Below are 45,403 nucleotides of genomic sequence, written 5' to 3'. Positions count from 1 at the left end.
GTTACGCCCGCAGCAGGCTCGCTGATCAACCGAAGGGAAGATTATTGGTATCTTCTCAGCCATCCATCACCAAACATTAATCCTTGGATCAGCCGTAGCGGCGATCAGGTTTATTTGAAAAAAAGTATTGTGATTATGATAGATAATTTTGATCTGGGTATGAATTGACACTTTAAGTTACATGGACCAACCTGAATGCATCGCAGGTGTGGCTAACGAACTGCTCCGGCTTCCGGAGTGCAACCCCCTCGATTCGCCCCAGGCCCCCGTCAGGGTGCACCGCCAGATCCATTCACGCCGCTCAAGTGGAACCCTGGTTGTTGGGTTCAGGGTCCCCTGTCAGTTCCCCGGTGAGGTGGTGATCTTGGGAGGCATTGGGATTGCGGATCATCCTGCGGATCTTCTTGCAATGCTGGTTGCGGTTTCCTGCGACGGGTGCCCGGGATTGATAGGCGTTCAGCTTGGCGAACTGGCCGCCGCTGCACAAAAAAACCCCAGCTTCGGCCGGGGTTGATGCGGTTGGCCTGGGCAGGGAATCAGGCCCAGCCCTTAGAAGACATGTCTTCGACGTAGGCGGCGACATCGGCGATGTCACCTTCGCTGAGCTTGCCACCGAAGGCAGGCATGGCGTTCTTGCCATTGGTTACCTGGTAAGCAATGGCAGTTTCGTGGCCTTCGCTGTAGTTGGCCAGGTAGGCCGTTAGTGCATCCTGCTTGAGGGTGCGCTCGGCGTTAACGACGTTGCCGCCACCCATGTGGCAAGCGGCGCAGTTGGCGGAGAAGATCTGGCCACCATGGGCCACATCGGCAGCGAAACTCGGTGCAGCACCCAGCACGAGCGCCAGGCAGAGAGCGATCAGAGAGAAGAGACGGCGCATGGGGGGGCGCTTAAAAGCATGGGCAACTCCCCAAAATTAAGGCGCCAACCGGGCTGATGTGACCTCTGCCAACCAGGTTCGAAACAATTGCCACAAAGTTGGATCGCTAGAGAGATCAGCCAGGGGCCAGGACGTTGATTTCAGCGGTCATCCCCGCTGCCCGATGGGGCTCACACCAAAAAGCCTTCGTCGTTGCCCAGCAGCCCCAACCATGCCTGTGGTTACTCACCTGTGCGGCAGGCCAGCGGTTTCGAACACCGCTTGGAGCGTGGGGGCGTAGCTCACCAAGCCAAAGCGTTCTGGTGGGCTCACCGGCTCGTGCACAAAGTGGCGCTGGCGAATTGAGAAGCGATCCCAGGCATTGACTTCGATGCGTAGCAGCTTGATCAGGGCTTCAATCAGCCAGCCCTGCAGATCGATGCCAAAGGCTGGCTGCCAGCTGCGGCGCCAACGGCAGAGCTGGGCCACGGTGGCATTGACACTGATCGGTTCCTGGCCGAGCACCAGGCGCCGCAGGACCCCCTGGTTTGGCTCCGGATTAGGCTGATGGGGTTGGGTGGCCAAATGGGCGCACACCAGGGCTATGTCGGCGGCGTGGATGAAGTGGAAGCTGGCCTCGGCGCGCAGCCACTTAGCCAGCCACAGCCAGCGGGTTGCCTCCTTAAGCCCGGCGGTGAGATAGCTGGTGGGATGGCGGTCGCCCGGACCCACCTGCCCGCCAAAAACCAGGGTGGGAAATACGGCCACAATTTTGGCGGCGAGGGGGTGGGCCTCCAGTTGTTGCAGGCAGAGAGCCTTGGTTTGGATGTATTCGGTGCCAAATTCAGCAGCCTCGGACAGCAGCTGCAACCGGCGATCCAAAATTGAGGCAGTGGAGAAGTAGATCACCTGCTCCAGCCATACAGGGCTGGTGAAAGCCAGAAGCTGCTTGACCGCGTCGACGTTCACCTGCTGGGCTCTGAGGGGATCGCCCCAGGCAGTGGCCGTGTGGATGATGCGGGTAGCGGTGGCTATTGCACCGGCATGGGGCGTTAGATCCCGTAGGTCTCCGACCAGCAGCGTGATACGGGGATCATCCGCTGAAACAACCTTGAGCTTGGCTGGATCACGCAGCAGCAGCAGCAACTCCGCATCGCTGTGGCGATAAAGCTGCTCGGTGAGGTATTGGCCAACGCAGCCGCTGGCCCCTGTGATCAGGATCCGCTGGCGCCGGGATCCTCGCGCGGGTCTGCTCAAGCAGCCGCTCCGATGCGCTCCATCACACTCTTGCCGGCCTCGAAGAAGGCGCGGCCGTTTTCTTCTGGGGTGCCCGGCAGGATGCCGTGGCCCAGGTTGAGAATGTGCTTACGGCCGCGGGCTTTGCGCACGGTGTCGTCGATGCGGGCCTGGATGGCCGCTGGGGTACCGAATAGCAATCCGGGATCCACGTTGCCCTGCACGCCGATGTGCTCTGGCAGGCGGGCCAAGCCCTCGGCCATATCGACCGTCCAGTCGAGCGAAATGATGTCTACCCCAGTGCTGGCCATGCGCTCAAGCACGCCGGCACTGCCAGAGATGTAAAGGATAAAGGGGGTATCTGGATGGGTTTGCTTGACCAGTTCCACCACCTTCTTCTGGTAGGGGGCCGCGAAGCTGTCGTAATCCATGGGGCTGAGCTGGCCGGCCCAGGAATCGAACATCTGCACCACCTGGGCGCCGGAATCGATCTGATAACGCAGGTAGGTGGCAATTGATTCGGCGAAGTGGTCTAGGAGCTTGTGCAGCAACTCCGGCTCCTGGAAGGCCATCGCCTTGATCACGGCGTAGTTCTTGCTGCTTTTGCCTTCCACCACATAGGCGGCCAAGGTCCAGGGGGCACCCACGAAGCCAAGTACGGCAGCTTCATTGCCAACAGATTGACGCAACCGGCTAAGCACCTCACCCACAAACGGCATGCTCTCGGCCGGCTCCAAGGCCCGCAGTGCCTCTACTTGGGCGAGGTTGCGGATTGGCTCCTGGATCAGGGGCCCCTGGCTCTCAATGATGTCGAAGTTGATCCCCATACCCGGCAGGGGCGTGAGGATGTCTGAAAAGAGGATCACGCCGTCGGGCTTGAAGGCGTGGAAGGGCTGCATCGAGATCTCGTAGGAGAGATCGGGGTTTTCCGAGCGCTCCCGGAAACCGGGATGGCGGTCGCGCAGGTCGCGATACACCTTCATGTAGCGCCCGGCCTGGCGCATCATCCAGACCGGGGGCCGCTCCACCTGCTCACCTCGGGCGGCGCGCAGCAGCAGGGGGGCGGTTTCCGTCATGGGTGCAAGCAGAGCGAAGCGAGAACTTACCCGAGCAGGGCCCCTAAAGCGGGGGCTTCGTCACAGGTGTCTTCATCCATCTGCTGGCTGCGGATTTCGTCCCGGCGTAACACAAGCACCGAAAGGGGTGGCAGGCAGAGATCAATGGATTGTTCATAGCCATGAATACCCCACTGGTCGGTGAATTTGCCGCCCAGGTTGCCCAGGTTGCTGCCGCCGTAGCGCTCAGCATCGGTGTTGAAGGCTTCCTCATAGAAGCCTCCCAGCGGTACACCCACTCGGTAGTGGGAATGGCTCTGGGGGGTGAAGTTGGCCACCACCACAAGCCACTTGCCCGTAGCACTTTCACGCCTCATGAAGCTGATGATCGAGTGCCGGTTGTCGTTGCAATCGATCCACTGAAAGCCAAATTCACTGAAATCATCGCCCCATAAAGCCCGCTCCGATTTGTAGAAGACATTGAGGTCGTCGACAAGACGCTGCAACCCCTGGTGGGAGTCGTGGTGCAGCAGATCCCATTGCAGATCTCCCCACACATTCCACTCAGCTCGCTGGCCGAATTCCATCCCCATAAAGATGGTTTTCTTACCTGGGTGCGTCCACATATATGCCAGCAGGGCCCGCACGTTGGCAAATTTTTGCCAGTCGTCACCTGGCATTTTGTGCAGCAGATTGCTCTTGCCATGCACCACTTCGTCATGGCTTAACGCCAGCATGAAGTTCTCGGTGAAGGCATACCAAATTGAGAAGGTGACGTTGTTCTGGTGGAACTGGCGGAACCAGGGATCTAGCTCAAAATAATCGAGCATGTCGTGCATCCAGCCCATGTTCCATTTAAGGTTGAAGCCGAGGCCGCCAATATTGGTGGGCTGGGTAACCATGGGCCAAGTGGTGGATTCCTCAGCGATCGAGAGCACTCCAGGAAAATGCTCGAACAGCACATGGTTAGCCTGCTGCAAGAAGGTGACAGCCTCGGTATTTTCCCTGCCGCCATGTTCATTCGGCAACCACTCACCATCTGGGCGTAGGTAGTCGCGATAAAGCATTGAAGCCACCGCGTCGACGCGGATGCCGTCGATATGGAACTCCTCGAACCAGTACACCAGGTTGGCCACAAGGAAGTTGCGCACTTCATTGCGGCTGTAGTTGAAAATTAAGGTGCCCCATTCTTTATGCTCGCCGATGCGAGGATCGGCATGCTCATAAAGATGGGCGCCATCAAAGAAGGCTAGGCCGTGGGCATCTTTGGGGAAGTGGCCTGGCACCCAGTCCAGAATCACGCCGATGCCTTCGGCATGGCAACGGTCTACGAAGGCGCGGAACTCATCGGGTTTGCCGAAGCGACTGGTGGGGGCGTACCAACCAGTGACTTGATAGCCCCAAGAACCATCAAAGGGATGCTCGGAGATGGGCATCAGTTCGATATGGGTGAAGCCGCGGGCCTTGACATAGGGGATGACCCGATCGGCTAGCTCCGGGTAGGTGAGCAGGCGAGCGCCGGGCTTGAGGTCGGCTGCAGGCACCGGTGCTCTCGGCGTACCGTCAGGCTCGATGTAGGGCTGGTCGGCAGCGCCGTGCATCCAGCTGCCCAGATGCATTTCATACACAGACACAGGCTGGTCGAGGGGGTCGCGACTTTCCCGTACCTGCATCCAGGCAGCGTCTTGCCACTGGTGACCGGCAAGGGATTCGACGATCGAGCCGTTATTTGGCCGCACCTCATGGCGGAACCCGTAGGGATCGGCCTTTTGGTAACAGTGGCCGTTTTGGGCTCGCACCTCGTATTTGTATATCTCGCCGGGTTGTAACCCGGGAATGAATAGCTCCCAGGAACCGCCCACCCTTGCCTGCATTGGATGGTGACGGCCATCCCAGCTGTTGAAATTACCAAGCACCGCCACGCTGCGGGCATTGGGGGCCCAGAGGCAAAACTGCACGCCCTTGATGCCGTTGTGCTCCACCACATGGGCACCCATGCGGCGCCAAATGTGGTGGTGGTTGCCCTCCGCAAACAACAGGCGATCCAGTTCGCCCATCCATTCATGGCGAAACGACCAGGGATCGTGTTGCAGATGTTCGATGCCGCCGCGCTTGACGCGCACCTGGTAAGCAGTGCCAGGATCACTGCTCCAAGGGGCCTCGAAAATCCAAGGATGGTTCGGGGTGGCCATCGATAGCGATTGGCCATCGATCAGCAGCTCGACGCTCTCTGCCTCAGGCATCCAGACCCTCAGCACCCAACCTCCAGACTCGAGGGGCTGGGAACCCAGCACCGCAAACGGGTGATCATGCCGGCATTCAGCCAGACGCTGGCAATCCTCCGCCATCCAGTTAAGGGTGAGCAAGGACATGTACCAGCAGCGATAGGCAAGCGAGCTTAGGCGGCTTAGGGCTCAGGGCACCTGCTTGGGGGCGGTTGGATCGCTGGGAAAGTCGACGCCGATTATGTCGTTGTTGGCATTGAGGATCACAAAGAGGGAATCGCTAAGACGATTGAAATCGGTGTTGACCAGCACTAGGCGCTGATCGCCACCGCCCTCGGCAACCACCACTTTGCGGATGCGTACGAATTCGCCGGTTTGACGTTGCAGCTCCTGCCAGCGCGCCTGCAGGGTGCTGGCTGAAACATCCTTCTGCAGTTGCACGCTCAAAAAGCTGCGGGCTGAGATGAAGTGGCCGCTGCTGAGGGCAGTGACGAAATTCTTAGCAACCACGCTGGGGGCCTCATCGGTGACATCCAGGTGGTAACCGGCGAGTTTGCCATCAGGGTTGAGCAGAATGAAAAGGTCTCGCTTGCCCCTGCTTGTGGTGAGGCTGGCCTCAACGGTGGTGTTGCGTAGACCCCCTTGCACGCTGAGCAAGGTCCAGCTCAACAGCTTCGGCTGGGTGCGGATTGACTCCGCCACCATTGAAGGGCTGCTGACTGCCTTGAGTTCCTCCGAGAACTGGCTGTAGCGCAAGTTGGCATCGCGGCTTTTAACTGCTGCCAAGACGCGATTGGCGGCGGTGCGGGCTGCTTCGACGCTGAGGGCTGGACGATCGACGCCGCTGCTCTGGTTCTGGGCCAAAGCCGCACTGCCTGATGCTCCTGGCAGAGCCGCCATGGTGATGCTCAGCCCGGTGGCCAGCGAAAGCATGCCAAGAGCCATGCGGCTGAGAGCTTGGGGCTGTTGAGCAGGGCGCAGGCGGCGCAGCGACATCGCAAAAACAAACATTTGACTCAGTGTGCCCCAAATTTGTCATTCAAGAGGGGGAGCAGCTGCAATTGGGAAGCAGCCAGTTCGAACTCCAGCGTGATCACTCGATGCTGCGGGCCAACAGGGCCGAGGGGCTCGCGGCCATCGCCCGGGTTTACGGCAATCTGAGGCCAGGCCGATCCCGCTAGGGAGAGTCGCAACCGTTCCCCGAGGCCGAGTTCAATTAGCAGGGGCTGCAATTGAACTTGCAGCTTCGACTCCTCACCGGCCAGCGTCTGGTTCCTGGCCACGCCTGTGCTCAGTTGGAGCACCCCCCCCTGGCGATCCACCACCGAGAGCGCTGCACAAAGGTCAAAGCTGGGTTGGTCGGCTCGCACAGCAATGGTCAATAGGGGCCTTCCTTCCAGCTCCAGAGGGGCACGTAGAGGTGGACTGGTGAAGCAAATCACATCAGGGCGGCGATCTAGGTCGCCGCGTTCACAGGGGCCTGGATCGAGGCCGAGGTGGCCGCCCCTGCCTGGAACTGGCCGCCACGGATCGTGCACCAGAACAACCACGCCACTGCCAAATTGATTGAGCAGCAGTTCGCCCTCCTCCGCGTCGATCGCAGCCAGGCCGCCAGTACGCAGGCCCCAACCCAGGGCTTTATCGCAGGGAGCAGGAGCCTGCCAATGGCGGCTTGGCTGCTGTCCGTTTTCATGGGCAACTCTCTCCAAGAGAACGGCAGAGCCGAGCTGTTCAGTAGCGGTTTGATCCTGCAAGTGGTGTTGAAAAAAAGCCAATTGCAATCGGTCCAGGCCACCGTGCCAGTCGAGATGGGTCCAGGCACCAATTCGCAGCAGCGGCGAGCCACCAGCAGCGCGAGCACGCTCAAAGAGATTCAAGATGCCGCGTAGATGGGGGTCGTACCAGCCACCGATCAGCAGCATTGGACGCTGCAACAAAGCCGTACATGGTTGATGGCGAACCCACCTGTGGGCCTGGCTTCCCGGGAGCTGCAGCCAGCGGCAGGCCATGCCTTGGGGGTCATGGCGCTTAAGCAGGTCAAAGCCTTCCGTCAGAAAGGCGCCCGAGTCGAGGCTGCGGCGGATCTCCAACCAGCCGGCCCCGTTCCCAATCTTTTGGCAGCGCAGTGCCGCCAATTGCAGTCCCCAGCCGAGGCCTAGGGCCCACCAATGGGCTCCTCCCTCGCAGGCCCAGTCGCTGCGCTCGTCCAAACCGGCCATAGCTGGGGCCAGGCAGTCGGGCAGGGCCGCCGCGTCGTCGCTTTGTAGCTGGGTAAGTCCCTGGTAAGAAAATCCGTAGCAGCCCAGTCGCCCATTACTGCCCGCCAGTTGCCTGGCCCAGCGGATGCAGTCAGCGCCATCGGCCGCCTCCTGCTGGAAGCCCTGGAAATTTCCAGCCGAGCCGCCCCTACCGCGCACATCCTGAACAATTACCAGAAAGCCATGGGCTGCGTACCAGCTGGGATGGGCATAGGTAACGGTTGAAGCGATCGCCCGGCTATACGGCTGGCGCATAAGCAGTACCGGCCATGGCCCCGGGCCAGCTGGCCGCCATACACGGCTAATAAGCTGGGTGCCATCCCGGCAGTCCATTGCCTCATCTCGCCACTGAGCCCTGAGTGGGCCTGGCGCCGGGCTGCTCACTCAGCGCACATCGGGGCAATACAACCCAATCACGTAGGTGATCAGCACCTCAGAGTCCATGGGGCTGAGATTTTGTTGGCGGGCGATCTGGCCTACGGCCGTTGGGGATGTGGCTGAAAGCCCCTGGGCGTTGAATTCCTGAAACTTGCTACAAAGCGCCTTAGCCCTGGCCGGGTTTTGCTTTACAGATTCCAGCAGCTGGGATTGGGCCAGGGCAGGTGCCCATGCGGCAGCCAGGCTGATCAGCAGGGCCGGTACGAGGCCGGCCGTTTTGCGGAGGCAGGCCGAAAAAATCGTGGGGGAGTGGAGATTCGTCACCTGATTGGGCCCCATATACATTCCATTTGAACCACTGAGGGCGGCGCCTGGAGCCTGCTCTGGATCAGTTTGTGGGGCGGCGTTGGGCTCGCAAGATCCAGCTGCGCAGGGTGGCCAGATCGAGCAGAGGGGAAGCCATGCCAGTGAGGCTTCGCTGTAGCCGGCCCATCTGAACCAGTAGCTTGTGCGGGTCACTAGCCGCCAATCCGGCACTGCTGGCGATGCCGGCATAGAGCAGCAGGGCAGCATCTGCCGGCTCCAGCCCCACTTCCACCACTAGCCGGGCCTGGCCCCGAAGCTTGATCAGCCGAGCCTCGCTAGCGCCGCCGTTGCGGCCAAGCCGGCGTAGGTCCTGGTCCTTGAGATCGGCCATCTGTGGCCAATCGTCGATGCCGGCAAGCTCCAACTGGCGTTGCTCTCGCTGAAAGTGAATCGGCAATTGCCACATGGTTACGGCTGTAGCTGAACGACACCGCTTACCAGATTGCGGGTGGCCTCCGCCAGCACAACCGGCTTGCTGAGACCCGGGGCGACAGCCTCTACTCGGCGAAGTCGCACATGCACCAGGTTGTCGGCACTGCTGCGCCCCCCACCCCTGAGGTTTTGGGCTACCTGCTGAACGGTAGGGGATGCGTTCGCGTTCGCCAGGTCGTCTGGAGCTGCTGCCACAACAAGATCGATGCCGTTGTCAAAAACAATCGGCACGCTCACTGCACCAGCCACCTGCACCCGTGGGGTGTAGCTCACCGCGAAGGCCAGGCAGGAGACAGCAAGCAGGGCCGTGAAACTGGTGACACCCACCAGCCGAAAGCGAATCCCCCAGCGACTCAGAAAACCCGTAATCGTCGTCAACGCCAGAACCCCACTGGCGGCTCCAAGCCATTTGCCCGCTGTTAGGAGGATCGGATCAGCGGCCATGGGGGCTGGTTGATTGGTTTGATGCCTTTATATTGCGTCGGTTGCAAGGGTTGGCAGCCCACGGGAATGGCGGAGTTGCCAGAACAAAACCCCGGTACAGCTCCTGCTTCGACACCACTCGCCCCCTCCCCCCGCCCAGGCCCCTGGGGCTACCCCTTACTGGCGGCTTTGGCTGGAGGTGGCGCAGCCTTGATGTTGCTTGTTTGGGGCGGTGATCAAGCCCTAAGAAAGTTCTACCAGCACTGGAGACCCCAGGTGGAGCAGCCGCTGAGCCAGCTGCTCGGCCATCCCGTTGAGCTTGGCGACTATCAGGGTCTCGACTGGGGAGGTCTGCGCATCGGGCCCAGTCGCATCGCCCCTGGTCGGCTGGACGGCTCGACTGTTTTAGTAAATTCCATCTTGGTGAGCCTGGACCCCCTGGCCAGCCTGCGCCAGCGCTTGCCGGTGCTGCATGTGGGCCTGGCCGGAGTGCGCGCTGAGTTGCGCCGCAACTCCAAAGGTCAGTATTGGGTGCCTGGGCGACTTGATGCAGGCACCAAGCCGCCGCCGCGCTTGGACCTGAGGCTGCGCCTGGTTGATCCGGCCGTAGTCAACCTGCTGCCGTCCGGTATGAACCTCCGCCTCACCGGCCGAAGTGCGGCGCGGCTCCATCGCCGGGAGGTCGAGCTGGCGGGTCGGTTGCGTACCGATAAGACCGCTGGCTCGCTGGCCATACAGCTTCAGGGAAATTGGCAAAGTCAGATCTGGGCTGGAACGCTCCGGGCCGACGCGCTGCAGCTGGCATCGCTGCAGCGCCTGTTCGGCCTGCCGGGTCAGCTAGCTGGTCGCACAGATGGCACGCTGTTTTTGGAGTGGCGAGATCTCCAACCCTTTTGTCGAGGCGAAGCCCAGCTGCGCCAATTGCGCTGGCGGCCTACTGCGGGGGTGTCCCGGCTAGATCTGCCATTCAGCAAGCTGCGCTGCCGGGGCCAAGCTCTCGAATTAGATCGCACTATTTGGCGCTGGGGAGCACCGGGGGGCAAGGACCTGCAGGGCACGGTGCGGCTTGAGGGGATCTGGCAGCGAAACCAGCTGCGGTTGCGCCAGTTGGAGTTGGCCCGCGGCAGCTCCTGGCTAAGGCTCCGCGGCAGTTTGGCCAATCGCCTTGATCTGACTGGAAACTGGTTGCTCCGACCCGATGACCTCCCCCTGCAAGCCGGCACCCCCACCTGGGTGTTGGACCAACAGGTGGGTGGGCTGCTGACGGCCAGGGGGCCGTTGGGTCTGCCCCAGCTGCAGGCACGCTTTGGCCAGTCCAACAATCCGCTGCTGGGTCGTTGGGATGCCGTTTTGGACTGGAGTGACCAGCGCTTAGTGCTGCAGCGTTTCACCAGTGCCCATCTCAGGGCCAGTGGGGTGCTGCCCCTGGCTCTAAACACAGGCAAGGGACTAGTGCCAGGTCAGCTCGACCTAAGACTGGACCTCGATCGCTATCCACTCGAGCGGCTCGAACTGCTCGTGGGAGCCCAAGTGCAGGGAATGTTGCAAGCCTCCGGCCGGGTGAGGGGCCCTCTCAATGCCTTGACCCCGGATCTGGATCTCCGGATCGACCAGCCCGGCGCCGGCCCCTTGAGGTTGCGGGAAAACTGGCAGGGCCAGTGGTTTGGTGATCCGGCGGGTGGTGGGCGCCTACGCATGCAAGCCCTCGCCCCAGCGCCGGTAGGGGTGCTCAATGCCCGCATTGATTCCCGCTGGGTACCTCGCCAGGTGCGCCTCGAACGGGCCGGCGGAACGCTGGAGCTCAACGGCCGTCCTCGGGGCTACCGCTGGCAGGCGAACCAGTTACCCCTGGATGGACTGCAGCTGGCCCTAGGACCCAAGTCCCGGCGGCAGCCCCTGCAAGCCCGACTGAGCGGCCAGGGCTTGCTTGAACTCCAGCCCCTGGCCTTCAACGGCAACGCCCAGCTGGATCGGCCAGTGTTTTTGGGCGTTTGGGGGAAATCGGCCCAGGCAAATTTCCGCTACGCCAAGCGTCGCTACTCAGCCCAAGGAGCTATCTCTCCTCTTGCTGGGGGCAACCTTGCCATTGATTGGAGTGGCGTCTGGCATGGCGCCTTCCGAGCCCGCCTGCAGGGTGAGAGATTACCGCCGCTGTTTTTGCAGCAGTTGGTGCAGGCCTGGCCCCTGTGGCGCGGCGAGGGCGCGCCGATCCTGGGCCAGGCCAGCGACATCGGCACCCTACTTATTGACACCTTTGGCGGCAGCGTGCAGGACCAGCTGCGGGCCCTGGAGCTGGCTCGAGCTCGGCTGGGCGCTGCGCGGCTGGAGCGTGACCGTCAAAGCAGCCCCCAGGAGCGACTGCAGCAGCTGGCAGGTCACATCGACGCAGACCTGCGCCTTGACGGACCCAGCCTGCTAGATGCCCGCGCCGACCTCCAGGCCCGTGCCCACCTCTGGTTGCCTGAGGCAAACCAGGACCAGCCCCTGACTTCTGTGCCGGTGCTGGTGAAGTTCACCGGACCCCTACGCCGGGGGGCTGGCAATTTCAGCCTGGCCGACCTGCCGCTTGAGCTGTTGGCTTTGCTGACGCCCATCCCCGCCGGCTTGCGGGGTCGCCTATCTAGCCAGGGGCGCTATCTCCTCGGCACTCCCCAGCCTGAGCTTGCCCTCAACCTCACATTGGTTGATGGTTATCTGGGGGAAACGGTCCTGTTGCTGGAGCGTGGCGCCATTCAGCTGGAGCAGGCCCGACTGCTCCTGGATCTTTCTTTGCGGGCGGCCGGGGCTTCGAGCAGCGTCGAATTGGCGGGAGTTGTGCCCTTAGGCCCAGAGCAACAAGGTCTCGAATTGCGCCTGGCCAGCCGCGACGACGGCCTGCGCTTCCTAGCGGGGCTTGCCCAGCCGGCCCTGCAGTGGAATCAGGGCAGCGGCGACCTGCAGCTGCTGGTAAGCGGCAGCGTTCGCGAGCCAATCGCTAATGGTTTTTTGCGTTTCCGGGGCGCTCAGCTGCAATTCATCGGCCAAAAGGTTCGTGACGTCGAAGCGACTGTGCTGTTCGACTTTGAGCAGCTCCTGCTTCAGGAGTTCAACGCCAAGGTGGGAGATAAGGGAGTGGTGCGCGGTCAAGGAAGCCTGGGGCTGTTTCGCCCTGAGGCCACCGCCGATGGCAAAGACGCCACCCTGACGGTGGAACTCGAAAAGGTGCCCTTCGCCATGCCTCGGATCAAGGCTGTGGCTGATGGGTCCCTCCAAATTGGGGGCAGTCTTGCTGCCCTTGATATCGGCGGGGAGCTAGCTATCTCCCGGGGCAGCGTCAACGTTCAGCCTGCCCAACTAGCCAGTGAAGCCAATTTGGCGGCACCAGTAGTCAGCGCCGCTGAATTGCTCGAATCCCGCTGGGATTACGACCAGCCTTTGGTACTGCTCGGTCCCGATGTGGAGAGCAACGCCAGTGAGGCCCTGCGGGCCGCCGTGCCTAATGCGAGCTTTGTAGGTTTCGACGACCTGAAGCTGAAGCTGGGCCCCGACCTGAAGGTGGGCATCCCCAACCTGGCCAGCTTTGGCACCAGTGGGTTGTTGCGGCTCAATGGGCGCCTGGACCCAAGCCTGCGCTTGCAGGGCGTGGTGCGCTTGCTGAAGGGGCGACTCAACCTGTTCACCACCACGTTTGGTCTCGACCCCGACTCCCCAAACGTTGCGGTGTTCACACCTTCGATGGGGTTGATTCCTTTTCTAGACATCTCGCTGCGCACCAGGGTCTCCGACAACCTGCCGACCACCAGTGGTGTTGGGACAGCCGGCAGCCTGTCTTTGCAAGACTTTCAGGCGGTTGGCGCCACCAACTCCCTCGACCAGCTCAACTTGGTGCGAGTTTTCCTGAGTGTGAGCGGACCGGCGGACCGGCTTGCCGACAACCTGGTGCTGCGCAGTTCGCCGCCGCTCTCGGAAGATCGGCTGCTTGCCCTAATCGGCGGCAATACCCTGGCGGGCCTGGCGGGTTCGGCAGGCGGCACCGTGCTGGCTACCGCCCTAGGCCAAACCCTGCTCTCGCCCCTGCTCGGCACTCTCGGCGATGCCTTCGGCCAGCGGCTCAGCTTTGCCCTCTATCCCACCTACGTGAACCAGGGTGTGGCCAGCGGCGCCGAACGACGCTCAGGCCGGGTGCCGCCCCAGCTGGTGCTGGGAGCAGAAATTGGACTTGATATCACGGAGCGCTTCAATGCATCTGTGTTGGCCGCCCCCAACCGCTCCGACGTGCCCCCCCAATTAAATCTGAATTTCAAGGCCTCAGAATTGCTCAACCTGCAGGGGGCCGTCGACGCTCAAGGTGCCTGGCAGACCCAGTTGCAGCTGTTTTTCCGCTTCTGAGCATGCCTGTGCTTATGCAGCGATTCGAATGAACCAGTTGATCGGAGTAGATCTCGGTGGCAGCGCCATCAAGTTGGGGCGCTTCAGCGAAGCCGGCGACCTGCTAGCCGAGCTTCAGGTGCCCACGCCCCAACCAGCGGTCCCTGGTGCCGTGACAACGGCGATCGTGGCGGCGGTGCAGCAACTTGATCCCGAGCGGCTGGCCGATCGGGTTGGGGTGGGCCACCCCGGGCCGAGCGACCAGGCCGGCCGGGTGGCGCGCATTGCCATAAACCTGCCGGGTTGGCTGGATGTGCCCTTGGCCAACTGGCTCGAACCCCTGCTAGAGCGGCCTGTGACCCTGGCCAATGACGCCAACTGCGCCTTGATCGGTGAGCACTGGCTAGGGGCCGCCCGCGGGGTTGGCGATGTGTTGCTGCTCACCTTGGGCACGGGCGTGGGCGGTGCGGTGTTGCTTGATGGCCAGTTATTTACCGGTCATCGGGGGGCGGCAGCCGAGCCCGGGTTAATAGGCCTCGATCCCGCTGGTCCGCCCTGCAACAGCGGTAACAACGGCTCCCTTGAATCCTTCTGCAGTCGCCGCGGCTTCGATCGCCTCTCAAGCGTGGATCCGGCCGAACTCTGCCGCCGGGCCGCTGGCGGTGATGGCGAGGCCCTGGCGGTGTGGCGGGCCTACGGCAAGCTGCTGGGGCTTGGGTTGAGCTCCCTGCTCTACGTGCTAACTCCGGAGCTTGTGCTGATTGGTGGTGGCCTCAGCGGCGCCAGCGATCACTTCCTGCCAGCGGTGTGGCAAGAGGTGGAGCAGCGGGTGCAGGCGGCCAGCCGGGAGGGCCTGACGATTCGTCGCTGCAGCCTCGGCAACGGAGCCGGCCGGCTGGGGGCGGCCCGCCTGGCCCTGCAACGTTTGGCGCCCAGCTTGGGATGATGGCTTGATGATTGCTGATCCCTCCCCAGACCTGCTGGCCCGTGCCGCCCAGGTGCGCCGGGGCGCCATGGCCTTGGGCCAACTCGACGATGGCCAGCGCCGTCAGGCCGTGCTGGCCATGGCAGAAGCCCTAGCGCAGAGCAGTGAAGCCATTTTGGCCGCCAACCAGGCCGATCTTGAGGCCGCTGCCGCCGAGGAGCTGGCGCCGGCGCTGGTGGCCCGGCTCAAGCTCGATGGTCCCAAATTGGCAGGGGCGATCGCGGGTGTGCGCCAGGTGGCGGAGCTTGCCGATCCGGTTGGCCGCCGTCAGCTGCACACCGAGCTAGATGCGGGGCTAGTGCTGGAGAGGCTGACGGTGCCCCTGGGAGTGCTGGGCGTGATCTTTGAGGCGCGGCCAGATGCGGTGATGCAGATCGCCTCCTTGGCAATTCGCTCCGGCAACGGCGCCCTGCTCAAGGGTGGCCGCGAAGCCAGCCGCAGCTGTGAGGCCATCCATGCAGCGCTGCGCCGTGGCCTGGCCGCCAGTGCGGTGCACCCCGAAGCCCTGGAGCTGCTCACGAGTCGGGAGGAAAGCCTGGGGCTGCTGAAGCTCGACGGCCTGGTGGACCTGATCATTCCCCGGGGCTCCAATGCCCTGGTGCGCTTCATCCAGGACAACACCCGGATTCCGGTGCTGGGTCATGCCGATGGCATCTGCCATCTGTTTGTGGATCGGGCTGCCGACCTTGAGCTGGCTCTGAAGGTGGCGCTGGATTCCAAAACCCAATACCCGGCAGCTTGCAACGCGATCGAGACCCTGCTGGTTGACGCGGCGATTGCCCCGGCGTTTCTGCCTAGGGCCGTGCTGGCCTTTGGGGCAGCAGGGGTTGAATTGCGCGGCGATGACGCTGCCATGGAGCTGGGGGTGAGCCAGGCCGCCTCAGACGAAGACTGGAGCACCGAATATTCCGACCTGATTTTGAGTGTGAAGGTCGTTCCCGACCTCGAGGCAGCCCTCGACCACATCGCCCGCTACGGCTCCCGTCACACCGATGCGATCTGCACCGGAGATGCCGCCACCGCCGACCGCTTCCTGGCTGCGGTCAACAGTGCCGGGGTGTATCTCAACTGCTCCACCCGCTTCGCCGATGGCTTCCGCTACGGCTTTGGCGCCGAGGTAGGTATCTCCACCCAAACCATGCCCCCCCGCGGCCCGGTTGGGCTGGAGGGTTTGGTCACCTACCGCTACCGGCTGCGTGGCGAGGGCCATGTCGCCGCCGATTACGCCAGCGGGGTTCGTCAGTTCAGCCATCGCCCTCTGCCCCTTTGAATTTCCTGTCATGAGCGATGCGATTCAGGTGCGTGGCCTGCGGCTTTGGGCCCATGTGGGGGTGCTCGATTTCGAGCGCAGGGAAGGCCAGTGGTTTGAGCTGGATCTGGAATTGGGCGTGGATCTCAGCGCTGCTGGGCTCAGTGATGCCCTAGGCGACACCCTCGACTACAGCCAGTTGATCACTGCCCTGCAACAGCAGGCCCGCAGCCTGATCTGCCAAACCTTGGAGCACTACAGCGAAAGGATTTTCGATCGGATCGAGGAGCTCTATGGCCCGGTGCCGATCCGCCTTGAACTACGCAAATGCCACGCTCCGGTGCCGGGCTTTGACGGGGTTGTGGCAGTGCGGCGCAGCCGGCATCACTAGGCCAATTTGAGACAGAATCCCTCTCTGTGATGGAAGTTAGGTTCGCTGCCGGGATGGGCCACGGCCCAGTAGGTCAGCTCCCCGCTGGAGCTTTGGAGCACGGCGGAAACCCCAACTTCGAGCCCTGCAGTAGCTGTTGGCGTAATTAGCGCAGGTGGCAGCGCGCAAGTAAGGCTCAAGCACAATTGTTTGTTGTTGCGTATCACGTTGAAGGGCAGCTGCTTGTAGGCAGGTTCCTCAGCTAGCCCTTTCCGGTAGCTATCAAGGTGGTAAACATTCCAATCTCCAGCGGGCGAAAGGTTGTACTCCCAATAGTCGCTGTTGCCTGCAGCAGCCAGAAAGAATTCCAGGCAGGTGGCTTGCCAAAGCAGATCTTGACGCAGCGGTTGGCCGCTACAATTGGGGATCCTCAACTCAGCCAGATCGCCCTCAAGTTGATATGTGATCTGCAGAGTGCTCTTAAGCACACTGATTTGGCCATGGAGTGAGTAGGTGGCAGCAACTCCTTGCATCCCGGCTGCATGGGGAATCAATTTGAAGCTAGTGCTGCTCATCGCAGTTTTGCCACAATCTGCCGAATTTGTTCTTCCTGGGCCTCAATGCTTTCGGTGAGACGAAATTGCACTAGAGCCCTATGGAGGTTGTGGTTAGAATGGGTCGTACGAAAGTAGAGATTGCCAGCTAGATGGTCGCTTAAAAAGCGCAGGCCTAGCTCGAAGCTGAGTAGCCTTACCGACACGTAGATGTAATCTAGGTCCGATTCGCTTAGGAATGTTCTTGCCGCGTCCAGGTAGCCCTTTAGGAGGTTCTCGCAGAGATTGAGATCAAATTTGACGCTATCAATTTCACCTGCTTCTTCCCCCGCTGGATTGCAGGCTGAACGCAAGCAATCGCCGATGTCGTAGTGCACCAGGCCTGGCTTGACGGTGTCTAGATCCACTAAGCTCACGGCATTTCCCGTGTGGGCGCAGAGCATCACATTGTTGATTTTGGGGTCGCCGTGGATAGGCCGCAGCGGCAGAAGGCCCGCTGCCTTGGCGTCCTCAAGGATCGGGGCCAGTTCGCGGCGTTGCTCCACGAATGCCGCACACCATTGCTCCCGATCGTCCTGACCTATTGGGTTGCAAAGCAAGGTTTGGTCGTAGGCCGCCAGGTAGGTGGGTGTGACGTGGAAGCCGGGCAGGGTATCGGCAAGTCGCTCTGGGGGCAGGTCGCTGATCAGGAAGTGAAATAGACCCAGGCCCCGACCCACCTGCCGGGCCTGCTCTTGGTTCGTGATCGCCTCAACAGTCACGGCCTCTTCGATGAAGCTCTGTAGCCGCCAAAACTGACCCTCTGCCCATAGCCAGGGTCGGCCGGTAAGACGGTTGGCGATTAGGCGCGGGACTTCCCATCGTTGTCCGATCAGAGGATGCTGCTCAGCGTGGGCGCTGAGCGCCTCCAGGTTTTGCATCACCAGCTCCGGCTGGGGAAACACCCGGGTATTGAGCCTTTGCAACACGTAGTGGCCTGCAGTTGCGCCCCCCGATTGCACCTCCAATAAATAGGTGTCGTTGACGTTGCCGTTGCCGAGGGGCGCAATTGCTGTCACTGGCCCAGGCAGGTCGAAGGCCTCGGCGACCGCCACCAGCTCCGGTGCAGGAGTGGCCATCAGGCGGCCACCAGGCCGGAATGGCGGATAAGCGCCTCGCTGCTTGGCTGGCGCCCCCGGAAGGCTTCAAACACCTCAGCTGGGGAGCGGCTGCCGCCGAGGCTTAAAACAGTGTCGCGGAAACGGCGGCCGGTGGCCACGATCTCCTCCGCCTGCTCCAGGCCCACCTCCTCGAAGGCACTGAAGGCATCGGCGCTGAGCACCTCGGCCCACTTGTAGGAGTAGTAGCCGGCTGCATAGCCGCCGGCAAATATATGGCTAAAAGCGCAGAGGAAGGCATCCTCGGCTATGGGCTCCAACACAGTTGTGGTGGCAGCGATGTGGCGGCGCAGTTGATCCGGACTCTCACCGCTGTCGGGGGTCCACTGGCTGTGCAGGCGTAGATCGGTGAGGGCCAAGTGCACCTGGCGCAGGGTGGCGCCGCCAGCCATGAAGGTGCGGGCTGCCAGCAGCTTTTGGTATTCGGCCTCCGGTAGCGGTTCGCCGCTCTGCCAGTGCCGTGCCATGCCCATCAAGGTAGCCCGGTCGTAGCACCAGTTCTCCATGAATTGGCTGGGTAGCTCTACAGCGTCCCACTCCACGTTGTTGATTCCGGCGGCCTGGGGCCGCTCCACCGTGGTGAGCATGTGCTGGAGGCCATGACCAAATTCGTGGAAGAGGGTTTCGAGCTCGTCGAAGGTCATCAGGCTGGGGGTGTCGCCAACCGGTGGGCTCTGGTTGCAGATCAAGTAGGCCACCGGCAACACAAGCTCACTGCTGGCGCTGCGGGAGCGGCCGAGGCATTCATCCATCCAGGCTCCACCGCGCTTGCTGCCAGGGCGGCTATAGGGATCAAGGTAAAAGCCGGCCAGGGGCTCCCCGTTACAGGCTTCGAGCACTCGGAAGTAGCGCACGTCGCTATGCCAGATCGGCGCCTCCCCATCAGCTGCCACTATTTCTATGTCGAATAGGCGCTGGCAAAGTACAAACAGCCCCTGCAGCACCTGCTCAAGGGAAAACCAGGGTCTGAGCGCCTCGCTGTTGAGTTCGAAACTCTCTTGCCGCAGCACCTCTGCCCAGTAGCTCACATCCCAGGGCTTTAGCTCCGCTGCCTCTGGTGCTCCGTGGCGGCTAGCGCAGGCAGCAAGGGCGGCGAGCTCCTGCTGGGCCACTGGAAAGGCTGCAGCGCGCAGGTCTTCAAGTAGGCCTTCCACCTCATGCACCGAGCCGGCCATTTTTGAGGCCAGGCTCACCTCGGCCCAGTTGGCGTAGCCCAGCAGCTGGGCTTGTTTCAACTTCAGCTCCAGGATTTGGGCAATCAGAGGATTGTTATCCAGTTCGCCGCTGGCAGCCCTGCCCACCTGGGCGCGGTAGACCTTTTCGCGCAGATCCCGGCGCTCACTAAATTTTAGAAAGGGCACCACCCTTGGCATGTCTAGCCCAAGGCGCCAGCCGCTTTCACCGGCATCTGTGGCAGCTTGGGCGAGCAACTGCCGCAGGCTGGCTGGTAAGCCGGCCAGTTCCTCTTCGCTGTTCAACGTCAGACTCCAGCCGTTGGTGGCATCGAGCACGTGATTGCCGAAGGCAGTGGCGAGTTCAGCGAGCCGCTCACAGGCGGCGTTGAAGGCTTGCTGCTCCTGCCCCTCCAGGCCCACGCCCCGCAATTGCATGTCACGAAGCTCTGCCGCCAAGATGCGGCCCTGGGTGGCATCGAGCTGGCTGGGATTGGCTTGCAGCGCTTCGAGAGCCCGATAGATCGGTCGCGATTGCCCAGCGCGGTTGCCGAATTGCACCACGGCCCCCTGCTGCTGTTGGTGGGCTTCCCGCAGGGCTGGGGTGTTGCAGACGCCATTGAGATGGCTAACCACCCCCCAGCTCCAGCGCAACCGCTCTCCCAGCTGCTGCAAGGGGTCCATAACCTCCTCCCAGCGGAGAGACTCGGATTGGCCTAAGCGCAGCTCAAGGCTGGCTTCTAGGGCGGAGAGCGATTGGTTTAGCTCGCTTAGTAAGGCAGGGATCGCCTGCTCTACCTGCTCCGGCGTGATCGCCTCGAAGGGCGGAAGCCCCTGACCAATAAGCAAGGGCAGGGGTGCGCTCAGGGTCATGGGTGGGGTATTTGGTGCAAATATTCCAGCCGATCAACCCAGTTTTTGTGATTCAGCCCAGGGCGGTGACCCGGCCCATCGCAACCAGGGCAGTGGAACTCAATTGCTCGGCAAGCGCATTGGTTGAGGCCTCATAGACATCGATTGCCAGCCTGGGCCAAAAGCCAATCGCCAGGGTTGGTATCAGCAGGGTGAGACCAATAAAAAGCTCCCGGGGACGCATGTCGCCCACCACGGCAAGAGCCGGAATCCTCGGGCCGAAAAACACCCGGCGGCAGAGGCTCAGCAGATACATAGGAGTGAGCACCAAACCGATCGCCGCCAGCACAATGGCGATCACCCGGAAGCCGATGGTGAAGCCGTCGTTGGCCGTGATGCCGAGAAAGACGGTGATCTCGCTCACAAAACCACTCATGCCTGGCAGCGCCAAGGAAGCCAGCGAGCTAGCCAGGAAAAAGGCAAAGGTGATCGGCAGGGCCTTGGCAAGACCGCCCATGTTGGGGATCGAAAGGGTTCCGGTGCGCTCGTAAAACACTCCGGTAACGAAGAACATGGCAGCAGCGATAAGGCCATGGCTGATCATCTGCAGCATGGCGCCGCTGATGCCGAGGGCATCTACTGCACCAATACCGAGCAGCACAAAGCCCATGTGGCTCACGGAGCTGCAGGCAATGCGGCGTTTGACGTTGTCCTGGGCAAAGGCATTCAGGGCGCCATAGACGATATTGACTACGCCCAGCACAATTAGGGCTGGTGCCAGCCTCAGATGCACCTCAGGAAGCATCTGCACGTTGAAGCGCAGCAGGGCGTAGCCACCCATCTTAAGCAGCACGCCCGCCAGCAACATCGACACTGGCGCATTGGCTTCACCGTGAGCATCGGGCAACCAGGTGTGGAGAGGGAACATCGGCAATTTCACGCCAAAGCCCACTAGGAAGCCCAAATAACAGAGCAGTCCGAAGGTGCCACCGGGGGAGCGGCTGGCCAGCTCGGAGAGGTTGAAACTGAAGCTGTCACCAGAGAAGGCAAGAGCCAGACCGCTCAGCAAGATCAGCAGGGAAGCAGTGGCGGTATATAAAATAAACTTGGTGGCCGCATATTGACGTTGCTTTCCACCCCAGATTGCAATTAATAGATATACCGGAACCAGCTCAAGCTCCCAGGCAAGGAAGAAAAGCAGAAAGTCTTGGGAGAGAAAAACCAGGCCCTGGGCGGAGGCCTGAACAAGCATCAAGGCGAAATAAAGCCTGGTTTTGCTCTTGATATTCCAGCTAGCCGCCACCGAAAGCAAGGTCACCAGGCCTGAGAGCAGAACCAGGGGAGTTGATAGTCCGTCAGCGGCAAGGGACCACTCAAGTCCCATGGCCGGCACCCAACTGACCCTTTCGACCAGTTGCAGATCACTGCTGGATCCGTCGTAGTACCTGCTGAAGCAAACCAGCATCAGAGCAAGGTCGACAGCCAGGGTGACCAGGGCCAAGGTGCGGGGCCACTTGGGGTCGCTGCCATCGCCAGGCAGCAGCGGCATAACCAATGCAACTGCTGCTGGCAGCAGCACTATCAAGCTCAGCCAGGGGAAGGCCGAACCCGCTGGTGTAGAAGCCAGGCTGGACGCAGCCAGCAGGGGCATGTTGACGTCCATCACGGCCCGAATGTAGATCTAGAGATTCGCTGAACAGTGCCAAGGTCAGGCACAGATCAAATCGGAGACCAACCTATCAGTTCCGGTAACGAGACTGAGTACAACTACTTACTAGGTGGCGGGTCTCTGGTCGGGCAGGGCTTCCCAACGGCTGCCCAGCTGCTGAATGGCCAGCACTTCAGAGCGGGACTCCACCCCAGCCTGGTGCCAGGCCCGCACCATCGCTGAGCTGACATTGAGTGCCACCGGCTTGGGGCAAAGGGCAAGCAAACTTGGACCGGCGCCACTTATGACGCAACCCCAGGCCCCCGCGGCCAGGGCCGCCTCCCTCACGGCCTTGCCGCCAGGGATCAGGCCCCAGCGGTAGGGCTCATGCAGGCGGTCATGCATGCCATCGGTGATCAAGTCGCCGTTGCCGGTGCGCAGGCCCTGCAGCAGAAGGGTGAGGGAGCCAAGGTTGATCACTGCATCGCCAACCGGAATTGATTTGGGCAGGGCCCGCCTTGCTTCGCTGGTGGTGAGCCGGATTGCGGGGATTGCCACCACTGCCTGTACCAGGGGCGACCACTCACAGCGCACCACCCGCCAGCGATGCGAAGCGGCCTTGGCGGTCATGCACAGGCCGCCCACCAAAGAAGGCACCACGTTGTCGGGATGGCCTTCAATGTCGATTGCCAGCTCCAGCAACTTCTCGCGGCTGAGGGGCTCGCCGACCAGCGCATTGGCGCCGATCAGGCCCGCCACGATCGCCGTGGCGCTGCTACCCAGGCCCCGGGCCGGAGGCACCGCTAACCGCACTCTTGCCTCAAGGGCCACCGGCTCCTCGCAGGCTTCTTTCCACACCCGTTGGGCCGAGCGATACACCAGGTTGTCGGGCCCTCCTCGCAGGTGGGCTCCTTCGCTACCTTCAATGATCAGATCAAAGCGCTCGCTGCCGCCCTCGATGCAGCGCATCTGGAAGACGTTGTCGAGATCCAGGGCAGCCCCCAGACAGTCAAAACCAGGACCAACGTTGGCGGTGGTAGCGGGAACGTGAACCTCAACCCCTTGTCCGACCCGGGGGCGCACCATGGGACAACTTCTGCTACGCCCAGTGTCTCAGGCCAGCAGCATGCGCGCCCGGCAGGCCGCGCTGAATTGGCCAATGGCCGGATCGACCACGGCCGTGATCGGCATGCTTGCCAGCAACGGCTCTAAGCGACCCTTGTTTAGAAATGCCCGGTTAAAGGTGGGCGAACGCAGGCTTTCCAGCAATTTGCCAGCGGTGCCGCCGGCCAACCACACCCCTCCCCGGCTCAGACCCGCCAGGGCCAGATCGCCACACACACTGCCGTAGCAGCCGATCCAGATCTCCAGGGCCTCGCTGGCCAAGCTTTCCCCTTGGGCGGCACAGGCTGCCACGGCAGCTGGCAGTTCCGACCCCTCCGCATGGGGCAAGAGGGGATGGTCTCCGCCGGGGTGGTGGATGTGAAGCAGCCAGCGCGCCACTTCGCCCAGGCCCGTGCCACTCACCACCCGCTCGATCGAGACTCGCTCCAGGCCACGCTCGCGGGCGAGCCACTGTTTGAGTTGCCATTCTTGCTGGCTGCGGGGGGCGAATTCGCCGTGGGCGGCCTCGCTAGCCACCGCCACCAGCCCAGTCGGGGTTGGTACCCCGTAGGCCACCCCCAGACCCGTTCCCGCACCTAGCACCAGCAGGGGCGCCTCTGGCCTCGCTACCCCCGGGCGGATTGGCGCCTGTTGCTGTGAGGTGAGATGGGGCAGCCCGTAGATCAATACGGCGAAATCATTGACCAGCTCAAACCGCCCAATACCTGTGGCTGCAGCCAGCTGGCAGCCATCAAGCTGCCAGTGCAGGTTGGTTAGCTGGGCCTGGCCCGCCTCCACCGGTCCTGCCACCGCCAGGCAGGCGGCCGCTGGAGGGGGCTGGCCAGCACCCAGAAAGGTGGCCAGCATCGGGGCCAGGTCGTCCCAGTCGGCGGATAGGTAGCGCTCACTGCGCAGCAGCTCCAATTCACCCCCGGGCTGCAGCTGATAGAGGGCGAGAAGGGTCTTGGTGCCGCCGATGTCGCCAGCTAGAAGGGTGGTCACTGGCCGGGTGTGGGGATCGCCGGCAGGCCCAGGCCGGCGGCCCGCTTGGCATTTGCCGCAACTGCTGCAGCCAGCAGGTCGGCCACGCCCAGGTTGCCGAGGTCGCCTTCGCGTCTACTGCGCAGGCTCACCGCACCTGTTTCAGCCTCCTTGGCGCCGATTACTGCCAGCAGGGGGATTTTCATCTGCTCGCCGTTGCGAATCAGCTTGCCGAGGCGCTCGCCGGAGTGGTCCAGGGTGGCGCGGATGCCAGCGGTCTTGAGCTGCTCCAGTAGCTGCTCGGCGTAGGGCATCACCTCATCGGTAACGGGCAGCAGCCGGATCTGCTCGGGTGCCAGCCAGAAGGGGAAATCGCCGGCGTAGTTCTCGGTCATGATCCCGAAAAACCGCTCCAGCGAACCGAAGATGGCCCGGTGAATCATGATCGGGCGCCTTCTTGAGCCATCAGCGGCCACATACTCCAGTTCGAAACGTTCTGGCAGGTTGAAATCGAGCTGGATGGTGGAGCATTGCCACATTCGCCCGATGGCATCTTCGATTTTTAGGTCGATCTTGGGGCCGTAGAAGGCGCCGCCGCCTTCATCGATCTTGTATGCCCAGCCCTTGCGATCGAGGGCCTCGATCAGGCCTTGGATTGCTAGTTCCCACACGGCATCTGCGCCGATCGATTTCTCCGGCCTGGTGGAGAGATTTATTTCGTAGGTCTTGAAATCGAAGGTGGAAAGGATCTCCTCTGTGAGATCAAGGATGCGCAGGATTTCATCGCTGATCTGCTCTGGTAGGCAAAACACGTGTGCGTCGTCCTGGGTGAAGCCGCGCACCCGCATTAGGCCGTGCATCACACCCGGGCGCTCGTAGCGATAAACGGTGCCCAACTCGGCCCAGCGAATTGGCAGCTCCCGGTAACTGCGCAGGGTGCTTGCGTAAGTGAGCACATGAAAGGGGCAGTTCATCGGCTTGAGCTGGTATTGCCGCTCATCGACTTGCATGGGGCCAAACATGCTCTCGGCATAGAAGTCGAGGTGACCCGAGGTTTTCCATAGGCTGATATCCGCCACGTGTGGCGTGTACAGCAGTTCGTATCCAGCAGCGAAATGGGCCTGACGCCAAAAATCTTCGATTAACAGGCGCATCCGAGCCCCGCGGGGATGCCAGAACACGAGCCCTGCTCCGGCCTCATCCTCGATCGAGAACAGATTCAGATCGGTGCCCAAACGCCTGTGGTCGCGGCGTTTTGCCTCTTCCTTGCGCCGCTTGTGTTCCGCCAGCTGCTCGGGGGTTTCCCAGGCGGTGCCGTAGATGCGCTGCAGCTGGGCTTTGGTTTCATCGCCACGCCAATAGGCGCCGGCGACGCTCTCGAGCTCGAAAGCCTTGGGGTTGAGTTCGCTGGTGTTGGCTACGTGGGGCCCAGCGCAGAGGTCCCACCACTCCTCGCCCAAGGTGTAGAGACTGATCGGCTCGCTGATCCCCGCCAGGATCTCCAGCTTGTATGGCTCGTTTTGGGCCTTGATCCTGGCCTCGGCTTCAGTGCGGCTTACTTCGATCCGCTCAAGCGGCAGACGCCGGCCAATGATCTTGCCCATCTCCTTCTTGATGGCCTTGAGATCGGCCTCGGTGAAAGGATCGGGGTTGTCGAAGTCGTAATAAAAACCGCTCTCGGTCCAAGGCCCGATGGTGACTTGGGCCTGGGGGAAGAGCTTCTGCACAGCCATGGCCAGCACGTGGCTCATCGAGTGACGGATGCGCAGTAGCTGGTTGCTTTCGCTGGTTTTGGGCAGGGCGATCGGTGCTGGCTCGGAGCTACTTGGGTTCACGGGCACTGATCGCGCGTCTAATTAGGGCGAAGAGCGATCCTACGCAGCGCTCTTAAGCTGGAGCCATGGGTTTTTCTTCTCCAACACCCGAGCCCCAATCCCCAGGCGTCCTGCTTGATCAGCTGCTCGGGTCCCTGCTCGACGACTTCAGTTCCTGGTTTGAGCGGGGCCTGCTGCTGCTAGATCACTGCCCAGAAGCGGTGATGCCCCACGACCAGCAGCTGATCCTGCGCGATCACCTGGTGCAGGCCCGCAAGGAACTCTGCGCTGCCACAAGCTTGCGCCAGGCAGCTCCCATACCAATGGCCCTGGAGATGGAAACCCTGGCTCCCTGGCATCAACTGGTGTTGTCAGTCTGGAACCTCTCAGCAGCATTACGCCAGCATGGGGTGACCCTGCCGTGATGGGCGAGCGCCGCAACCTGGCTTTCGGCTACGTGCTCTGGGCCCTGGGCCTGGTGGGAGTCTGTGGCGTGCATCGCTTCTACAACCGCAAACCCCTCAGCGGCACTCTCTGGTTGCTCACTTTTGGCCTCTGCTTCGTGGGCCAATTGGTTGATCTCTGGTTGATGCCCGAACTAGTTGACCAGGCGAACCGGCCTTTGGGGCTGCAGGGCTCGACCCTCTCGGTTGAGCGGCAGCTAGTTCATTTGGCTAGGCGGCGCGGCGAGCTGGGCTTCACCCTTAATGACGCCCTCGTCGAGATGGAGTTGCCGGCTGGGGTGGAGAGTCGCCAGGTGCGTGATGAGATCCAACGGTTGCTCCACGCTGAACTGTTGGATGTCGGCAATGACGATCGGGGTCGGGTGATTTACAAGGAGCCTTGAGACAGCGCCGTTCTTTGCTGTTGCTGGGCCTGGCGGCTGGAGTGGCCCTGCCCATGGGGGTTTGGAGTTGCCCCCTGCGTCAGCTCACGGGGATTCCCTGCCCCGCCTGCTACCTAACGCGCTCCGTGCTGGCAACCCTGCGCGGTGACCTAGCCCAGGCCCTGGAGTGGCACGCTTTTGGCCCGGTGCTGGTGGGGCTAGCTCTGGTCCTGGGGCTTTGGACTGTTTTCGGCGGCCACCTGGCGCCAAGGCGGTTGCTGCAGTTGGCCTGTGCCGCTGCGGTGCTGGCGTTGGGCTACTGGCTGCTGCGGCTCTGGGGCTGGAGCCAGGGCCAGCCTTTGCCAGCCTGAGCTGCCTAGAAAGTCCTAGGCGGGCGGCAGGAAACCCAGTGTTTCCCGCACCCTTTTGAGGGTCTCATCGGCCACGGCTGCAGCTTTGTGTTGGCCATTACGCAGCACCTCCGCCACCGCTCCTGGCTGCTGACGCCACTCCTGATAACGCTGCTGAACTGGCCTCAATGCCTCTAGGGCAGCATCTGCCAGCAAGGGCTTAAACGTGCCCCAGCCCATGCCGCCGCACTGGTCGGCTGCCTGCTGCCGGCTTTTGCCGGCCAGCAGGGCGTAGAGCCCCAAAAGGTTGTCTGCTTCCGGGCGCTCCGGATTGCCGAATTCCAGCCCCATGGTGGGGTCGGTTTTGGCCCGTTTGATTTTTTTGACTACCAATTCCGGCGGATCCAGCAAGCTGATCCGAGATCCCTCATTTGGATCGCTTTTGCTCATCTTTGAGCTGCCATCGGTAAGGCTCATCACCCGGGCCCCTTCCCGCAGGATCAAGGGTTCGGGCACCTTGAGCACTGGAATCAACTCACCGTCTGGATTGCGCTTGCCAAAACGGGCGTTGATGCGCTGCTGGGCAATGTCGCGGGCGAGTTCAAGGTGCTGCTTTTGATCCTCCCCCACTGGCACTAGATCAGCGTCGTAGAGGAGGATGTCGGCAGCCATCAGCACCGGATAGTCCAACAGGCCCACAGAAACCTGGTCTCCCTGTTTGATTGCCTTTTCCTTGAACTGGATCATCCGCTCCAGCCAATTGAGCGGGGTGACGCAGTTGAGCAGCCATGCCAGCTCGCAGTGGGCGCTCACATGGCTCTGCACGAAAACGGTTGAGCGATCGGGATCTATGCCGCAGGCGAGATACAGAGCAGCTGTTGAGAGCGTGTCCTCGGCGAGCTGGGCTGGCTGATGGGGAACTGTGATCGCATGAAGATCGACCACACAAAAAAAAGTGTCGTGGCTGCTCTGGAGATCAACCCAGTTGCGGATTGCGCCAAGCCAGTTGCCGAGGTGCAGAGCCCCAGTGGGCTGGACCCCGGACAGGACCCTCGGCCGTGCCATGGGACTCAGCTCTCGGTGCTCTCAGGGTTTTCGGTGCTCTCAGCCCTCTCTGGGGCCAGCTCTTCGGCAGCCAGCTCTTCGGGGGCAGCCTCTCCAGAGTTGGGCTCGATGGGCTCTGCCACGGGAGCAGGAGGCTTGCTGGGGCGAGCGAACGGATCGATGCGAGGTGCCCGCTCCTGGCGGATCACCCGGCCCTCGCCACCCCCTGGCCGGCGCTCGGAGCGTGGGGAATCGCTGCGGGGGGAATCGCCGCGGGGACCGGCCTGGGCCCTTTGTTGAGCGACCAGTTCGTCGAGTTTTCCATCTTCGAGCAGCTGGGCCACCGTGCGAATGGCGAAGCCCAGGGCAGCCACCGTGGAGCGCAGCGCGAAGCCCTCTTGAATGGCTCTGGCCGCGCGCATTTCGTTGTCGCTGAGCCGGATACGAAACCCGCCGGGTTCGCGGTTTCCTGGCGGGCGGCCGCCACTTGGACGTCCACCTTGATCATCGCGGGCTTGGGAGGGGGTGGTTTCTTCGGCCATCGCCTCAACCTATGCAGTCAATTGCAAGTGTGCCGCATCGGCTGGCCCAGGGGTGTGAGCCAATGCAGCCGGTGGTGCTCCCGCTGGCCGCTGCGAGCCAGCACGATCAGAGGCAGGGCCCGCACGGCCCCTGGTTGAAACTGGTTTCGATAGGTGTCCAGCAGTTCCAGATAGGCAGCCAGGGTCCAGCCGTGGTTGCCCCGCTCCTGGTGGCCCCAGAAGTGGCGTAGGGCCTCTTGGCAGGCCGGTTGGCCAAATTCCTGCCAGCAGCGCAGCTGGGCGGACCAGGCCGGCTGTCCGGCGGCGATCCAGGCCCGGTAGCGCACCAATTCCGGTGCCTCAGAGCTGACATCGGGTGGTAGCACCAGAGCTAACTGCTCCAAGGGAACCCGGCGCAGCCGCAGCCAGCAGCGCTCCAACAGGGCCACTGGCAGGCTGCCAACCCAGTCCTGTGCAGCCTGAAGTTCTCCTCCCCATTCCTGGAGCTGGGCCTGCTGCCGCAGGGTCAATTGCGGAGGTGTCAATTGCGGCAGCAGGTCAGCCATGGGTGCCCTTAAAGGTGATCGCTGAGCTGGCGTATTCCCTGGGTTCGAGGTGGATCGTGCAGCGCACCCGACCAAACCGGGCCTCTAGGTGCTCTTCCACCAATTCGGTGATCCGGTGTGCCGTTGGCAGGTCATTGGCGTCCACCACCATGTGCATGTCGATAAACACCTGCTGGCCGAGCACCCCGCGGCTGGCGATGTCGTGGCAGTTGAGTACCCCAGGCACCTCCATAGCCACCTGGTGAATGGCCTCCGGGGCAATGGCGATCTGATCAACCAACTGGGGCAAGTTGGTGCGCAGCACCGACCAGCACACCCGCACCAGCAGCAAGCACAGCGGAATCGCTAGGGCGACATCGAGCCAACTGAGGTTGAGCCACACCGCTCCGGCCAGGCCCACCAGCACCACCGCTGTTGTCCAGATGTCGCTACTGGTGTGGGCCGCATCGGCCTTAAGCAGGGGACTGCCAAGCCTGCGCCCCTCGGCCCGCTCGTAGCTAGCCAAAAGAATGTTGATGCCGAGCACGAGCAGTAGTACTAGTAGCTCCCGGCTATCCATTCGCAAGGGCTGTAGTCCAGTGCTCAGCCTCCCGAGGGCGGCCTGCAGAATCTCAAAGGCAGTGAACAGGATGAAGGCTGCAATAGCCAGGGCCCCAACCGCTTCGTACTTGTGGTGCCCGTAGGGATGGTCCCGGTCTGGTTCGGGATCAGAAAGTCCATTGGTCACCAATCCCAACAAGCTCGAAAATCCGTCAGTGGCACTGTGCATGGCATCCGCCAGCACGGCAAGTGAGCCAGTCAATAGCCCCAGCAGCAATTTCAACAGCGTCATGCTGATGTTGACGGCCAGGGCCACCAGCAGCACTCGCTTCACCTGTTCGCGGGTGTCCTGGCGGGCATCCAAAAGGTTTTCGCTTACTCCTGGAGCTGGCAAGGCAAACCCCCGACTCGCGCCCAAGCTATTGGCATTTGCCGCCTGCGCAGCGTCTCAAGCTGAGCTAGAGATGCTTCAGCTAGTTCAGCGCCGTTGACGCCGCCGGTGACTCTCCCCCAGCTCGCCGGGTTAGCCATGGTCCGCCAGGCCATGCCCACGACCCTCAAACCTTGGCTTCCGGCTATCGGCACCGGGGTTATGGGCTGGTTTGCCCTCGATGGGTTGCTGCGGCTGAGCCACCTACCTATCGCCTCTGGCCTAACCCTGGCTGTCCTGGGGCTGGCTGCTTTGCTGCTGCGCCGCCACCAACCCCGGGGGCCAGCCCCCACGGATGTGCCCGGCTGGCTGGGTCGCCTGGAACAGCTTGAGTCCCAGTTTTTACGGTTGGTAGGGGAGCCAGCTCCAGCCCAGGCTGAGCTTGATAGCCGGTTGCGTAAGGACCAACTGGCAGCCCTGCGCCAGGAGCTGGAGCGGCAGGGCTTGCAGTTGGCCCTGGTGGGTACCTGCCCTCCGGCTCTGACTCTGCAACCAGATCTGATCGGGGCCCTGCGTGGTCCCGAGACACTTCAGCTTCACTGGGCCCATCCCTTGCCGGCCTGGAGTGCCAATTGGTCTTGGCCTGAGGTATTTGCTGCCTGCGACCTGCTAATCCACCATCTGCGCACACCTCTGTCCGCTGCTGATCTGCGCTGGCTCGAGGCCCTGCCCGCCGCCCAGCCAGCCTGGCTGCTGGTGGATTGCCCCAGTGATGACCAATCTCGCCAAGCTCTGAGCGCTGAATTGCGCTCCCAGCTTGGGCAGGAGCTTTCCAGCCGTCTGCTTTTTTGGGATGGCCTACCCACGACCCTTACAGCCAGCATTTCGCCCCTAGCCCGGCATCTCGCCAGTGGCGGAGCGGAGCTGCGCCGCGGCCGCCAGCTGCGTCGTCTTGAGCAATTGCACGGCCAGTGGCAGCGCGATCTCGAGCAGCTGCGGCGGCAGCACTTTCTGCCGCTGCAGCTGCGCACCCAATGGCTGGTGGCGGCCGGGGTGGTGGCGGCGCCCCTGCCAAGCCTCGATCTGCTGGTGCTTGCGGTGGCTAATGGCTTAATGCTGCGCGAGATGGCTCGCCTCTGGGATTGCCCTTGGACTTTCGAGCAACTGCAGGCCGCCGCTAGCGAACTGGCCAAGGCAGCCCTCGCCCAGGGGGTAGTGGAGTGGAGCAGCCAGCTTCTGACTGGCCTGGTCAAGTTGCATGGCGCCACCTGGCTGGTGGGGGGGGCGTTGCAGGCCCTCAGCGCCGCCTATCTCACCCGGGTTGTGGCCCGGTCCATGGCTGACATGTTGGCCCTATCGGCGGGGGTGAGCGAGCCGGATCTCGCCGAGATCAAACGCCAGGCACCCCTGTTGGTGGCCCAGGCAGCGGCGGCTGAAAAGCTCGACTGGCCTGCCTTTCTCGAGCAGGGCCGGCAATGGCTTCGCAACCTGCCCCCTGCCAGCATGAATTGCTCAGATCTGATGGCAGCGGAGCCAACCCCTTGATTGACCTTGATCAGCGGGTGTTGTTTGCTTTTCTGCTCACCCTGGCAGCCGGCCTTTGCACCGGGCTCGGTAGCTTGCTTGGCCTGGTGTCGAGGCGATTCAGCCCCAAGTTGCTCAGTTTGTCGTTGAGCTTTTCGGCTGGCGTGATGATTTTTGTCTCCTTTGTGGAGATATTTCCCAAGGCCAGGGAATCGCTGGCCATCGGGCTTGGAGCCAGCACCGGCTATGCGGTCACCGTTCTGGCGTTTTTTGCCGGCATGGTGTTGATTGCCTTGATCGACAATGCCTTACCCAGCCATGATCTGACCCTTCCTGAGGCCAATTTGCCAGGGGCCCAGTCGCAGAACTTGCTGCGCACAGGCCTGTTTTCGGCTCTAGCGATTGCCATCCACAATTTTCCAGAGGGTTTAGCCACCTTTGTTGGTGCCCTCTCAAGTCCCAGGCTTGGCATCAGCATCGCCATTGCGATCGCCATCCACAACATTCCCGAGGGCTTGGCGATTTCAGCTCCGGTGTATTACGCCACTGGGAGCCGCCGCACTGCTTTTTGGGTGTCTTTCGCCTCAGGGCTTGCTGAGCCCATCGGTGCAGTGGTGGGCTACGTCTTTTTAAAAACATTTCTCAGCGACACGGTGATGGGATTAGTTTTTGCCAGCGTCGCCGGATTGATGGTTTACATCTGCTTCGATGAATTGCTGCCTGCCGCCCAGCGCACAGGGGCCCATCACCACGTCATGATTGCTGGCCTCACGGCAGGAATGCTGGTGATGAGTGTCAGCTTGGTGCTACTGGCCTGAGGTGAACCAGCTCCCCAGCCGAGATCTAGCTGCGCCAGGCGCAGATCAGAGCTGGCCCTGGTGGCCCCTGTTGCCGCTCTACCCCTACGGCCGCCGCCGCACCTTGGTGCGCGAATTAATCCCTGGCCAGGTCTGGAGTTTCGAGCAGCTCCAGGGCGTGTTTTACGTGGCAGTGCCGATCCGGATGACGGTGGTGCGTTTGCGGGCTGGTCTTTTGCTCTATGCCCCCGTGCCCCCCACTGGAGAGGTGCGGGCAGCGCTTGCTGAGCTGGAACACCGCTACGGGTCCGTTTGCACGATCGTGCTGCCCACCAGCTCTGGCCTCGAGCACAAGCTGCCGGTGCCGGCGATGGCAAGGGCTTTCCCTGCCGCCCAGGTGTGGGTAACACCAAGGCAGTGGAGCTTCCCCTTACCGCTGCCGCTGGCCTGGTTGGGTTTCCCGGCCCAGCGCACCCGGGTGTTGTTTGAGCAGGGCCTTCCCCATGCCGATGAGCTGCACTGGCTGCCGCTCGGGCCCCTAGACCTGGGCCTGGGCACCTTCATGGAGGCGGCCTGCCTGCACCGCGCCAGTGGATGCCTGCTGCTCACCGATGCCCTGGTGGCCATCAGTGAGCAGCCGCCTGAGCTATTTGATGCCGATCCGACGCCGCTGCTTTTCCATGCCCGGGATCGCGGTGATGCGCCCCTGCTGGACACTCCTGATTGCCGCAGGCGGGGCTGGCAGCGGCTTGTACTCTTTGCCTCCTACCTCCGCCCAGATCAATTGCAGCTGCCTGGGATCAGGGAGCTGCTTACTGATCTGCTGGCAAAGGGGGTGCGCTCGCCGCGGGCCTATTTCGGCCTCTATCCCTTCCGCTGGCAGGAGGGCTGGCAAGATGAATTTCGGCGGCTGGTGCCCGGCCCTGAGGCTGCACTGCTGGTGGCGCCTGTCCTGGAGCGGCTGGTGTTTCCCCGCTGCCGGGCCGCCCTGGTGACCTGGATCCGCAATTTGGCTAGCCAAGCCGAAATCCGCTGGCTGGTGCCGGCCCATTACCAAGCTCCGGTGGCCTGCAGCCCCCAGCAATTAAGGGGGCTTGCAGACTGCCTGGAAGGGCGAGATTGGGCACCTGACAGCGGCAGCTGGGCATACCTCAGCGGTATTGACAAAACCCTCCTGCGCTATGGAGTCGTGCCGAAGCAGCCCGCGGAGCTTGCACCTAGGGATTTCTGAGTTTGAACTAGTTCAGAGCCTGAGCTCGCCAGGGTCGGCATCGAATTCGCTGTCCAGATCACCGCAGCCCAACAGGCTTGCATCTAATTCCATGCGCTGCTCCATCTGGCGCAAGAAATAGCCAGTCATCATGGCTGAGGCAAGCAGGCCAGCCAGGTTGTCGCGGTTGGTCTGAATCTTGACCTCGAACTGCTCGCCGGGGAGCATCCCCAACAGGCCTTGGACGTTGTGGCGAATGATGTCCTGGATGTCACCACTGGCTGAGCGAGCAACCCTTTGCAGCACATCAGGAGACTGCTCCTGCAGGTACTGAATCAACGAGTTACCGCTGATTGCTTCGTTATCGGTGGTCAGGAACTCCGGGTTGAACATCGCCGGCGTGCTCTGCATCCTAATTGCACCTTACCCCAGCTCATTCGGCGTACCAGGGGGGTGGCCCATGGCGGAGATCCGTAACCAACCGAACCGATTGAGGGGCCAGTAACGAAGCACCGCTGTGCCGATCAGGGCCCTTTGAGGTAGGGGCCCCCAGAGGTGGGAATCCAGGCTGGCATTGCGGTTGTCACCTAAAACCAGCAGATGGTCTGGGGGCACCGTGAGGGGTTCCAGCTGGTAGTCCATCGGTTCGGCTGACCAATCAATTGCCGCCTTGCTGCCGTTGCGCCACAGCACGCCATCACGCACCTCCACTGCATCGCCCGCTTGTGCCACCACCCGCTTGATCAGGGCCGCCTTGGGGTCGTAGCCAGCTGCTAGCAGGGCTGCGGGGGGATGGAAAACCACCACGGTGCCGATCGGTATGGGGCGATGCAGCCGGGCGCGCAGCTTCTCCACCAGCACCCGATCCTGCAGTTGCAGGGCCGGGAGCATCGATCCCGAGGGAATCCAGCGGGGCTCCAGCACCGCCCAGCGCAGCAGCAGGGCCAGCAACACCCAAACCAGCACTGGCAGCACCTGGCGGCGCAGGCTTTCGACCAGGCTGGGAGTGCTGCTGCGGGGCGAGGACGACAAGGGTGCAGGGGAGACTGGATCAATCCATCCTGAACCGCCCTGGCGTGGAGTTGGCCCGTCGCAATCTCGAGGCGGCGCTGCTGCTGCTGAAGGCCCTGATGGAGCAGGGGCTCAGCGAGGCTGTGTTGTGTCCGGGCAGTCGCTCCGGTGCCCTGGCCCTGGCCCTGGGCGTGCTTGAGCCGCGCGGGCTGGCGCTCTACACCGCCATTGACGAGCGCTCTGCCGCCTTTTTTGCCCTGGGATTGGCCAGGGCCACTGGCAAAGCAGTTGCGGTTGTCACCACCTCGGGCACCGCTGTGGCAAACCTGCTGCCCGCCGCGGTGGAAGCGGACTATGGCGCCATCCCCCTATTGCTGATTAGCGCTGATCGCCCCAGCCGGCTCAAGGGCTGTGGGGCCAACCAGACCGTGAACCAGGAAAGCTTTCTGGCCGCCAGTGTGCGCTGGTTTGGCCAGGGCGATGGCACTGGACTGGCTGCCATGACAGACGCTGCCATCGCCGCACTGGCTCGCCAGGCATGGTCCGGCACCCGGCTCCCTGACCTGGCCCCGGGACCAGTGCACCTCAACCTTCCCTTTGCCGAACCCCTGCATGCAGGCGGACCGGCGCTGCTTGAGGCAACGGCCCACGCTTCCCTTGAGACAACTTCCCCTCCATGGGGCGAGCTCGGCCTGAGGACCCTTGGATCAGGGACCCAGGCACCGCCCTTTAGTCCCGCTCCCGATCCAGACCAGCCAGGGGTGGTTGTGGCTGGTCCCTGGCGCGGCCTGCCCCAGCACTGGCCTGGTTATGTGGAGTCTCTGCTGCGCTGGCAGCGGCGCACGGGCTGGCCCGTGCTGGCCGATGGCCTCAGCGGGCTGCGGGGGTTGGCTGAACTGGATTTGATCAGCAGCTACGACCTACTGCTCGAGGCTCCTGAACCCAAGCTGCGTTCAACCCAGGTGCTGCGCCTTGGCCCCTTGCCCGCCAGCCGCCGCTTGCAGCGCTGGCTGGCCGACCAGGAGGCTCTCCAGTGGCTTGTCAGTGAGGGCGAGCCGAGATATCTTGATCCGCTTGGCGGCGGATGGCACGGCAGCGGATGCCAGCAGAGCGCCGCCGGACTGGCCGGCTGGAGTGCGAGCTTGCCGCCAGCTTTTTGGGCCGGCGGCCCCAGTGGCGAGGCCCTGCAGTTTGGAGCCCGCTGGCGCCAGCGGGAGCAGCACCTACAGCTCTGGCTAGATCAGCAGCTAGCCAACAGTGAGGGGGCTGGAAATGGAGTTAACGAGCTTTGTTTGGCGCGCCAGCTGGGGCTCCTGCTGCCTGCCGGCTTGCCGCTGGTGCTTGCCAACAGCAGCCCCGTGCGCGATTGGGAGAGCTTCGCCAATCCCGCCGCCCCCTGGCGACCGGTTTATGGGTTCAGAGGGGCCTCCGGCATCGATGGCACCCTCTCGATCGCCTGCGGGGTCGCTGAGGCCCATGGCCAGGCGGTGCTGCTCACGGGTGATCTGGCCCTACTCCATGACAGCCATGGCTGGCTTTGGCAGCGCCAACTAAAGGGGCGTCTCATCGTGATCCTGATCAACAACGGCGGTGGCGGCATCTTTGAGCAGCTGCCGATTCGCACAACGCCTGAGCAGGCCCTGGATTTCGAGAGGCTGTTTGCCATGCCCCAGCAGCTTGATCACTTGGCTTTGGCTGCCGCCCATGGCGTGCCGGGGCGCAGGGTGGAGCAGCTTGCTGGCTTGCCAGCCCAGCTGGACTGGGCGCTGCAGCAGCCGCTGGCGCTGCTTGAGCTGGTGAGCGATCGCCGCGCCGATGCACTCAAGCGCCAGACCTTGCGCAGAATGGCTGCCCAAGCCCTGATGCAGCCTTGAGCCCTTCCTCCCAGACCCCGGCAGCGGTGCAGTGGCAGCAAGCCGGCACCTACGAGGACATCCTTTTTGACCTATGCGAGGAGGGGATCGCCCGCATCACGATCAATCGACCCCACAAGCGCAACGCCTTCCGGCCCCGCACCGTGCAGGAGCTTTGCGACGCCTTTTCCCGAGTCCGCGACAACCCTCGGGTCGGGGTGGTGTTGTTTACCGGCGCCGGCCCAGCGGCTGATGGTGGCTGGGCCTTTTGCGCTGGCGGCGATCAAAGCGTGCGCGGCGATGGGGGCTATCTCGACGAGTCGGGCTTGCCCCGGCTCAATGTGCTCGATCTGCAGCGCCTGATCCGCAGCCTGCCAAAGGTGGTGATTGCTTTGGTTGCGGGATATGCGATCGGTGGTGGCCAGGTGCTGCACCTGCTGTGCGATCTGAGTCTGGCTGCTGAGAACGCCATATTTGGCCAGACGGGACCGCGGGTGGGCAGTTTTGATGGCGGCTTTGGCGCCGGCTACCTGGCGCGGGTGGTGGGCCAGCGCAAGGCACGGGAGATTTGGTTTCTCTGCCGTCAATACGGGGCCGACCAGGCTTTGGCCATGGGCTTGGTGAATGGGGTTGTGCCCTTGGATCAGTTGGAGGCGGAGGGGATCAGCTGGGCGCGCGAGGTGCTGCAGCACAGCCCCACGGCGATCCGCTGCCTCAAGGCAGCCTTCAACGCTGAAACCGACGGCTTAGCTGGCATTCAGGAACTGGCCGGCCAGGCCACCCATCTCTTTTATCGAACAGCGGAGGGCCAGGAAGGGCGCAATGCCTTCCTTGAGAAGCGTCCTCCCGATTTCTCCGATGCTCCCTGGCTACCTTGAAAACAAGCGGATTTCATCTCAGGGCAGTGGGTTGTTTGGGGCTGCTGCGATTGCTTCCGCTCCTGCTTGTGGGAGTTACTTTATTTGTGCCTTTCCTTGCCGTGGCAGCTGGAGAGCCAGCTCAGCAGCGTCGGCTCGTACTAGATCGACGCCAGCGTCAGTTGTTGGTCCTAGAGGGCAACCAGGAGCGCAAACGCTTTCCGGTGGGTGTCGGCCGGCCTGGCTGGGAGACCCCGGTGGGTCAGTTTTCGGTCATCGAGCTGGCGGTAGATCCCACCTGGGAGCACCCAGCCACCGGCCAACGCGTCCCGCCTGGACCCGCCAACCCCCTGGGCAGCCGCTGGATCGGCTTCCACCGCGACTGCAAGGGCCGCGCCGGCTTCAACGGCAGCGAGCACCTTGTGGTGAAGGGTTGCGTCAGTGCTGGCTTCCACGGCACACCCCAGCGGCACAGCGTGGGCCAGGCCGTTTCCCACGGCTGCGTGCGCCTACTGGATGAGCATGTGCGGGAACTGTTCGATCTGGTGGAGATGGGCACGCCCGTGACGGTGCTGCCCTAGCGACGCCCGTAGAGTTGCGCCCACCTCCGGTAACTCTGGGATGCGGGTCTTGTTTGCGGCGGCCGAATGCGCGCCGATGATCAAGGTCGGGGGCATGGGTGATGTGGTGGGCTCCTTGCCCCCTGCCCTAGCCGCCTTAGGCCACGACGTGCGCATCATCCTGCCGGGGTACGGCAAGTTGTGGTCGAAGTTGAAGGTTTCGGCCGAGCCCATCTGGCGCGGCCACACGATGGGCAATGACTTCGCTGTCTTTGAGGCCCGTCATCCCACTAACGGCCTGCTTCTCTATTTAGTGGGCCATCCGGTGTTTGATCCGGAGCGCATCTACGGCGGCGAAGACGAGGATTGGCGCTTCACCTTCTTTGCCAGTGCCACTGCGGAATTTTGCTGGCACCACTGGAAACCCCAGGTGCTGCACTGCCACGACTGGCACACCGGCATGTTGCCGGTGTGGATGCATCAAGACCCGGAGATCAGCACCGTATTCACAATCCACAATCTCAAGTATCAAGGCCCTTGGCGCTGGAAACTTGATCGCATCACCTGGTGTCCCTGGTATATGCAGGGGGACCACACGATGGCGGCAGCCTTGCTGTATGCAGATCGGGTCAATGCGGTGTCCCCCACCTATGCGATGGAGATCCGCACGCCCCAATACGGCGAGCATCTCGATGGCTTGCTGAATTTCATCAGTGGCAAGTTGCGCGGCATCCTCAACGGCATTGATACCGAAGACTGGAATCCAGCCACTGATGCCAGCCTGCCAGCCCAGTTTTCGGCTGCGGATTTAGCCCCCCGTGCCCTTAATAAGCAGGCCCTGCAGGAGCGCTTTGGCTTGGCTGTGAATCCCCGCTCCTACCTAATGGGAATGGTGAGCCGACTAGTCGATCAAAAAGGTGTCGACCTGCTGCTGCAGGTCGCTGATCGGGTGTTGGCCTACACCGACAGCCAGGTTGTTGTTCTGGGCACGGGGGATCGCACCTATGAGTCGGGCCTATGGCAGATGGCAGCGCGCCATCCCGGCCGCTTCGCCGTTTTCCTCACCTACGACGATGCCCTGTCGAGGTTGATCTATGCCGGTAGCGACGCCTTCTTGATGCCGAGTCGCTTTGAGCCCTGCGGTATCAGCCAGATGCTGGCAATGCGCTACGGCTCGATTCCGGTGGTGCGGATGGTGGGCGGTCTGGTGGACACCGTGCCCCCCAACGACCCCCTGGCGGGCAGCGGCAATGGCTATGGCTTCGATCGCTACGAGCCAATCGATTTCTACACGGCGATCGTGCGCTCCTGGGAGGCTTACCGCAATCAGGCCAGTTGGCAGGAGCTCCAGCGCCGGGGCATGGGCGTGGACTTCAGCTGGGCTCGCTCGGCGCTCGAATACGACGCCATGTACCGCGACGTTTGCGGGGTCAAGGAGCCAACGCCTGAGGCTGCCGCCGTTGAGCGTTTCTCCCAGGGCCAGGATGCGGACCCCAGCCGGCGGGGCCTGGCTTCCCTGCTGAAGCGCCGTTGAACCCCTTTTGGTGACGCCACCTACTTCCGCCCGCGACAGGTCGGGCCGTTCGGAGCCACCAGCTCCCTATCCGGCCCCTTACGTAGAACCTTGGGGCCGCCTTGCAGTGGCCCTGCGTGCCGCCTTGGCCAGCACGGTGCTCAAGCTGCGGGAGCTGGTGCGCCGCAACCGCGAGGGGGATTTATCGGTGCCTGGCTTCTGGCCCCAAAAGCTCGCGGCCTTTTTTTGGCCGGTGCTGCTTGCCCTGGGCTTGGCTGTGTTGGCGTGTTTGCTGACGCTGCTGATAAGAACTTCTGCTCCCAACCCCACCACTTTTGATATGGCGGATAGTTCAGCCGTTCAACCAGTTGTTGAACATGATGTTGAACAAGATGCCCCTCGCTCTGTTGGCCTAGCTCCAAGCTCTCCTGAGCCTCCTGAGCTTGCAGAGCCTGCTCCAGTCGCGATCCTTGAGCTCGACCCCCTGCTGGCCCTGCTCTCAAACGACGACCCCGATGGCTGCATTGCTTCTGCTCGCCCCCACCCAGAGCAGGGGCTGCTCGATCTGGAGCTGGTCAGTCCCTGGGCAGGCTTGCCATTGCAGCGCCGCCAGCTGCAGGCCGATCTCTGGTTGCAGCGCAGCCGCGAGTTGGGTTACGAGCGGCTGCGCCTGGTAGCCCCTGGCGGCAATCTGCTGGCCCAGGCCGCCCGGGTGGGCAGCGGCATGGTGCTGTTGGAGGCGGAGCCAATTCCTCAGGCATGATCCTCGGCATCGCCCCCGACTGCCGACGATGAGTCTGCATTTAGCCCAGTTACAGGAGCTTTGGGGTCCAGCCGCCACCGGCCCACTGGCGATGGATCAGGCGGAGCTCACGCTTGCACCCCAGGCCATTTGTACCGATAGCCGCCAACTGCGCGGTGGCGACCTTTTTCTGCCGCTGATTGGCGAGCGATTCGATGGCCATGGCTTCCTTGCCGCTGCCCTCGAAGCAGGGGCCGCCGCCCTGCTAGCCCAGGCGGGACACCTTGCGCCAGCCTCCCAGGCCAGTGTGTTGGCTGCTGCCGCCGCAGCTCACGTTCCCCTCTGGCTAGTGCCGGACACCCTGCAGGCTTACCAGGATCTGGCGCGTCTCTGGCGCCTGCAGCTGGCGGCGCCAGTGGTGGCGGTGACCGGTTCCGCCGGTAAGACCACCACGCGGGAACTTATCCGCAGTGCCCTGGCTCCGCTTGGGCCGATCTGGGCCTCCAGCGGCAACGAAAACAACGACGTAGGTGTTCCCCTGACCTTGCTTGGCGCAGGCCCTGATCAGGCGGCCGTGGTTGTGGAAATGGGCATGCGGGGCCTCGGTGAGATCGAACGACTGAGTCGCTGCGCCAGCCCCGATGTGGCAGTGATCACCAACATCGGCACAGCCCACATCGGCCGGCTTGGCAGTCGCGAGGCAATCGCCACGGCTAAGTGCGAAATCGTGGCTGGTTTGGGGACCGATGGCTTGGTGGTGATCCCGGCTGGTGATCCTCTGCTGGACCGGGCTCTGGCCAGGGTGTGGTCTGGCCGGGTAGTGCGGGTTGCCCTGCAGGGAGAAGGCCATGAAGCGGCCGCAGATCTGCTGGGCAGCTTTGATTGCCAAGGGGGGATTTTGGAGTTGGCCGGAGTGGCCCTGCCCGTGCCGCTAGAGGGAGTGCATCACGCCCGCAACCTGCTGCTTGCCATGGCGGTAGCTCGTGAGCTCGGCCTTGAGCCAAAGCGTTGGCGGCCCCTGCAGGTGGATCTGCCCGGAGGACGCAGCCGCCGTTTGCAGCAAAATGGCGTGCTGATACTTGACGAGACCTACAACGCCTCACCGGAGGCGGTGCTTGCCGCCTTGGAGCTGCTGGCCCAGCAGCCTGGCCGCCGCTTCGCGGTGCTCGGCACGATGCTCGAGCTGGGCGAGCAGAGCCTCGCTCTGCACCGCAGCGTGGCCGAGCGGGCCAGGCACCTAGACCTTGATGGGCTTGTGATCGTGGACCAGGGCGAGGAAGGGGCGGCCATGGTTGCGGCGGCCACTGGCCTATCGCGTTTAAGGCAGGTTGATTGCCCGGAGGCTGCGGCAGAGCCGTTGCAGGCATGGCTGCAGCCTGGAGATGTGCTCCTGCTCAAGGCCAGTCGGGGTGTTGCTCTGGAGCGCTTGATCCCGCTTCTCTAATCGGCCATGCCGGGCTCTGCCCGATCGGCCATGATGGCTGCGGAGCAGCATTTCACGATGTTGTGCCTTCGGGCGAAGGTCCTGGGTGGTGGTTCACTCGGGGCCTTTCTGCTTTCAGCCCAAATACCAATGCAACATGGCCGCCAGCTGCCCCACCATGCCTTTGCCGGTGAGAAGCTCGCCGGCGATTGCTGCGGCAAAGCCAAGCATGGCCATCCTTCCGTTTAATAATTCCACCCCGGCCAGGGCAGCCTTGTTCCAGGGTTTGGGGCTGGTCATGCTCTCGCCAAACCGTTCCACCGGCTCGTAGAGAAAGCCCTCCTTATCTGGTGAAGCTGCAGGACGCTTGTCGCGATTCATAAAAGTTGGGGAAGATTGGCGCAGCCTATGGGGCTGGAGGGTTTGGCTGGTTTAACTGGCTGGACCAGTTTTCCTTGACGAGCTGGCGAGCACGGCCCAAGGCGAGCGACCCGGCCGGCACGTCCTTGGTGATCGTCGAGCCGGCTGCAACGGTGACGTTTTCGCCCAGGGTCAGTGGTGCCACCAGCACAGAATTTGCCCCGGTTTTGCTGCCTGCCCCGACCACGGTGCGGTGCTTGCGCACGCCGTCGTAGTTGGCGGTGATTGTGCCTGCACCCACGTTAACGCCAGCACCTAGATCTGCGTCGCCGATATAGCTGAGATGGTTTACTTTCACACCAGCGGCAAGACTGCTGTTTTTCACTTCCACAAAATTGCCGACGTGACAGTTCTCCGCTAAAGTGGAGCCTGGGCGTAGCTGGGCGAAGGGGCCAATAGCGCAGTGCTCAGCCACCTGGACCTGGCGCAGCACTGAATAGAGCACCGTCACACCTGCAGCCAAACTGCTGTCTTCGATCAAGCAGCCGGGCCCGATGCGGCAGCCATCGCCGATGGAGCTTCTGCCGCGGAAGTGGCATTGGGGTTCAACCACAACATCCTGGCCAAAGCGGCAGTCCTCGCTGAGGGTGCAGCTAGCTGGATCGACAAAGCTGACACCCTCAGCCATCCAGTGGCGCTTTAGGCGTTCCTGCAGTGCCGCCTCGCATTGGCTGAGCTGAAGCCGGTCGTTGATACCGGCGATTTCGTCGGCATCGGCCACCTCTCGGTGCATGGCCGGCCGGAGCAGAGCCACCGTGTCGGTGAGGTAGAGCTCGCCTTGGTCGTTGTCGGTGGTGAGCTTGGGCAGCACCTCGGCCAACTTGGCCCAGTTGAAGCAGTAGATCCCAGCGTTGGTGAGGTCATTGAGACGCTGCTGGTCGTTGCAGTCGCGATGCTCCACGATTGCGCTAACGGAACCGTTGGCATCGGCAAACACTCGCCCGTAGCCACTGGGATCGGCCAGCCTGGCTGTCAGCAGGGTCACGGCAGCGCCACTGCTGCGGTGTTGCTCCAGCAGGGCCGCAAGGGTTTCGGGGCGTAGCAACGGCACGTCGCCATTGAGGACCAGCAGATCCCCCCTGAAGTCATTTAGCGGTTCGAGCAGCTGCTGCACGGCGTGACCAGTGCCGTTCTGGGGCTGCTGCAGCACGAATTCCAGGCCGCTTAGGCCCTGCAGCTGCTGCTCCACCCGCTCCGCCTGGTGGCCAACGATCAGCAGGCGCCGCTCTGGCTGAAGCTGCTGGCAGCTGGCCAGTACCCGCTCCACCAAGGTGGCACCGGCTAGGGGCTGGAGCACCTTGGGCAGGGCGCTCTTCATGCGGGTGCCCTTCCCTGCGGCCAATACGGCGACGGCGAGCATGGGCTTCTGCGTGGACTACCTATCAGTTTGCCTGCTGCTTAAGGCGGGCTAGGTCGTCCCAGAAGCCCGGATAGGAGACGGCTGCCGCTTCCGGCCGGTGCAACAGGGTGTCGCCCTGGGCGATGCCGGCCGCTACCGCCAGGCTCATGGCCACCCGGTGGTCGGTCTCACTGTCAACCTCTGCGCCGTGCAGCTGAGTGCAGCCGCTGATAGTCATGCCGTCTGCGAATTCCTCGATGCGGCCGCCCATCGCCCCGAGCTGCCGTGCCATTACCGCCAGGCGATCTGTTTCCTTAACCCGCAGCTCCTCGGCGTCATGAATGCGGCTGATGCCGTTGGCGCAGCAGGCGGCTACGGCTAGCACTGGGATTTCATCAACGAGCCGGGGGATCAGGTCGCCGCCGATTTCAAAGGCTTGCAGCGGGCCGTGGCAAACCCGCAGGTCGCCCACCGGCTCTCCGGCCACATCCCGGCGGTTGAGCACGCTGATTTGCGCGCCCATCTGCTCCAGCACTTCAAGGATGCCGGTGCGGCTGGGGTTGAGCCCCACGTTCTGCACCGTGATCTCAGCGCCTGGGGTGATGGCACCGGCCACCAGCCAGAAGGCGGCGGAGCTGATATCACCTGGCACTACTACGACTTGACCTTTGAGCCTTTGGCCGGGGGTCAGGGTTACCACCGTGTTGCCCGCACCACCCACCGACAACTCGGCGCCGAAGGCCCGCAGCATTCGCTCGCTGTGGTCGCGGCTCTGGGCAAGCTCGATCACGGTGGTGGGCCCGTCAGCGGTGAGGGCGGCAAGCAGGATGGCGCTCTTCACCTGGGCTGAGGCCACCGGGGTGTGAATGGTTGTGCCGCGCAGCGGCTGGCCCATCACCGCTAAGGGTGCGAAGTTGCCGTCCCCGCGGCCGTGGATCTGGGCACCCATTTGGGCCAGCGGGGCTCCGACCCGCCGCATCGGCCTGCCCCGTAGGGAGCCATCGCCTGTGAGCACGAAGTGACGGCCCACCCGGCCTGCCAGCAGACCCAGCATCAGCCGCATGGTGGTGCCCGAGTTGCCGCAATCGAGCACATCGCCAGGTTCCTGGAAGCCATCAAGGCCGGCGCCTTGCACGGTCACTGGCTGGCCAGCCTGAATCGGCGATACTTCCACGCCCATGGCCCGCAGGCAGGCCGCCGTACTAAGCGGGTCCTCCGCTGGTAGCAAGCCCTCGATGCGGGTTTCTCCCTCGGCGATAGCCCCAAACAAAAGGGCCCGGTGGGAGATTGATTTATCCCCGGGCACCTGCACGGTTCCCGCCAGGGTGCCGCCACCAGTCAGGCGGAGTGGGGCAGGATTGGCGGCGGAATGGGCCACGAAGCTCTGAAGGCGGTGGGCCGATCCTATGGATCCCGCCGCTACTCGACCGATCCTTAGGCATGCCAGTGGCAGAGCGGGCCTTGACCAGCGCCAATGGCTAGGGCGGAGCGCAAGCCGCCTTCCACGTAGCGCTTGGCCTCGTTAACGGCCTCCTGAAGGGATCGTCCTAGGGCCCGCTGGGCAGTGATCGCTGCCCCCAGTGTGCAGCCGCTGCCGTGGGTATGGATGGTGCTAATCGGCGCGTGGCTGAGCCACTGCCCTGGGGCATGCCGCTGCAGGAGGTAGTCGCGGCCGCGCAGCTCTGGCCGGCCGCCGCCTTTTACCAGCACCGCTGCTGACCCCAGCTCCAGCAGCCTCTGCGCCGCTTGCTCAACCGCAAGCTCCAGATCGCTAGCCGCCTCAATCGTTACGCCGCTGAGTAGCTGGGCTTCATGCAGGTTGGGGGTGAGGAGCTCGGCCTGGGGCAGCAGCAGCCGATAGGCAGCAATGGCGCTGGGCTCTAGCAGCACTGACCCTGCCCGCGACACCATCACCGGATCGATCAATTTCGGGATCGCCAGCGGCGCCAGGGCGGCAGCGGTGGCCTCGATCAGGCTGGCATTGAGCAACATGCCGGTTTTAAGGGCCGCTACCGGTAGGTCTGTGAGCACCGCGGTGATCTGGGCGCTCAGGGCCTCTGGCGGCAGAGCGTCCACGCGGCTGACACCTGTGGTGTTTTGGGCGGTGACGCAGCTGATGGCCGAGCAGCCATACACCTGCATGGCCGTGAAGGTTTTGAGGTCGGCCTGGATGCCGGCGCCGCCGCTGGAATCACTCCCGCCGATTGTCAGGGCGATGGCGGCAGTCATCGGCACAGAGGCAGTTCAATCAAGCTGATGATCTCAGAAAGTATCGAATTATCCATTGCTTTGGCATGCATCGTTAATGGCTCGTGTTCTTCATCGGGGTTAAAGATGTAGTGTGGAGATTCGTTTTCACGACTGGCCCTATCAATGCTCCATTTTAATTTAAAATTTAGGGCACCTCGAAAAATACGATCAGCCCTTGCGTTGAGGCGACAATAGCTTATAATTTGAATAGTTAATTGCATGCC

42 protein-coding genes are annotated in these 45,403 nt (G+C 62.6%); 16 read left to right on the top strand and 26 right to left on the bottom strand.

Annotated elements, in window-relative coordinates:
* Positions 1 to 536 precede the first annotated feature (536 nt).
* The 9 genes from AC01FP_RS06320 to AC01FP_RS06280 all read right to left on the bottom strand — a co-directional run bounded on the left by AC01FP_RS06320 (position 537) and on the right by AC01FP_RS06280 (position 9,251).
* Entirely contained in the window at positions 537 to 878 is a 342-nt protein-coding gene (locus tag AC01FP_RS06320; protein ID WP_474478979.1) for a c-type cytochrome, read from the bottom strand.
* A gap of 225 nt (positions 879 to 1,103) precedes the next feature.
* Positions 1,104 to 2,114, bottom strand: a complete 1,011-nt coding sequence (locus AC01FP_RS06315; RefSeq protein ID WP_474478978.1) for an NAD-dependent epimerase/dehydratase family protein — start codon at positions 2,112 to 2,114, stop codon at positions 1,104 to 1,106.
* The gene (hemE, locus tag AC01FP_RS06310; RefSeq protein ID WP_474478977.1) at positions 2,111 to 3,169 is read right to left on the bottom strand and encodes a uroporphyrinogen decarboxylase; all 1,059 of its coding nucleotides are present in this window, start codon (positions 3,167 to 3,169) and stop codon (positions 2,111 to 2,113) included. The genes AC01FP_RS06315 and hemE overlap by 4 nt, the downstream gene beginning before the upstream one ends.
* A gap of 26 nt (positions 3,170 to 3,195) precedes the next feature.
* Complete coding sequence (gene glgB, locus AC01FP_RS06305) at positions 3,196 to 5,520, bottom strand: 1,4-alpha-glucan branching protein GlgB (RefSeq protein WP_474478976.1); 2,325 nt, start codon at positions 5,518 to 5,520, stop codon at positions 3,196 to 3,198.
* Between the two features lie 42 nt (positions 5,521 to 5,562).
* The gene (locus tag AC01FP_RS06300) at positions 5,563 to 6,369 is read right to left on the bottom strand and encodes a DUF3887 domain-containing protein (protein WP_474478975.1); all 807 of its coding nucleotides are present in this window, start codon (positions 6,367 to 6,369) and stop codon (positions 5,563 to 5,565) included.
* Positions 6,370 to 6,389: 20 nt separating this feature from the next.
* On the bottom strand, positions 6,390 to 7,964 hold the full coding sequence (locus AC01FP_RS06295; RefSeq protein WP_474478973.1) for a CocE/NonD family hydrolase: 1,575 nt from the start codon (positions 7,962 to 7,964) through the stop codon (positions 6,390 to 6,392).
* A gap of 51 nt (positions 7,965 to 8,015) precedes the next feature.
* Complete coding sequence (locus AC01FP_RS06290; RefSeq protein ID WP_474478972.1) at positions 8,016 to 8,333, bottom strand: hypothetical protein; 318 nt, start codon at positions 8,331 to 8,333, stop codon at positions 8,016 to 8,018.
* A 64-nt stretch (positions 8,334 to 8,397) separates the two neighbouring features.
* A complete protein-coding gene (locus AC01FP_RS06285; RefSeq protein ID WP_474478970.1) occupies positions 8,398 to 8,781 on the bottom strand; it encodes a DUF4332 domain-containing protein in 384 nt (127 codons plus the stop codon).
* Positions 8,782 to 8,783: 2 nt separating this feature from the next.
* Positions 8,784 to 9,251, bottom strand: a complete 468-nt coding sequence (locus AC01FP_RS06280; RefSeq protein WP_474478969.1) for a Ycf51 family protein — start codon at positions 9,249 to 9,251, stop codon at positions 8,784 to 8,786.
* Between the two features lie 66 nt (positions 9,252 to 9,317).
* Here AC01FP_RS06280 and AC01FP_RS06275 point away from each other — a divergent pair, with 66 nt between their 5' ends.
* Genes AC01FP_RS06275 through AC01FP_RS06260 form a run of 4 tightly spaced genes read left to right on the top strand, consistent with a single transcriptional unit; the run spans position 9,318 to position 16,202 of the window.
* A complete protein-coding gene (locus tag AC01FP_RS06275) occupies positions 9,318 to 13,598 on the top strand; it encodes a translocation/assembly module TamB domain-containing protein (RefSeq protein ID WP_474478968.1) in 4,281 nt (1,426 codons plus the stop codon).
* Between the two features lie 28 nt (positions 13,599 to 13,626).
* A complete protein-coding gene (locus AC01FP_RS06270) occupies positions 13,627 to 14,523 on the top strand; it encodes an ROK family protein (RefSeq protein ID WP_474478967.1) in 897 nt (298 codons plus the stop codon).
* Positions 14,524 to 14,530: 7 nt separating this feature from the next.
* Positions 14,531 to 15,832 carry a glutamate-5-semialdehyde dehydrogenase gene (locus AC01FP_RS06265; protein WP_474478966.1) on the top strand — a complete coding sequence of 434 codons (1,302 nt, stop codon included), beginning with the start codon at positions 14,531 to 14,533 and terminating at the stop codon, positions 15,830 to 15,832.
* Positions 15,833 to 15,842: 10 nt separating this feature from the next.
* Positions 15,843 to 16,202, top strand: coding sequence for a dihydroneopterin aldolase (locus AC01FP_RS06260; RefSeq protein ID WP_474478965.1), 360 nt, complete (start codon positions 15,843 to 15,845; stop codon positions 16,200 to 16,202).
* A 550-nt stretch (positions 16,203 to 16,752) separates the two neighbouring features.
* Here AC01FP_RS06260 and AC01FP_RS06255 read toward each other — a convergent pair.
* The 6 genes from AC01FP_RS06255 to thrS all read right to left on the bottom strand — a co-directional run bounded on the left by AC01FP_RS06255 (position 16,753) and on the right by thrS (position 25,400).
* A complete protein-coding gene (locus AC01FP_RS06255) occupies positions 16,753 to 17,853 on the bottom strand; it encodes a phosphotransferase enzyme family protein (RefSeq protein ID WP_474478963.1) in 1,101 nt (366 codons plus the stop codon).
* Positions 17,853 to 19,937: a M3 family metallopeptidase gene (locus AC01FP_RS06250; protein ID WP_474478962.1), complete on the bottom strand. Its 2,085-nt coding sequence runs from the start codon at positions 19,935 to 19,937 to the stop codon at positions 17,853 to 17,855. The genes AC01FP_RS06255 and AC01FP_RS06250 overlap by 1 nt, the downstream gene beginning before the upstream one ends.
* Positions 19,938 to 19,989: 52 nt before the next feature.
* Positions 19,990 to 21,579 (bottom strand): NAD(P)H-quinone oxidoreductase subunit 4, encoded by a 1,590-nt coding sequence (locus AC01FP_RS06245; protein WP_474478959.1) that lies wholly within the window; start codon positions 21,577 to 21,579, stop codon positions 19,990 to 19,992.
* Positions 21,580 to 21,690: 111 nt separating this feature from the next.
* The gene (thrB, locus tag AC01FP_RS06240) at positions 21,691 to 22,650 is read right to left on the bottom strand and encodes a homoserine kinase (RefSeq protein ID WP_474478957.1); all 960 of its coding nucleotides are present in this window, start codon (positions 22,648 to 22,650) and stop codon (positions 21,691 to 21,693) included.
* A gap of 27 nt (positions 22,651 to 22,677) precedes the next feature.
* Entirely contained in the window at positions 22,678 to 23,670 is a 993-nt protein-coding gene (locus tag AC01FP_RS06235; RefSeq protein WP_474478955.1) for a glucokinase, read from the bottom strand.
* Positions 23,667 to 25,400 carry a threonine--tRNA ligase gene (gene thrS, locus AC01FP_RS06230; RefSeq protein ID WP_474478981.1) on the bottom strand — a complete coding sequence of 578 codons (1,734 nt, stop codon included), beginning with the start codon at positions 25,398 to 25,400 and terminating at the stop codon, positions 23,667 to 23,669. The genes AC01FP_RS06235 and thrS overlap by 4 nt, the downstream gene beginning before the upstream one ends.
* 149 nt (positions 25,401 to 25,549) lie before the next feature.
* On the opposite strand from thrS, the gene AC01FP_RS06225 reads away from it, so the two are divergent.
* From AC01FP_RS06225 to AC01FP_RS06215, 3 genes are read left to right on the top strand one after another with little or no spacing between them, the layout of a single operon-like run.
* Entirely contained in the window at positions 25,550 to 25,888 is a 339-nt protein-coding gene (locus AC01FP_RS06225) for a DUF2605 family protein (protein ID WP_474478953.1), read from the top strand.
* Positions 25,888 to 26,310: a TM2 domain-containing protein gene (locus tag AC01FP_RS06220; protein WP_474478951.1), complete on the top strand. Its 423-nt coding sequence runs from the start codon at positions 25,888 to 25,890 to the stop codon at positions 26,308 to 26,310. Before AC01FP_RS06225 ends, AC01FP_RS06220 begins: the two co-directional genes overlap by 1 nt.
* Complete coding sequence (locus AC01FP_RS06215; RefSeq protein ID WP_474478948.1) at positions 26,307 to 26,660, top strand: DUF2752 domain-containing protein; 354 nt, start codon at positions 26,307 to 26,309, stop codon at positions 26,658 to 26,660. The genes AC01FP_RS06220 and AC01FP_RS06215 overlap by 4 nt, the downstream gene beginning before the upstream one ends.
* 15 nt (positions 26,661 to 26,675) lie before the next feature.
* Here the strand turns inward: AC01FP_RS06215 and trpS are convergent, their stop codons facing one another.
* From trpS to AC01FP_RS06195, 4 genes are read right to left on the bottom strand one after another with little or no spacing between them, the layout of a single operon-like run.
* Positions 26,676 to 27,704, bottom strand: coding sequence for a tryptophan--tRNA ligase (gene trpS / locus AC01FP_RS06210; protein WP_474478945.1), 1,029 nt, complete (start codon positions 27,702 to 27,704; stop codon positions 26,676 to 26,678).
* A 5-nt stretch (positions 27,705 to 27,709) separates the two neighbouring features.
* Positions 27,710 to 28,225 carry a hypothetical protein gene (locus AC01FP_RS06205; RefSeq protein WP_474478942.1) on the bottom strand — a complete coding sequence of 172 codons (516 nt, stop codon included), beginning with the start codon at positions 28,223 to 28,225 and terminating at the stop codon, positions 27,710 to 27,712.
* Positions 28,226 to 28,242: 17 nt separating this feature from the next.
* Entirely contained in the window at positions 28,243 to 28,770 is a 528-nt protein-coding gene (locus AC01FP_RS06200) for a hypothetical protein (RefSeq protein ID WP_474478940.1), read from the bottom strand.
* Positions 28,763 to 29,704: a cation diffusion facilitator family transporter gene (locus AC01FP_RS06195; protein WP_474478937.1), complete on the bottom strand. Its 942-nt coding sequence runs from the start codon at positions 29,702 to 29,704 to the stop codon at positions 28,763 to 28,765. The genes AC01FP_RS06200 and AC01FP_RS06195 overlap by 8 nt, the downstream gene beginning before the upstream one ends.
* A 150-nt stretch (positions 29,705 to 29,854) precedes the next feature.
* Between AC01FP_RS06195 and AC01FP_RS06190 the strand changes: the two genes are divergently transcribed.
* Genes AC01FP_RS06190 through AC01FP_RS06180 form a run of 3 tightly spaced genes read left to right on the top strand, consistent with a single transcriptional unit; the run spans position 29,855 to position 33,232 of the window.
* Complete coding sequence (locus AC01FP_RS06190) at positions 29,855 to 31,225, top strand: YcjF family protein (RefSeq protein WP_474478935.1); 1,371 nt, start codon at positions 29,855 to 29,857, stop codon at positions 31,223 to 31,225.
* Positions 31,189 to 32,022 (top strand): zinc transporter ZupT, encoded by an 834-nt coding sequence (gene zupT / locus AC01FP_RS06185; RefSeq protein ID WP_474478933.1) that lies wholly within the window; start codon positions 31,189 to 31,191, stop codon positions 32,020 to 32,022. Before AC01FP_RS06190 ends, zupT begins: the two co-directional genes overlap by 37 nt.
* Before the next feature lies 1 nt (position 32,023).
* Positions 32,024 to 33,232, top strand: a complete 1,209-nt coding sequence (locus AC01FP_RS06180) for a DUF4336 domain-containing protein (RefSeq protein ID WP_474478932.1) — start codon at positions 32,024 to 32,026, stop codon at positions 33,230 to 33,232.
* A gap of 12 nt (positions 33,233 to 33,244) precedes the next feature.
* Here the strand turns inward: AC01FP_RS06180 and AC01FP_RS06175 are convergent, their stop codons facing one another.
* Both AC01FP_RS06175 and lepB read right to left on the bottom strand, forming a co-directional pair.
* The gene (locus AC01FP_RS06175; protein WP_474478980.1) at positions 33,245 to 33,604 is read right to left on the bottom strand and encodes a DUF760 domain-containing protein; all 360 of its coding nucleotides are present in this window, start codon (positions 33,602 to 33,604) and stop codon (positions 33,245 to 33,247) included.
* 30 nt (positions 33,605 to 33,634) lie between these two features.
* Positions 33,635 to 34,243 carry a signal peptidase I gene (gene lepB / locus AC01FP_RS06170; RefSeq protein ID WP_474478930.1) on the bottom strand — a complete coding sequence of 203 codons (609 nt, stop codon included), beginning with the start codon at positions 34,241 to 34,243 and terminating at the stop codon, positions 33,635 to 33,637.
* 44 nt (positions 34,244 to 34,287) lie between these two features.
* Here lepB and menD point away from each other — a divergent pair, with 44 nt between their 5' ends.
* The 6 genes from menD (at position 34,288) to AC01FP_RS06140 (ending at position 41,191) form a co-directional block, all read left to right on the top strand.
* The gene (menD, locus tag AC01FP_RS06165) at positions 34,288 to 36,096 is read left to right on the top strand and encodes a 2-succinyl-5-enolpyruvyl-6-hydroxy-3-cyclohexene-1-carboxylic-acid synthase (protein ID WP_474478928.1); all 1,809 of its coding nucleotides are present in this window, start codon (positions 34,288 to 34,290) and stop codon (positions 36,094 to 36,096) included.
* A complete protein-coding gene (gene menB, locus AC01FP_RS06160; RefSeq protein WP_474478926.1) occupies positions 36,093 to 36,953 on the top strand; it encodes a 1,4-dihydroxy-2-naphthoyl-CoA synthase in 861 nt (286 codons plus the stop codon). Before menD ends, menB begins: the two co-directional genes overlap by 4 nt.
* Positions 36,954 to 37,054: 101 nt before the next feature.
* A complete protein-coding gene (locus AC01FP_RS06155; RefSeq protein ID WP_474478924.1) occupies positions 37,055 to 37,513 on the top strand; it encodes a L,D-transpeptidase in 459 nt (152 codons plus the stop codon).
* Positions 37,514 to 37,553: 40 nt separating this feature from the next.
* Positions 37,554 to 39,026: a glycogen synthase GlgA gene (glgA, locus tag AC01FP_RS06150; RefSeq protein WP_474478923.1), complete on the top strand. Its 1,473-nt coding sequence runs from the start codon at positions 37,554 to 37,556 to the stop codon at positions 39,024 to 39,026.
* A gap of 106 nt (positions 39,027 to 39,132) precedes the next feature.
* Positions 39,133 to 39,768, top strand: a complete 636-nt coding sequence (locus AC01FP_RS06145) for a hypothetical protein (protein WP_474478921.1) — start codon at positions 39,133 to 39,135, stop codon at positions 39,766 to 39,768.
* 28 nt (positions 39,769 to 39,796) lie between these two features.
* Complete coding sequence (locus AC01FP_RS06140) at positions 39,797 to 41,191, top strand: UDP-N-acetylmuramoyl-tripeptide--D-alanyl-D-alanine ligase (RefSeq protein ID WP_474478919.1); 1,395 nt, start codon at positions 39,797 to 39,799, stop codon at positions 41,189 to 41,191.
* A 114-nt stretch (positions 41,192 to 41,305) separates the two neighbouring features.
* On the opposite strand, the gene AC01FP_RS06135 is transcribed toward AC01FP_RS06140, so the two are convergent.
* The 5 genes from AC01FP_RS06135 to AC01FP_RS06115 form a co-directional block, all read right to left on the bottom strand.
* Positions 41,306 to 41,551, bottom strand: coding sequence for a chlorophyll a/b-binding protein (locus AC01FP_RS06135; protein WP_474478918.1), 246 nt, complete (start codon positions 41,549 to 41,551; stop codon positions 41,306 to 41,308).
* Positions 41,552 to 41,576: 25 nt separating this feature from the next.
* A complete protein-coding gene (gene glmU / locus AC01FP_RS06130; RefSeq protein ID WP_474478916.1) occupies positions 41,577 to 42,950 on the bottom strand; it encodes a bifunctional UDP-N-acetylglucosamine diphosphorylase/glucosamine-1-phosphate N-acetyltransferase GlmU in 1,374 nt (457 codons plus the stop codon).
* Between the two features lie 22 nt (positions 42,951 to 42,972).
* Complete coding sequence (gene aroA, locus AC01FP_RS06125) at positions 42,973 to 44,307, bottom strand: 3-phosphoshikimate 1-carboxyvinyltransferase (RefSeq protein WP_474478914.1); 1,335 nt, start codon at positions 44,305 to 44,307, stop codon at positions 42,973 to 42,975.
* Between the two features lie 56 nt (positions 44,308 to 44,363).
* Entirely contained in the window at positions 44,364 to 45,158 is a 795-nt protein-coding gene (thiD, locus tag AC01FP_RS06120; protein WP_474478913.1) for a bifunctional hydroxymethylpyrimidine kinase/phosphomethylpyrimidine kinase, read from the bottom strand.
* A partial coding sequence (locus AC01FP_RS06115) for a hypothetical protein (protein ID WP_474478912.1) occupies positions 45,155 to 45,403 on the bottom strand: 249 nt, incomplete at its 5' end. The genes thiD and AC01FP_RS06115, both read right to left, overlap by 4 nt.

This window comes from Cyanobium sp. NIVA-CYA 375, from assembly GCF_056108345.1.
This window is presented reverse-complemented; position numbering and strand designations above follow the sequence as displayed.

Coding starts and splice junctions, on each gene's coding strand:
- trpS (WP_474478945.1), bottom strand. CDS start 27,704: ATGGCACGGCCGAGGGTCCTGTCCGGGGTCCAGCCCACTGGGGCTCTG.
- AC01FP_RS06175 (WP_474478980.1), bottom strand. CDS start 33,604: ATGTTCAACCCGGAGTTCCTGACCACCGATAACGAAGCAATCAGCGGT.
- AC01FP_RS06300 (WP_474478975.1), bottom strand. CDS start 6,369: ATGTCGCTGCGCCGCCTGCGCCCTGCTCAACAGCCCCAAGCTCTCAGC.
- AC01FP_RS06225 (WP_474478953.1), top strand. CDS start 25,550: ATGGGTTTTTCTTCTCCAACACCCGAGCCCCAATCCCCAGGCGTCCTG.
- glgA (WP_474478923.1), top strand. CDS start 37,554: ATGCGGGTCTTGTTTGCGGCGGCCGAATGCGCGCCGATGATCAAGGTC.
- AC01FP_RS06260 (WP_474478965.1), top strand. CDS start 15,843: ATGAGCGATGCGATTCAGGTGCGTGGCCTGCGGCTTTGGGCCCATGTG.
- AC01FP_RS06200 (WP_474478940.1), bottom strand. CDS start 28,770: ATGGCTGACCTGCTGCCGCAATTGACACCTCCGCAATTGACCCTGCGG.
- AC01FP_RS06250 (WP_474478962.1), bottom strand. CDS start 19,937: ATGACCCTGAGCGCACCCCTGCCCTTGCTTATTGGTCAGGGGCTTCCG.
- AC01FP_RS06190 (WP_474478935.1), top strand. CDS start 29,855: ATGCCCACGACCCTCAAACCTTGGCTTCCGGCTATCGGCACCGGGGTT.
- AC01FP_RS06255 (WP_474478963.1), bottom strand. CDS start 17,853: ATGGCCACTCCTGCACCGGAGCTGGTGGCGGTCGCCGAGGCCTTCGAC.
- AC01FP_RS06245 (WP_474478959.1), bottom strand. CDS start 21,579: ATGGACGTCAACATGCCCCTGCTGGCTGCGTCCAGCCTGGCTTCTACA.
- AC01FP_RS06275 (WP_474478968.1), top strand. CDS start 9,318: ATGGCGGAGTTGCCAGAACAAAACCCCGGTACAGCTCCTGCTTCGACA.
- AC01FP_RS06265 (WP_474478966.1), top strand. CDS start 14,531: ATGATTGCTGATCCCTCCCCAGACCTGCTGGCCCGTGCCGCCCAGGTG.
- hemE (WP_474478977.1), bottom strand. CDS start 3,169: ATGACGGAAACCGCCCCCCTGCTGCTGCGCGCCGCCCGAGGTGAGCAG.
- AC01FP_RS06270 (WP_474478967.1), top strand. CDS start 13,627: ATGAACCAGTTGATCGGAGTAGATCTCGGTGGCAGCGCCATCAAGTTG.
- AC01FP_RS06280 (WP_474478969.1), bottom strand. CDS start 9,251: ATGGCCGCTGATCCGATCCTCCTAACAGCGGGCAAATGGCTTGGAGCC.
- thrS (WP_474478981.1), bottom strand. CDS start 25,400: ATGAGCCACGTGCTGGCCATGGCTGTGCAGAAGCTCTTCCCCCAGGCC.
- AC01FP_RS06320 (WP_474478979.1), bottom strand. CDS start 878: ATGCGCCGTCTCTTCTCTCTGATCGCTCTCTGCCTGGCGCTCGTGCTG.
- AC01FP_RS06220 (WP_474478951.1), top strand. CDS start 25,888: ATGGGCGAGCGCCGCAACCTGGCTTTCGGCTACGTGCTCTGGGCCCTG.
- AC01FP_RS06135 (WP_474478918.1), bottom strand. CDS start 41,551: ATGAATCGCGACAAGCGTCCTGCAGCTTCACCAGATAAGGAGGGCTTT.
- AC01FP_RS06285 (WP_474478970.1), bottom strand. CDS start 8,781: ATGTGGCAATTGCCGATTCACTTTCAGCGAGAGCAACGCCAGTTGGAG.
- AC01FP_RS06140 (WP_474478919.1), top strand. CDS start 39,797: ATGAGTCTGCATTTAGCCCAGTTACAGGAGCTTTGGGGTCCAGCCGCC.
- AC01FP_RS06295 (WP_474478973.1), bottom strand. CDS start 7,964: ATGGACTGCCGGGATGGCACCCAGCTTATTAGCCGTGTATGGCGGCCA.
- glmU (WP_474478916.1), bottom strand. CDS start 42,950: ATGCTCGCCGTCGCCGTATTGGCCGCAGGGAAGGGCACCCGCATGAAG.
- thiD (WP_474478913.1), bottom strand. CDS start 45,158: ATGACTGCCGCCATCGCCCTGACAATCGGCGGGAGTGATTCCAGCGGC.
- thrB (WP_474478957.1), bottom strand. CDS start 22,650: ATGGTGCGCCCCCGGGTCGGACAAGGGGTTGAGGTTCACGTTCCCGCT.
- glgB (WP_474478976.1), bottom strand. CDS start 5,520: ATGTCCTTGCTCACCCTTAACTGGATGGCGGAGGATTGCCAGCGTCTG.
- AC01FP_RS06205 (WP_474478942.1), bottom strand. CDS start 28,225: ATGGCCGAAGAAACCACCCCCTCCCAAGCCCGCGATGATCAAGGTGGA.